The sequence below is a fragment of the Mesorhizobium sp. WSM2240 genome (genome assembly GCF_040438645.1).
GTDB lineage: Bacteria > Pseudomonadota > Alphaproteobacteria > Rhizobiales > Rhizobiaceae > Allomesorhizobium.
Window position 1 is genome coordinate 4448900 of sequence record NZ_CP159253.1, and the last position, 54963, is coordinate 4503862.

General features: G+C 63.9%; 55 protein-coding genes and 1 pseudogene (1 of these 56 running past the window's edge). 32 read left to right on the forward strand and 24 right to left on the reverse strand.

Annotation, left to right across the window (positions count from 1 at the left end; genetic code table 11):
* Positions 1–121 precede the first annotated feature (121 nt).
* Together ABVK50_RS21930 and ABVK50_RS21935 are read left to right on the forward strand one after the other, a co-directional pair.
* Entirely contained in the window at positions 122–709 is a 588-nt protein-coding gene (locus ABVK50_RS21930; RefSeq protein ID WP_353644570.1) for a YqaA family protein, read from the forward strand.
* A gap of 24 nt (positions 710–733) precedes the next feature.
* The gene (locus tag ABVK50_RS21935; RefSeq protein WP_353644569.1) at positions 734–1249 is read left to right on the forward strand and encodes a disulfide bond formation protein B; all 516 of its coding nucleotides are present in this window, start codon (positions 734–736) and stop codon (positions 1247–1249) included.
* 6 nt (positions 1250–1255) lie between these two features.
* Here the strand turns inward: ABVK50_RS21935 and ABVK50_RS21940 are convergent, their stop codons facing one another.
* The 5 genes from ABVK50_RS21940 to ABVK50_RS21960 all read right to left on the reverse strand — a co-directional run bounded on the left by ABVK50_RS21940 (position 1256) and on the right by ABVK50_RS21960 (position 8028).
* The gene (locus ABVK50_RS21940) at positions 1256–2839 is read right to left on the reverse strand and encodes an indolepyruvate oxidoreductase subunit beta family protein (protein ID WP_353644568.1); all 1584 of its coding nucleotides are present in this window, start codon (positions 2837–2839) and stop codon (positions 1256–1258) included.
* A gap of 1 nt (position 2840) precedes the next feature.
* Positions 2841–4994, reverse strand: coding sequence for an indolepyruvate ferredoxin oxidoreductase subunit alpha (locus ABVK50_RS21945; protein WP_353644567.1), 2154 nt, complete (start codon positions 4992–4994; stop codon positions 2841–2843).
* Positions 4995–5171: 177 nt separating this feature from the next.
* Complete coding sequence (locus ABVK50_RS21950) at positions 5172–5654, reverse strand: MarR family transcriptional regulator (RefSeq protein WP_353644566.1); 483 nt, start codon at positions 5652–5654, stop codon at positions 5172–5174.
* Positions 5654–7225, reverse strand: coding sequence for an NAD(P)/FAD-dependent oxidoreductase (locus ABVK50_RS21955; RefSeq protein ID WP_353644565.1), 1572 nt, complete (start codon positions 7223–7225; stop codon positions 5654–5656). Before ABVK50_RS21955 ends, ABVK50_RS21950 begins: the two co-directional genes overlap by 1 nt.
* A gap of 11 nt (positions 7226–7236) precedes the next feature.
* Positions 7237–8028, reverse strand: a complete 792-nt coding sequence (locus ABVK50_RS21960) for a cyclase family protein (protein ID WP_353644564.1) — start codon at positions 8026–8028, stop codon at positions 7237–7239.
* Between the two features lie 123 nt (positions 8029–8151).
* Here ABVK50_RS21960 and ABVK50_RS21965 point away from each other — a divergent pair, with 123 nt between their 5' ends.
* The 6 genes from ABVK50_RS21965 to ABVK50_RS21990 all read left to right on the forward strand — a co-directional run bounded on the left by ABVK50_RS21965 (position 8152) and on the right by ABVK50_RS21990 (position 15244).
* A complete protein-coding gene (locus tag ABVK50_RS21965; RefSeq protein ID WP_353644563.1) occupies positions 8152–9723 on the forward strand; it encodes an NAD(P)/FAD-dependent oxidoreductase in 1572 nt (523 codons plus the stop codon).
* An 85-nt stretch (positions 9724–9808) separates the two neighbouring features.
* Positions 9809–11338, forward strand: a complete 1530-nt coding sequence (locus ABVK50_RS21970) for an ABC transporter substrate-binding protein (protein WP_353644562.1) — start codon at positions 9809–9811, stop codon at positions 11336–11338.
* 350 nt (positions 11339–11688) lie between these two features.
* Positions 11689–12696 (forward strand): ABC transporter permease, encoded by a 1008-nt coding sequence (locus ABVK50_RS21975; protein WP_353644561.1) that lies wholly within the window; start codon positions 11689–11691, stop codon positions 12694–12696.
* Entirely contained in the window at positions 12689–13537 is an 849-nt protein-coding gene (locus ABVK50_RS21980) for an ABC transporter permease (RefSeq protein WP_353644560.1), read from the forward strand. Before ABVK50_RS21975 ends, ABVK50_RS21980 begins: the two co-directional genes overlap by 8 nt.
* Positions 13534–14418 (forward strand): ABC transporter ATP-binding protein, encoded by an 885-nt coding sequence (locus ABVK50_RS21985; protein ID WP_353644559.1) that lies wholly within the window; start codon positions 13534–13536, stop codon positions 14416–14418. Before ABVK50_RS21980 ends, ABVK50_RS21985 begins: the two co-directional genes overlap by 4 nt.
* Positions 14411–15244, forward strand: a complete 834-nt coding sequence (locus ABVK50_RS21990; protein ID WP_353644558.1) for an ATP-binding cassette domain-containing protein — start codon at positions 14411–14413, stop codon at positions 15242–15244. The genes ABVK50_RS21985 and ABVK50_RS21990 overlap by 8 nt, the downstream gene beginning before the upstream one ends.
* Before the next feature lie 97 nt (positions 15245–15341).
* On the opposite strand, the gene ABVK50_RS21995 is transcribed toward ABVK50_RS21990, so the two are convergent.
* The 3 genes from ABVK50_RS21995 to ABVK50_RS22005 all read right to left on the reverse strand — a co-directional run bounded on the left by ABVK50_RS21995 (position 15342) and on the right by ABVK50_RS22005 (position 18270).
* Positions 15342–16016, reverse strand: a complete 675-nt coding sequence (locus ABVK50_RS21995) for an amino acid ABC transporter permease (protein WP_353644557.1) — start codon at positions 16014–16016, stop codon at positions 15342–15344.
* A gap of 198 nt (positions 16017–16214) precedes the next feature.
* Complete coding sequence (locus tag ABVK50_RS22000; RefSeq protein WP_353644556.1) at positions 16215–17009, reverse strand: ABC transporter substrate-binding protein; 795 nt, start codon at positions 17007–17009, stop codon at positions 16215–16217.
* A 61-nt stretch (positions 17010–17070) separates the two neighbouring features.
* The gene (locus ABVK50_RS22005; protein ID WP_353644555.1) at positions 17071–18270 is read right to left on the reverse strand and encodes a pyridoxal phosphate-dependent aminotransferase; all 1200 of its coding nucleotides are present in this window, start codon (positions 18268–18270) and stop codon (positions 17071–17073) included.
* A gap of 110 nt (positions 18271–18380) precedes the next feature.
* Between ABVK50_RS22005 and ABVK50_RS22010 the strand changes: the two genes are divergently transcribed.
* The 4 genes from ABVK50_RS22010 to ABVK50_RS22025 all read left to right on the forward strand — a co-directional run bounded on the left by ABVK50_RS22010 (position 18381) and on the right by ABVK50_RS22025 (position 22471).
* Positions 18381–19076: a GntR family transcriptional regulator gene (locus ABVK50_RS22010; protein WP_353644554.1), complete on the forward strand. Its 696-nt coding sequence runs from the start codon at positions 18381–18383 to the stop codon at positions 19074–19076.
* Entirely contained in the window at positions 19073–20158 is a 1086-nt protein-coding gene (locus ABVK50_RS22015) for an LLM class flavin-dependent oxidoreductase (protein ID WP_353644553.1), read from the forward strand. Before ABVK50_RS22010 ends, ABVK50_RS22015 begins: the two co-directional genes overlap by 4 nt.
* A gap of 48 nt (positions 20159–20206) precedes the next feature.
* Positions 20207–20980, forward strand: a complete 774-nt coding sequence (locus tag ABVK50_RS22020) for an aldolase/citrate lyase family protein (RefSeq protein WP_353644552.1) — start codon at positions 20207–20209, stop codon at positions 20978–20980.
* Positions 20981–21091: 111 nt separating this feature from the next.
* Entirely contained in the window at positions 21092–22471 is a 1380-nt protein-coding gene (locus ABVK50_RS22025) for an HWE histidine kinase domain-containing protein (RefSeq protein ID WP_353644551.1), read from the forward strand.
* Between the two features lie 18 nt (positions 22472–22489).
* Here the strand turns inward: ABVK50_RS22025 and ABVK50_RS22030 are convergent, their stop codons facing one another.
* Positions 22490–23047 carry an HNH endonuclease gene (locus ABVK50_RS22030; RefSeq protein ID WP_165027444.1) on the reverse strand — a complete coding sequence of 186 codons (558 nt, stop codon included), beginning with the start codon at positions 23045–23047 and terminating at the stop codon, positions 22490–22492.
* A gap of 102 nt (positions 23048–23149) precedes the next feature.
* On the reverse strand, positions 23150–23818 hold the full coding sequence (locus tag ABVK50_RS22035; protein ID WP_353644550.1) for a DNA-3-methyladenine glycosylase: 669 nt from the start codon (positions 23816–23818) through the stop codon (positions 23150–23152).
* A gap of 74 nt (positions 23819–23892) precedes the next feature.
* On the opposite strand from ABVK50_RS22035, the gene gluQRS reads away from it, so the two are divergent.
* On the forward strand, positions 23893–24768 hold the full coding sequence (gene gluQRS / locus ABVK50_RS22040) for a tRNA glutamyl-Q(34) synthetase GluQRS (RefSeq protein WP_353644549.1): 876 nt from the start codon (positions 23893–23895) through the stop codon (positions 24766–24768).
* A gap of 25 nt (positions 24769–24793) precedes the next feature.
* Here gluQRS and ABVK50_RS22045 read toward each other — a convergent pair whose 3' ends face one another.
* Positions 24794–25081 carry a hypothetical protein gene (locus tag ABVK50_RS22045; protein WP_353644548.1) on the reverse strand — a complete coding sequence of 96 codons (288 nt, stop codon included), beginning with the start codon at positions 25079–25081 and terminating at the stop codon, positions 24794–24796.
* Positions 25082–25231: 150 nt separating this feature from the next.
* Between ABVK50_RS22045 and ABVK50_RS22050 the strand changes: the two genes are divergently transcribed.
* Positions 25232–26128, forward strand: a complete 897-nt coding sequence (locus ABVK50_RS22050) for a DMT family transporter (RefSeq protein WP_353644547.1) — start codon at positions 25232–25234, stop codon at positions 26126–26128.
* 2 nt (positions 26129–26130) lie between these two features.
* Here ABVK50_RS22050 and ABVK50_RS22055 read toward each other — a convergent pair whose 3' ends face one another.
* Positions 26131–26982 (reverse strand): YihY/virulence factor BrkB family protein, encoded by an 852-nt coding sequence (locus tag ABVK50_RS22055; protein WP_353644546.1) that lies wholly within the window; start codon positions 26980–26982, stop codon positions 26131–26133.
* Between the two features lie 98 nt (positions 26983–27080).
* Between ABVK50_RS22055 and ABVK50_RS22060 the strand changes: the two genes are divergently transcribed.
* The 8 genes and pseudogenes from ABVK50_RS22060 (at position 27081) to ABVK50_RS22095 (ending at position 33269) form a co-directional block, all read left to right on the forward strand.
* On the forward strand, positions 27081–27914 hold the full coding sequence (locus ABVK50_RS22060; RefSeq protein ID WP_353644545.1) for an SDR family oxidoreductase: 834 nt from the start codon (positions 27081–27083) through the stop codon (positions 27912–27914).
* A gap of 26 nt (positions 27915–27940) precedes the next feature.
* Positions 27941–28135 (forward strand): twin transmembrane helix small protein, encoded by a 195-nt coding sequence (locus ABVK50_RS22065; RefSeq protein ID WP_353644544.1) that lies wholly within the window; start codon positions 27941–27943, stop codon positions 28133–28135.
* 31 nt (positions 28136–28166) lie between these two features.
* A complete protein-coding gene (locus ABVK50_RS22070) occupies positions 28167–28748 on the forward strand; it encodes a cob(I)yrinic acid a,c-diamide adenosyltransferase (protein WP_353644543.1) in 582 nt (193 codons plus the stop codon).
* A gap of 71 nt (positions 28749–28819) precedes the next feature.
* Positions 28820–29581: pseudogene (locus tag ABVK50_RS22075) on the forward strand (rhomboid family intramembrane serine protease); the annotation flags it as partial.
* Between the two features lie 199 nt (positions 29582–29780).
* Positions 29781–30530 carry an electron transfer flavoprotein subunit beta/FixA family protein gene (locus ABVK50_RS22080; protein ID WP_353644541.1) on the forward strand — a complete coding sequence of 250 codons (750 nt, stop codon included), beginning with the start codon at positions 29781–29783 and terminating at the stop codon, positions 30528–30530.
* Positions 30531–30691: 161 nt separating this feature from the next.
* Positions 30692–31621, forward strand: coding sequence for an electron transfer flavoprotein subunit alpha/FixB family protein (locus ABVK50_RS22085; protein WP_353644540.1), 930 nt, complete (start codon positions 30692–30694; stop codon positions 31619–31621).
* Positions 31622–31709: 88 nt separating this feature from the next.
* On the forward strand, positions 31710–32183 hold the full coding sequence (locus tag ABVK50_RS22090) for a hypothetical protein (RefSeq protein ID WP_353644539.1): 474 nt from the start codon (positions 31710–31712) through the stop codon (positions 32181–32183).
* A 204-nt stretch (positions 32184–32387) separates the two neighbouring features.
* Positions 32388–33269 carry a 3-hydroxybutyryl-CoA dehydrogenase gene (locus ABVK50_RS22095; protein WP_353644538.1) on the forward strand — a complete coding sequence of 294 codons (882 nt, stop codon included), beginning with the start codon at positions 32388–32390 and terminating at the stop codon, positions 33267–33269.
* A gap of 9 nt (positions 33270–33278) precedes the next feature.
* On the opposite strand, the gene ABVK50_RS22100 is transcribed toward ABVK50_RS22095, so the two are convergent.
* The 5 genes from ABVK50_RS22100 to ugpB form a co-directional block, all read right to left on the reverse strand.
* Entirely contained in the window at positions 33279–34064 is a 786-nt protein-coding gene (locus ABVK50_RS22100) for a GGDEF domain-containing protein (RefSeq protein ID WP_353644537.1), read from the reverse strand.
* 162 nt (positions 34065–34226) lie between these two features.
* The gene (gene ugpC, locus ABVK50_RS22105; protein WP_353644536.1) at positions 34227–35333 is read right to left on the reverse strand and encodes a sn-glycerol-3-phosphate ABC transporter ATP-binding protein UgpC; all 1107 of its coding nucleotides are present in this window, start codon (positions 35331–35333) and stop codon (positions 34227–34229) included.
* A gap of 44 nt (positions 35334–35377) precedes the next feature.
* Positions 35378–36226, reverse strand: a complete 849-nt coding sequence (gene ugpE / locus ABVK50_RS22110) for a sn-glycerol-3-phosphate ABC transporter permease UgpE (protein WP_353644535.1) — start codon at positions 36224–36226, stop codon at positions 35378–35380.
* A 39-nt stretch (positions 36227–36265) separates the two neighbouring features.
* Positions 36266–37150 carry a sn-glycerol-3-phosphate ABC transporter permease UgpA gene (ugpA, locus tag ABVK50_RS22115; protein WP_353644534.1) on the reverse strand — a complete coding sequence of 295 codons (885 nt, stop codon included), beginning with the start codon at positions 37148–37150 and terminating at the stop codon, positions 36266–36268.
* A 227-nt stretch (positions 37151–37377) separates the two neighbouring features.
* Positions 37378–38685 (reverse strand): sn-glycerol-3-phosphate ABC transporter substrate-binding protein UgpB, encoded by a 1308-nt coding sequence (gene ugpB / locus ABVK50_RS22120; protein ID WP_353644533.1) that lies wholly within the window; start codon positions 38683–38685, stop codon positions 37378–37380.
* A 253-nt stretch (positions 38686–38938) separates the two neighbouring features.
* Here ugpB and ABVK50_RS22125 point away from each other — a divergent pair, with 253 nt between their 5' ends.
* Positions 38939–40030 carry a flavodoxin family protein gene (locus ABVK50_RS22125; RefSeq protein ID WP_353645856.1) on the forward strand — a complete coding sequence of 364 codons (1092 nt, stop codon included), beginning with the start codon at positions 38939–38941 and terminating at the stop codon, positions 40028–40030.
* Positions 40031–40072: 42 nt separating this feature from the next.
* Here ABVK50_RS22125 and ABVK50_RS22130 read toward each other — a convergent pair whose 3' ends face one another.
* Positions 40073–40762, reverse strand: a complete 690-nt coding sequence (locus ABVK50_RS22130) for a TlpA disulfide reductase family protein (RefSeq protein ID WP_353644532.1) — start codon at positions 40760–40762, stop codon at positions 40073–40075.
* A gap of 33 nt (positions 40763–40795) precedes the next feature.
* On the opposite strand from ABVK50_RS22130, the gene argH reads away from it, so the two are divergent.
* The 5 genes from argH to ABVK50_RS22155 all read left to right on the forward strand — a co-directional run bounded on the left by argH (position 40796) and on the right by ABVK50_RS22155 (position 47192).
* A complete protein-coding gene (gene argH, locus ABVK50_RS22135; RefSeq protein WP_353644531.1) occupies positions 40796–42196 on the forward strand; it encodes an argininosuccinate lyase in 1401 nt (466 codons plus the stop codon).
* A 345-nt stretch (positions 42197–42541) separates the two neighbouring features.
* Entirely contained in the window at positions 42542–42748 is a 207-nt protein-coding gene (locus ABVK50_RS22140; RefSeq protein WP_353644530.1) for a lipoprotein, read from the forward strand.
* Positions 42749–42800: 52 nt separating this feature from the next.
* Positions 42801–44066, forward strand: a complete 1266-nt coding sequence (gene lysA / locus ABVK50_RS22145) for a diaminopimelate decarboxylase (RefSeq protein ID WP_353644529.1) — start codon at positions 42801–42803, stop codon at positions 44064–44066.
* Positions 44067–44177: 111 nt separating this feature from the next.
* Positions 44178–46760, forward strand: coding sequence for a TIGR02302 family protein (locus tag ABVK50_RS22150; RefSeq protein WP_353644528.1), 2583 nt, complete (start codon positions 44178–44180; stop codon positions 46758–46760).
* A gap of 30 nt (positions 46761–46790) precedes the next feature.
* Complete coding sequence (locus ABVK50_RS22155; RefSeq protein WP_353644527.1) at positions 46791–47192, forward strand: glyoxalase superfamily protein; 402 nt, start codon at positions 46791–46793, stop codon at positions 47190–47192.
* A 55-nt stretch (positions 47193–47247) separates the two neighbouring features.
* Here the strand turns inward: ABVK50_RS22155 and ABVK50_RS22160 are convergent, their stop codons facing one another.
* On the reverse strand, positions 47248–47490 hold the full coding sequence (locus tag ABVK50_RS22160) for a hypothetical protein (RefSeq protein WP_353645855.1): 243 nt from the start codon (positions 47488–47490) through the stop codon (positions 47248–47250).
* Between the two features lie 210 nt (positions 47491–47700).
* Between ABVK50_RS22160 and ABVK50_RS22165 the strand changes: the two genes are divergently transcribed.
* Entirely contained in the window at positions 47701–47994 is a 294-nt protein-coding gene (locus ABVK50_RS22165) for a hypothetical protein (protein ID WP_353646967.1), read from the forward strand.
* A 57-nt stretch (positions 47995–48051) separates the two neighbouring features.
* Here the strand turns inward: ABVK50_RS22165 and ABVK50_RS22170 are convergent, their stop codons facing one another.
* Positions 48052–48666: a glutathione S-transferase family protein gene (locus tag ABVK50_RS22170; protein WP_353644525.1), complete on the reverse strand. Its 615-nt coding sequence runs from the start codon at positions 48664–48666 to the stop codon at positions 48052–48054.
* Between the two features lie 95 nt (positions 48667–48761).
* Complete coding sequence (locus ABVK50_RS22175; protein ID WP_353645854.1) at positions 48762–49634, reverse strand: LysR substrate-binding domain-containing protein; 873 nt, start codon at positions 49632–49634, stop codon at positions 48762–48764.
* Between the two features lie 233 nt (positions 49635–49867).
* Here ABVK50_RS22175 and ABVK50_RS22180 point away from each other — a divergent pair, with 233 nt between their 5' ends.
* Positions 49868–50773 carry a lipid kinase gene (locus tag ABVK50_RS22180; RefSeq protein ID WP_353644524.1) on the forward strand — a complete coding sequence of 302 codons (906 nt, stop codon included), beginning with the start codon at positions 49868–49870 and terminating at the stop codon, positions 50771–50773.
* Positions 50774–50794: 21 nt separating this feature from the next.
* Here ABVK50_RS22180 and ABVK50_RS22185 read toward each other — a convergent pair whose 3' ends face one another.
* Positions 50795–51787 (reverse strand): DUF2125 domain-containing protein, encoded by a 993-nt coding sequence (locus ABVK50_RS22185; protein ID WP_353644523.1) that lies wholly within the window; start codon positions 51785–51787, stop codon positions 50795–50797.
* 114 nt (positions 51788–51901) lie between these two features.
* Here ABVK50_RS22185 and ABVK50_RS22190 point away from each other — a divergent pair, with 114 nt between their 5' ends.
* Positions 51902–52429: a gamma-glutamylcyclotransferase gene (locus tag ABVK50_RS22190; protein ID WP_353644522.1), complete on the forward strand. Its 528-nt coding sequence runs from the start codon at positions 51902–51904 to the stop codon at positions 52427–52429.
* Positions 52430–52575: 146 nt separating this feature from the next.
* Positions 52576–53637 carry an endonuclease/exonuclease/phosphatase family protein gene (locus ABVK50_RS22195; RefSeq protein ID WP_353644521.1) on the forward strand — a complete coding sequence of 354 codons (1062 nt, stop codon included), beginning with the start codon at positions 52576–52578 and terminating at the stop codon, positions 53635–53637.
* 15 nt (positions 53638–53652) lie between these two features.
* Here the strand turns inward: ABVK50_RS22195 and ABVK50_RS22200 are convergent, their stop codons facing one another.
* The gene (locus ABVK50_RS22200) at positions 53653–54462 is read right to left on the reverse strand and encodes a 1-acyl-sn-glycerol-3-phosphate acyltransferase (protein WP_353644520.1); all 810 of its coding nucleotides are present in this window, start codon (positions 54460–54462) and stop codon (positions 53653–53655) included.
* A gap of 65 nt (positions 54463–54527) precedes the next feature.
* Positions 54528–54963: the 3' portion of a YdcF family protein gene (locus ABVK50_RS22205; RefSeq protein WP_353645853.1), read on the reverse strand. Its footprint extends 221 nt past the window's final position; only the last 436 of its 657 coding nucleotides appear in the window; its start codon lies beyond the right edge, outside the window; the stop codon is at positions 54528–54530.

Sequence of the window (54963 nt, forward strand, 5' to 3'; positions counted from 1 at the left end):
CCGCGTCCGCCCGGATTCGCAAAGGAACATTCTGGAAGATGCATCCGCGTATGACCGAAAAGCGGTTTCCACTTTCCGGGGTCATGCGCTAGAGAGGCTCGGCAATCAAACGGGGACGCGCATGCTTCGGAAACTGTATGACTGGACCTTGTCGCTTGCGGCGCGCAAATCCGCCGAATGGTGGCTGGCCTTCATCGCTTTCGTCGAAAGCTCGGTCTTCCTGGTCCCGGCCGACGTGCTCTATCTGCCGATGGCGCTGTCCCGGCCCGACCGTGCCTATCGCTACGCGCTCGTCGCCACGGTCGCCTCGGTGCTGGGCGGCATAGCCGGCTGGTTCATCGGCTTCTACGCTTATGAGACGATCGCCCGGCCGGTGCTGGAATTCTACGGCAAGCTCGACGCATTCGATGCGCTGCGGCTGTCGTCGGGCACCGGCTTCATCCTCCTGATGTTGGTCACTTCGGGCCTCTCGCATCTGCCGCCGATCAAGGTGGTAACCATTCTTGCGGGCGTCATCGGCTTTCCGCTCGGCTGGTTCATCCTCTCGGCCATCGTCGCGCGCGGCGCACGTTTCCTGTTCCTGGCTTGGCTGCTGCGCAGCTATGGCGAGCCGATCCGCCATTTCATCGAAAAACGCCTCGGCCTGATCGCCGGCGCCGGCGCCGCCGCCGTTATTTTGCTCTACATCCTCGTCAGATACGTGTTCTGATGGCCAACACCGAGACCTGATGCCATGTCGTCGCTGACAAAGCCCACCAGCAGCGTTCAAACGGTGACCGCGCTCATCCTGCTTGTCGCCATGGGGGTCACTGTAGGCATCGCGCTCGGCTTCCAGCACATTGGCGGCTACATACCCTGCGCGCTCTGCCTGGAGCAGCGCTGGCCCTATTATGTAGGCGTGCCGTTGATGGCGGTGGCCGCGCTCTCGTCGCACTTCCACTGGCCGGCTTGGATGACGCGCGGCCTGCTGCTCCTCGGCGCGCTGCTGATGCTCTACAGCCTCTATCTCGGCGTCTTCCATTCCGGCGTCGAATGGGGCTGGTGGGCCGGTCCGGCCGATTGCGGCGCGGTCGCCACCCAGGTCGATACCGGCGGCGCCGGCGTCCTCGACGCCATCAACACGGTGATCCCCCCCGCCTGCGACAAGGCGGCGCTGAGGGTGCTCGGCCTGTCCTTCGCCGGTTGGAACGCGATCGTCAGTCTCCTGCTTGCCATCGTCGCGCTGCGCGGCGCGCTCGGCAAAGCCTGACGGCAATCAATGCAGCGTCGGCACGCCCGCATCCAGCGAGGCGACGGTCTTCAGCGCGCCGTCGAGCATGTCGCCTTTTTCGTCCTTCAGCGCCGCTTCGCGCAAGCGCCGCAGCCAGTCCGCAGCATCCGGCCGCCCGGCAAGCAGCGGCAGGCCTGACAGCACGCGGTCGAATTTCGACTGCGCGCGGGCGTGCGTATCGCTGTAGCCCTTGATCAGCCGACGACAATTCAGGATCTCGACCGCCAGCGCGTAGTCGCTCGCGGCATGGTCGAGCGCCAGCCGGTACCAGCGCTCCAGATGCGCGCTCTCCACCTGATGGCGCAGCAGTTTCCGGCGCCAGCGTCGCAGCCCGCCGACCAGCCACAGCGCTGAGAAGCCGAGCATGCCGTCGGTGCGGATGCGTCGCCCGCGATTGATGCGCCGGTCGATGAAAGCCGCGAGGCTCGGGCGGCTTTCGATGTAGCGGCCGAGCCCGGCCGGCAGCGCGCCGCAGAACTCCTCGACGCGCGGATGGAAATATTCGGTGACCTGAAGTACCGAGCCTTCCGCCACGCCGACCTCGCGGCGCACGCGCCGGTCGCGGGTCGAGCGCGTCTTCAGGTCGGCTACGCGGATCATGTCGTCGTAGCACATGGCGTTGGCGAGGTGCTTGGCCGCGGCGATCGAGAGCGCATGGCCCCACCCGGCGCGTTCGAGGCCTACCGCCTGATCCAGCCGGTTCAGATATTCCGCGCCATAGGCGAGGTCCTGGTAGTCGACGACCTTTTGCAAGCCGCGCCCGGCCATGTCACGCATCGGTTCCGGATAGGCGGCGACACGCGCCTGCAGCTTTTGCCATCGGTTCAGCAGGTGGTCCGGTCCGAGCACGCCTTTTGCACCGACCGCTTGTTGCGCGGCATTCATTCCGTCCGATGTCTTAGCAGGACCGGCGAGCACGTTGCCCTGATGCGCCCGCTCATATGCCCCCGCAAACGCCGCCAGGCTGGCCTTCACGCCACGGCCCGAAGCCAGGATGGTCTTTTCGTAGTTTTCGCGCGGGAAGGGCAGAGCGCCGGAACCGGCCAGCGCACCGAGCAGGCTGGCTGAAATCATAGAGCCGTTCTCGGCGGCGATCTTTTCCATGTCGAAGGCGATGAAGCGCTTCGCGGCATTCTCCGCGGTCGCGAGCACTTTGGCGGAAGGCGCGCGGCCATCGCCCGGCTCGATCTTTTCCGACACCGCCGCGATCCGGTGCGACGAAGCGATTACCGTGGTGCGGTCGGCTGTCACGAAGCCGCGCATGATGGCGCGCCCCGCCTCCATCAGTTCGGCCGCGATCAGTATGTCGACGTCGCCCGGCGAAGGCGACAGCGCGAAGACCGGCTGCCGCCCGAGATCGCGGCACATCTCGACATAGTAGATCGTAGCGCCGGTGCGCTGCGCCACGCCGGCCACCGAGGTCGATTGCGCGAGATAGCCGCTGCGTTCGGCTACATCGGTGATCCAGTCGGCCAGCACGCCGCCGCCCTGCCCGCCGACCGCGAGCACGGCGAGCTTTATGATGCGGCCCTCATCCGCCTGCGGATCGGGGGAAGCCAAGGCGTTCATTTCAGGCATCCGCGAAGGACAGCCGGCGGCGCTCACGCCAGCCTTGCAGCCAACCGATCACCTTGCGGCGCTGCCGCTCGGCGAAGCGGTCCCACCGGCCCGGATTGTGCACCACGTCGGCGCGGTAGAAGGACGGGCAGAGCACGGCGGCATCCGCCACTTCGCCGCAATTGCCGCAGCCGACGCAGCTCTGGTCGATATGAGCTACCGGATCGTCGCGCAGCGGGTCGTCGAGCGACTTGACCGACAGCGACGGGCAGCCGGAAAGCCGCATGCAGGCGTGGTCGCCGGTGCAGATGTCCTCGTCGACGCCGAATTTCGGCTTCACGACGCGCTCGCCGCCCTTGATCGCCTTGTCGATCAGCGGCTTTTCGCGGCGCTGCCGGTTCAGCATGCATTCCGACGACGCGACGATGACCTTCGGCCCCGTCTCTTCGGTCGTCAACGCCTCGCGCAGCGTCTCTCGCATCTTGCCGACGTCGTAGGTCCGCTCGAGGTGGCGCACCCATTTGACGCCCATGCCCTTCACCGCCTCGGTGATCGGATGTTTCGTCGCCTTGGAGCGGTTCTCGGCGCGCGACGACAGGATGTCCTGGCCGCCGGTGGCGGCCGAATAGAAATTGTCGACGATGACGATGACGCCGTCATTCTTGTTGAACACGGCGTTGCCGATCGAGGAGGTCAGGCCGTTGTGCCAGAAGCCTCCGTCGCCGAGAAAGGAGATCGACCGCCGCTTGGCGTCGGGAGAATTGAACGCCGAAGCCGACGCAGGGCCGAGGCCGTAGCCCATGGTCGTCGCGCCGAGTTCGAACGGCGGCATGATCGAGAACAAGTGGCAGCCAATGTCGGAGGCGATGTGGTGCGGCCCGAGTTCCTGCTCGACGAGCTTGGTGGCGGCGAAGATCGGCCGCTCCGGGCAGCCGACGCAAAAGCCCGGGGGCCGGCCCGGCACGATAGCGGCGAGGTCGGTGATCTCGTCGGCAGAGCCGGTGCGGTTGGGCGCGCGGATCTGCACCGGCAGCATGTGCGGCGCGGCCTGGCGCAGGAAGGCGCTGACCCCGTCCAGCATCACCTGGCCGGTATATTCGCCGGCCATCGGCAAGAACTCCTTGCCGGAGATTTTCGTGCCGCGCCCTGCCTTGTGGAGCATAGCGGCGAACGCCTGCTCGATGTAGTTCGGCTGGCCTTCCTCGACCACCAGCACCTCGTCCTTGCCCTCGCAGAAGCGCAGGAACTCGTCGTCGATCAGCGGATAGACGGCGTTGAGGACATAAATAGGCACCTGCGTTTCGCCGAAATTGTCGGCCAGGCCCATGCGCTCCAGCGCCCTTATCACTGCGTTGTACATGCCGCCCTGGCATACGATGCCGACCCTGGCGTCTTCCGGCCCGAAGAACTCGTTGATCTTCTGCGCCTTGATGTATTCGACCGCCGCCGGCCAGCGCTTCGCCACCTTCTCCTTCTCGTGCAGGAAAGAGGCCGGCGGCAGCACGATGCGGCCTGTGTCGCGGCGGGGCGAGGACAGGGCGTCGGCGACCGTCATTGCCGGGCGCTTGTTGTCCCTGGCGGTGAAGTGGCCATGGACGTGGCAGCAGCGGATGCGGACCAGCAGCATGACCGGCGTGTTCGACGCCTCCGAGAGTTCGAAGCCGTGCTCGACCGCCTTGACGATCGACGGCAGGTTCGGCCGCGGGTCGAGCAGCCAGACCTGGCTCTTCATCGCGAAAGCGTGGCTGCGCTCCTGCATGATCGAGGAGCCCTCGCCGTAATCCTCGCCGACGATTATCAGCGCACCGCCGGTAACCCCGCCGGAGGCGAGGTTGGCCAGCGCGTCCGACGCGACATTGGTGCCGACGGTCGACTTGAAGGTCGCAGCGCCCCGGATCGGATAATGCACCGAAGCCGCCAGCATGGCGGTCGCCGTCGCCTCCGAGGCGCTCGCCTCGAAATGCACGCCCAGCTCGCCCAGAATGTCTTGAGCGTCCGCCAGCACGTCCATCAGATGGCTGATCGGCGCGCCCTGGTAGCCGCCGACATACCCGACGCCGCATTCGAGCAGCGCCTTGGTGATGGCCAGAATGCCCTCGCCCGAGAACTTTTCGCCCGCCCCGAGCCGGAGCTTTTCGACTTCCTTCGCGAAAGATCGTTCAGCCATGGTGCGTCTCCTTTCCTTCTCCCCGTTCACAGGGAGAAGGTGGCCAGAAGGGCCGGATGAGGGGCAGCGCAGGCGGCGACGGTTGGCCCCACCCCTCACCTGCCTGCTGGCATCCTCTCCCGGTTAACGGGGAGGGGGGACGCTGCCGCAATGCGTTCACCAAGTACACCATCGCGCTCAGATCTCGTGTTTCCGGATGTTCCGCAGCATCTTCTGCAGCGTCACGATCAGCGCCGAATATTCGGCCTCGTCTATGCCGGCGAACATTTTCTCGAATTCCTCGTGCATGGCCGGCCAGGCGCGGGCGAACTCGGCGCGGCCGTCATCGGTCAGGAAAACCTTGCGCACGCGGCTGTCGTCCTCGCAGGCCTCGCGCCGCACCAGCCCCTGCGCCTCCAGCGCATCGAGCGTGCGGCTCATCGTCGACTGCTCGATCACCGTATAGACGGCAAGGTCGTTGACGGTGACGCCATCGGCGACCGACAGCACCGCCAGCGCCCGCACCTTGGGGACGGTCAGCCCCTGCTTCTTCAAATCCTCGCGCAGGCTGGCATTGTAGCGGCCCATGATGCGGTTCATCAGATAGGGCGCGAATTGCTGCAGACCTATCTCGCCGAGCGTAGAGGCGCGCGGCTTCTTCTCAGGCAGGCTCTGGTCCATCACAGCCTCCCCGCCAGCAGATAGCCGGAGCCGCCGCCCAAGCCCGCGCCCGGATGGGTCGATGCGCCGATGTGGTGCAGGCCTTTGATGCCGGTGTCGTGGTTGCGGCTGCCCTTGAACGGCCGCCACAGAAACGACTGGTCGATCGCCGACGACCCGCCATAAGGGTCGCCGCCGACGAGATTGATGTTCATCGCTTCCAGATCGGCCGGCGAATACGCCTTCCGCGCGATCACGCTGTCCCTGAAGCCGTCGATGTGGGCGGAGAGGATCGCCTCTGCCCGATCGGCATAGGCTTCGCTCAGCGCCTCGGTCCATACGCCGTCGGCGGGCGTTTCGAGCTTTCCCGCCGCATCGCCCTTGATGCGCCGCGGCGCTTCCGGAAGCTGCAGCCACAGGATAGCCTTGCCCTCGGGACAGCGCGACGGGTCGAGCACGTGCGGCTGGCCGACGCAGATCGTCGGCGTCTCCGGCAGCATGCCCCTCGCCGCCTCGTTGCAGGCCTTGGAGACGCCGTCGAGACCCGGCGCCAGATGCAGCAGCGCAACCTTATCCAACCCCTCGCCGCGCCAGGCCGGAATTCTGTCCAGCGCATAGTGGATCTGGAAATTGCCCTTGCCGTAGCGATAGCGCTTCAAATCTTCGGCAACGCCCGCCGGTTCCCTGCCCTTCAGCAGCCTGCCGTAGAGCTGGGTCGGGGTGACCGAGCAGATCACGCTTTTCGCAGCAGCGATTTTCTCGCCCGAGGCGAGCTGCACGCCGATGGCGCGGCCATTCTTCTCGATAATGCTCTCCACATCGGCGTTGACGCGGATCTCGCCGCCACGCTCGGCTATCAGCCTTTCGAAGGCGGTGAGTATGTTGCGCGCACCGCCCTTGACGATCGGCGCGCCGGCCGCCTCCAGCGCAAAGGCTATGACCTTGCTGATCTGACCGGAGAACGCGTCATCCGGCCCCAGTCCGGCATGCAGTGCCCACGGAGCCCACAGCGCGCGCGAAAGCTCGGAACCGTAAGCGGTTTCGAGCCAGCCGCGCGCCGGAACCAGAGCATCGCCGAAAAACGCCGCAAATTGGCGCGGGCCGCGCAGCCACGCCTCGCGCGCAAGCATTTTCCCCGTCGGAAACGACCACATCGAACCGCCGAGCAGGCCGAACAGCAATCCGGCATTGGCCTCCACCGCACCGACGTCGCGGCCATATTGCTCGCCATCGCCTGCCGCTGCCGCCTCAAGCGCGGCGATGTTGGCGGCGCGGTCGGTGCGGTGGATAAGATGGGAGCCGTCGGGCCGCAGCACGCCGGTCGGCATGCTCGTATTGCAGAACTCCAGCCCGTGCCGCGCCAGGTCCTTGCCGAGCGCCGCAAACGCCGGCGAAGTGGTGAACAGCACGAAGGTCGTCGCCATCACGTCGTGGACGAAGCCCGGCGCGGTGATCTCGTCCGTGCGGATGCAGCCGCCGATCCGGTCGTTGCGCTCCAGCACCAGCACCTTCGCGCCCTTGCCCGACAGCATCGCAGCGCAGACCAGCGCATTGATGCCGCTGCCGACGATGATGTGGTCGGGCGCGCCCATCGCGGCGCTGCCTAGCCTCGCGGCACGAGCGCCAGCACCCGGGTCGGGCTGCCGGTGCCGTTCTCGATCTTGAGCGGCGCTGCGATAAGGATCGCGCCCTTCGGCGGCAGTTTGTCGAGATTGCAGAGGCTCGCCAGCCCGTAGCGGTTGGCCTTGTGCATCAGGCTGTGCGCCGGGAATGGCGGCTGCATGCCGCCGGCCTGGCCGGCGTCGGTGCCGATCGTCTCGCTGCCCCAGCCGATGGCGCCGGTCGAGATGATGTACTCGATCGCTTCTGCCGTCGGTCCGGGCGTGTGCGGGCCCGTGTCGTTGGCGTTCAGGAACTCGGCTTCCGAACCGTTCCGCTTGTACCAGTCGGTGCGCATCACCACCCACTCGCCCGGCTTGATCGCGCCATGCGTGGCTTCCCACGCCTTGATGTGGTCGACGGTCAGCAGGAAATCGTCGTCGTCGGCCGCCTCCTTCGAGCAGTCGATGACGTTGACCGGCGCGACGAAGTTCTTCGGCGCGATCGTGTCGGTCGAGCCGTCCGTATAATCCTTGCCGGTGATCCAGTGCTTCGGCGCGTCGAAATGGGTGCCGGAATGCTCGCCGAGCTTCAGCCAGTTCCACGCCCACCACGGCCCCTTGTCGTCATAGGCGGAGATCTTGTGGATCTCGATCTTCGGCGTATCGACCGCCAGTTCCGGCGGCAGCTTGATCAGTGGCGTATCCGGCCCCAGCACGGCCGACAGGTCGACCACCTCGACCTTGCCCGACAAAAGATGCTCGGCCAGATCGCCCAGAATATTCTGCGTTCCCATCGTTCCTTCTCCCTCTTCCTCTGGATGCACGGCAAGGCTCGTCTTGGCCCTTAATCTTTCACTAGACGAAAACATATGCATCTGCAATTATCTTTAAGCATAAAGCAAACGGGGCGGGGACGGGTGAGCGAATTCGACGCCATCATTGTCGGGGCGGGCCATAACAGCCTCGCCTGCGCCGCGCATCTTGCACGCAAAGGTTGGAAAACTGCGGTCTTCGAGCGCAATCCCGTCGCTGGCGGCGCAGTCCAGACCCGCGAATTGACGCTGTCCGGCTTCCGCCACGATCTCGGCGCGATGAATCTCAGCCTGTTCGCCGGCTCCGCTTTCCACAAGACGTATGCAAATGAATTGAAATCGCACGGGCTGGAATTCGCCCCTGTCACTGATTGCTTCGCCAGCGCCTTCCCGGACGGCAGATGGCTCGGCGTCTCCACCGACATCGAAGCGCCCGCTTCGCGCATCGCAGCGTTCAGCCAAGCCGACGCGGATACATGGCGTCGCCTGGTCGCCGCCTTTCCCGCCGAGGCCGAACACATTTTCGGCGTGCTCGGCTCGCCCATGTCGGCGCGCGCGCTGCTCTCCGCCGGCTGGAAGACGTGGCGCGGTAAAGGCGTGGGAGGAGCGCTCGACATTGCGCGGCTGATGCTCTCCTCGCCGCGCGCCTGGCTCGACGAGACTTTCGAATCCGGACATGTGAAAGCCGCCCTGGCCGCGTGGGGCATGCATCTCGACTTCGCGCCAGACATCGCCGGCGGCGCGGTGTTTCCCTACCTCGAGGCCATGGCCAACCAGTCCTTCGGCATGGTTTTGGGCAAGGGCGGGGCCGACACCATGATCCGGGCGCTGCAAGGCATGGTGAAAGAGGCCGGCGGCGAAATCTTCACCAATGCCGAAGTCGCCGAAATCCTGACCGGCAATGGCCGCGCCACCGGCGTCCGCCTGGCCAACGGCGACACCCACAAAGCTCGCGTAGCGGTTATAGCCAATGTCGCACCGGGCGCGCTCGGGCGGCTGCTTGCGAAGGGGTCCGGCGATGCCGGCTTCGACACGGCAATGAAGAAATTCCGCCACGCGCCGGGCACGATGATGATCCACCTCGCACTCGACGGACTGCCCGACTGGACCGCCGGCGAGGAGTTGAAGCGCTTCGCCTATGTCCATCTCGCGCCCTCGATGGACATGATGGCGCTGACCTACGCGCAGGCGACCGCCGGCCTGCTGCCGGCGGCGCCTATGCTGGTCGTAGGCCAGCCGACGGCGATCGACCCGTCGCGCGCGCCGGAGGGCAGGCATGTGCTGTGGGTGCAGGTCCGGGTGCTGCCCGCCGAAATCCGGGGCGACGCTGCCGGCGAGATCGCGCCCGCCGATTGGGACGCGGTCAAGGAGCGCTATGCCGACCGCGCGCTCGGCATCATCGAGAGCTACGCGCCGAGACTTGGCAGGAAAATTCTCGGCCGCGCGGTGTTTTCGCCGGCCGATCTCGAGCGCGAGAATCCCAATCTGGTCGGCGGCGACCAGATCTGCGGCAGTCACCATCTGTCGCAGAATTTCTTCTACCGCCCGGCGCGCGGCTATGCGCGCTGGAACACGCCGGTGGATGCGCTGCACCTCGTCGGCGCGGCAACATGGCCGGGCGCCGGCGTCGGCGCGGGATCGGGCTTCATGCTGGCCTGCCAGCTGGCCGGGAGGTGACGGGGAGCAGGAGTGCATTGCCGCGCTGGCTCAAAGCCGCTGCGGTTGAAAGTGGAAATAAGCCAAGAAAATCAGGGGAACGACGATGACGATCAACAGACGGCAAATACTCGGATACGGCGCGACAGCGCTGGGCGTGGCGGCAATCGGGCTTCCGACCTTGGCCTCGGCGCAGGCGGGCGAACTGACCATCGCTTATAACGTCAACCTGCCTTCATGGGACCCGACCACCGGTCCTTCGGCGGTCAATCCGACCATCCAGGGCATCTACCAGTCGGTGTTCGACCAGTTCATCCCGCAGAAACCCGACCTCTCCTTCACGCCCGGCCTGCTCACCGAATGGGGCTGGAGCGACGACAAGAAGCAGGTGACGATGACGGTGCGCGAAGGCGTGAAGTGGCATGACGGCTCGCCCTTTACCGCTGAGGACGTGGTCTGGTCGCTGGAGCGGGCCGGCAAGGAAGAGACCGGCAATCCGATCCAGTTCGTCTGGAAGAACCTCTCCAACTTCAAGATCGACGGCAACAAGATCACCGCCGACGCGGCCGGTTTCGATCCTGTCCTGTTCAAATGGATGTCTTTCCTCACCGGCTACATCCTGCCCAAGGCCTATTACGAGAAGGTCGGCGCGGAAGGCTTCGAGGCCGCTCCCATCGGCACCGGCCCCTACATGGTGGAAAAATTCGAGCGCAACGCCTTCGTGCGGCTCAAGTCCAATCCGGACTATTGGGGCGACAAGCCGGCGTTCGAGAACGTCACCATCAAGTTCGTGACCGACGCCGCCAGCCGCGTCGCCGAAATCGAATCCGGCTCGTCTCAGGTGACGCTCGAAATTCCCTATGAGGAATATGACCGCCTGATCGCCAAGGACGGCCTTGCCGGCGCCGTCACCAACGTTTCCGACATCGGCATGATCTTCCTGAACGACATCGACGTGATGAAGGACAGGAATGTCCGCCAGGCAGCGGTCATGTCCATCGACAAGAAACTGCTCGTGGACCGCCTGTTGCGCGGTTACGGCCTGCCCCTCGATACGCTCGAAACGCCGGAATACGCAGCGTTCGATCCGTCGATCAAGGTCGAATACAACCCCGAAAAAGCGGCCGAACTCCTGAAGGCGTCGGGCTACTCGCCTGAAAACCCGGTGAAGTTCACGATCCAGACCACCAGGGGCTTCAAGCCCAAGGATTACGAGATGATCCAGGCCATCGTCGGCATGTGGCGCAAGGTCGGCATCGAGGCCACGATCGAGGTCTACGAGATCGCCAAGCACTACGAGCTGCGCGCCGCCGACAAGCTGGCGCCGGCCGCCTTCTACAATTGGGGCAACGCCATCGGCGACCCGACCACCTCGACCGGCTTCGCCATGTACGGCCCGAGCCCGCATTCGGTATGGGATGGCCAGGACGTGATCGACGCGATCAATCCGCTCTGGGGCGAGGCCGACGAGGAAAAACGCATCGCCGGCTGGAAGGCTGTCAGCAAGCTCATCGCCGACGAGGCCTACGTCATCCCGCTGATCCAGTATGCGCAGCCGATCGTACACGCCAAGGACGTCAAGGTCGTGCCGCACATTTCCGGCGCTCTGCTGCCGGCGCTGATGACGCCGGCGTGAGGGTGAAATCCAGTGCGCTGCCCGAAGCGGCGCACTGGATTGGTGCGTCCTTCGAGGCTCGCCAGTCGAAGTGTGCTCCAAGATTTCAATGTCCTGCGGGCTCGCACCTCAGGATGAGGAATGATGTGCCTGCAACGCTCGCCTTCAGCGTTTTCACTACCGCGCAAAAGGGATGTCCTCGCTGATGGAAATGTCGGCCAACGCAATGGGGCCCATGCAACTTTGGCGATCTGGGGTTGCAGGCTCTCCGGTCCTCATCCTGAGGTGCGAGCCCGCACAGCGGTCGAAATCATGGAGAAAACCCTCATGGGCGAGCCTCGAAGGACGCACCCGGCAACCATGAACCAAGCATGATCCTCCAACGCTTCCTCGCCCGCCTTCTCACCATGCTGATCACCTTGTTCGGCGTGGCAGTGGTCGTCTTCGTGGTCATCCGCGTCGCGCCCGGCGACCCGATCGCCATGATGCTGCCGCCGGGCGCCGGCGATGATGACATTCTGCGCCTGCGCACGCTTTACGGCCTCGACAAGACGCTGGTGGAGCAGTTCTTCATCTGGCTCGGCGGCGTGGCGCAGGGCGATTTCGGAACATCCATCTCGCTGCGCCAGGACGTTCTTTCGCTGGTGCTGAACCGGCTCCCGGCCACGCTGGAACTGGCGATATTCGCTCTGCTGATCGCGCTCGCGATCGGTGTTCCGCTGGCGGTGCTCGGCGCGCGCGAACGCGGCACGGCGGTCGAGGCCGGCATCGACGTCGCCAACGGCGCCGCTCTTTCCATTCCCGATTTCCTTTGGGGCCTCGTGCTGATCCTGCTCTTCGGCGTGCTGGTGCCGGTCTTCGAGATATCGGGGCGCGTCTCGCCGCGACTCGAACTGCCCTTCGCGACGCAATTCTATCTGTTCGAAAGCATTTTCCGGCTGCGCTTCGACCTGATGAAAGACCTGCTCAGCCACATGTTCATGCCGGCGCTGGCGCTGGCCTTGCCCTTGGCGGCGATCATCTCACAGCTTCTCAAGCAGTCGCTGAAGGAGATCCTCGACCTCGATTATGCGGTGCTGGCCCGGGTGAAGGGCTTTTCCGAAACACAGGTGATCCTGCGCGATGCGCTGAAGAACGCCGCTCTGCCCACGCTGACCCTGGTCGGCGTGCAGTTCACCTTCCTGATCGGAGGCACCGTCATCGTCGAGCGGCTGTTTTCCTATGAGGGGCTGGGCAATATGGCCATTGACGCGGTCATTAACCGCGACCTGCCGCTGATCCAGGGCATCGTGCTCATCTTCGCGCTGCTCTTCGTACTGATCAATCTCGCCGTCGACATGACCTATGCGCTGCTCAATCCGAGGCTGCGCCATGGATGATGTACGGTTCCGTTCGCGCGCACCCAATGCCCGGCTGTGGCTCGCCGGCGGCTGGCTTTCGCTGCTCGCCGCCGCCGCCATTCTGGCGCCGCTGATCGCCCCGCAGGACCCGCTGGCGCAGGATCTGCTGTTCGAGCGGCTGCCGCCTTTCTGGATACAAGGATCGGAGCCGGGCTTCTGGCTGGGCACAGACAGTCTCGGTCGCGACCTGCTTTCCCGCCTGATCTTCGGCGCGCGCATCGCGCTTGTCGTCGCCTTTGCGGCAGCGTTCGCAGCCTGCCTCGCCGGCTCGGCGCTCGGGCTGGTAGCCGGCTATTTCGGCGGCTGGGCCGACCGCGTCATCTCCCGCGTCGTCGATGTCTGGATGGCCTTCCCGCCCGTCCTGTTCGCCATCCTGCTCGTGGCCGTGCTGGGAACCGGCCTGCATTCGGTGATCATAGCCATCGCCGTCATCGACTGGACGCGCTTCTGCCGCGTGGTCCGCGCCGAGGCCATGGTGCAGTCGCGCATGGACTATGTCGAGAATGCCCGCATCGCCGGCTTCGGTCGCTTAGGCATCATGCTGCGCGAGGTGCTGCCCAATGTGCTGCCCTCGATCGTCGCGCTGCTGTCGCTCGAAATGGGCATCGCCGTCATCGTCGAGGCGATTCTATCCTTCGTGAACCTGTCGATTTCCACCGACGCCCCGACCTGGGGCGGCATCATCGCCGAGGGCCGGCTTTCGATCCACCAGGCCTGGTGGGTGCTGGTTTTCCCGCTGGTTACCCTGTTCCTGACCGTCCTCTCCTTCAGCCAGTTCGGCGACGGACTGAAGGACCGCTACGACCCGGTGCTGAAATGAGCGTCGTAGCCTGCCTCGAAATCTCAAACCTCAGCGCCACCCTGGCAAATGGTGTGCGTGTGCTGCGCTCCGTGAGCCTTAAGATCGCGCCCGGCGAGGTCCACGCGCTTGTCGGTGAGAGCGGCGCGGGAAAGAGCATGATCGGCAAAGCCGTGCTCGGCGTCCTTCCGACAAGCGTTCGCATCGTCGAAGGCGATATGCTGATCGAGGGAACGCCGCTCGGTTCATTGTCGGCCAAGGCGCGCCGCGCTCTAATCGGCGCGCGCACGGCGCTGATCCCGCAGGATCCGCTGACCGCGCTCAACCCGTCGCGGCGCATCGGCCCGCAGGTCACCGATCGGCTGATCCGCATCCTCGGCTGGAGCGCATCGAAGGCCGAGGCCCGCATCCGCAGCCTGCTCGACGAGGTGCAGATCCGCGACCCCGGCCGGGTCATCGGCTGCTATCCGCATGAACTCTCCGGCGGCATGCGCCAGCGCGTTCTGATCGCCGCAGCATTCGCAGCCGAACCGAGGCTGATCGTCGCCGACGAGCCGACCACGGCGCTGGACGTGACCGTGCAGAAGCAGATCCTGCGCCTGATCGCCGATCTGCAGCGCGAGCATGGCACCGCCATTCTGTTCGTGACTCACGATCTCGGCGTGGTGGCCAAGATCAGCCAGAAGGTTTCGGTGCTCTACGCCGGCATGGTGGTCGAGGAGGCTGAGACGGCCGCGCTGTTCCAGTCGCCGCGCCACGCCTATACTAGAGCGCTTATGGCCGCGACGCCGCGCTACACCGACCCCTACGCCTCGCTGTTGCCTGTCGACGCCGCCGTGCTGGCTGGATTGGCGGGAGAGATAGCCGAAGCCGACCGGAGTTGGAGGCCTGTCCGTGGCTGACGCGCTGATCACCGTGCGTGGGCTGAAGGTCGCCCTGCCCGACATGACGAGGAAGCCGCTCTTCGGCCGTGCCCCGATGGTCGAGATTCTGAAGGGCCTCGACTTTGACATCGCGAAGAACTCGATCATCGGCATCGTCGGCGAATCCGGCTCCGGCAAGTCGACGCTCGGCCGCGCCCTGGTGCGGCTGATCGAGCCGACCGTAGGCAGCGTGACCTTCGACGACCGCGACATCACCCATCTCTCCGATGCAGAGCTGAAGCCGCTGCGTCGCGACCTGCAGATGATCTTCCAGGATCCGATGTCGTCGCTCAATCCGCGCCGGACCATCGGGGCTATCATTGCCGCGCCCTTGAAGCAGAATGGCCTCGGCGACAATCTGCCGGAACGCGTCGCCGAGGCGCTGCGACGCGTCGGCCTTCCTGAAAACTTCGCGGTGCGCTACCGGCACGAACTGTCAGGCGGTCAGCGTCAGCGCGTCGGCATTGCCCGCGCTCTCGCGCTGTCGCCCAAATTCGTGCTCGCCGACGAGATCGTCTCCGGTCTCGACGTCTCTACCCAGGCGCAGGTGCTGACCCTGCTCGAACGCCTCGCCGGCGAGATGGGCCTGACGATCGCCTTCATCAGCCATGACCTCTCCGTCATCCGCCGCCTGTGCCGTCAGGTGATCGTCATGCGGCAGGGCGAAATCGTCGAGGCGGGTGCGACGGACGCCCTGTTCGACCATCCGAAGGAGGCCTACACGCGCGAATTGATCGCGGCGATCCCGCTGCCTGAAATCGACCCGGACTGGCTTCGGGCCAAGCCGCTCGCAGAGGCGACCTAGCTGGACCGCTAGCGGACCGCCGACGCGCCGCTAACGATGCGCGAACGCGTGATGCGGAAGCGTCGCGGCTCGATTTTGGTCCACACCCTGTTAAGCCTCACCGGCTCCTGGCCTGCGCGCGGCTTTCGAGATGCGATACCAGGCGGACCAAAGGCCATAACAAAACCAGATAGATAAGCGCGGCGCTGATCAGCGGCGAAGGGTTGGCCATCAGCGCCTGGGCGTCGGTCGCCTGCTTCAAGAGGTCGGGCATGGCGACCACCGAAGCCAACGACGTATCCTTGGCGATGGCCACGCAATTGCTGGTCTGGGCTGGCGTCGCGATCCGCACCGCCTGCGGAATGACGATCTTCCACAGCGCCACCGGAAACGGCAGGCCGAGCGCGCTCGCCGCCTCGAACTGCCCTTTGGGAATAGCCTCGACGCCGGCGCGGAACACCTCGGCCGTGTAGGCCGCAAGCACGATCGACAGCGCCAGGCTGGCGGAGACGAAGGAGCTCAGCCGGACGCCGACGAAGGGCAGTGCATAATAGATCACGATCAGCACCACCAGGATCGGCAGCGCGCGAAAAATGTCAATGAAACCAATGGCGAGCCAGCGCAGCGGCTTTGCGCCGTAGAGCCTGGCGATGCAGATGGCGACGCCTGCCAGCCCTCCGAAAACGACGGCGGTAATGGTCAGGAGGATCGTGTTACCCAGCCCGCGGATGAGCATGGGAAAGGTCGCGGCCATCACTTCGGTGTTGAAGAAGGTCGCCAGCAGTTCCGTCATGAGCCTGGATCCGTTGAGGTCGCGCGCCGCCTCGGGCCGCAAAGAATGCCGTGTCGAGCCTGACGGATGGCAGCGCGCTCTACAAGACGTGGTCGCGCAAGCCTGCTCCCATCCAATGAAATGGATTGAGAGCTAAATCCTTGTTTTGCAAAACAATCGGGAGGAGCTCGAAAGCCCCTCCCGCGGCCCCCGCCCCGCTTACTGCGCCTTTGGAATGTCGAGTACCGTGACCGTCGCCGTGCCCTCCGCAGCGTCGACGCCTAGCCACTTGCTGTGCAGCTTGGCCATGGTCCCGTCATTCTTGATGTCGGTGATGGCGGCGTTGACCTTTTCCAGCAACGGATGGTCCTTGGTCATCATGATGGCGAACTGGTCGCCGGTCTTGATGCGCTCGTCCACCTCCATCTTGGGCATTTTCAGAAAGGCGAACTGGAAGCCTGCAATGTCGCCGACCGCGCCGGTCACGCGGCCGAGCTGCGTGTCGAGGATAAGATCCTGCTGGGTGTTGTAGCCCTTGTATTCACCGAACCCGTATTTGTCGGTGTTTTCCTTGATCCAGGCCTCGCCGGTCGAATTGGAGATGGCGCCGACCGGCTTGCCCTTCATATCGGCGAGGCTGGTTATGCCGGCTTCCTTCGCCGACACCAGCGCCAGATCGCTGTCATAGTAGCCCTGCGTGAACGACTGGTTCTGCAGCCTCTCATTGGTGATCGAGATGGTCGAGATGGCGAGGTCGATCCGCTTCGAGCTCGTCGCGGCAAACAGCGCCTGGAAGCCGAGATCCTGGATGGCGACGTCGTAGCCGATGCGCTTGGCGATCTCGTTGACGAGATCGACCTCGAAACCCTCGAAGCTGCCGTCGGTATTCTTGAACTCCCATGGCGGGTTGGCCGGATAGGCGCCGACATTCAGCGTCTCGGCGACTGCGCCGTGGACCAGGCCGGCGGCAAGAACGGCCGCCGCGGCGATGGACTTGATGAACCCCTTTGTCATTCTTGTTCTCCCGGTTTTTTCGCGAAGGCCCATTTCCTTCGTGAATCTCAACAGTGCACTTTCATGCGGCCAACAACGCCACGATGCGCTTGCAGGCTTCCTCGATCTCGGCAGGGTCGCGACAGACGCACATGCGCATATGCGCCTTCGACGCTTCGCCGAACAGCCAGCCGGGCGCGAGCCCGACGCGCGCCTCCTCCAGGAAGCGCTGGCAGATCTCGGTCGAGTTCCGTTCGCCTTCGAGGCTGAAGAAAACATACATCCCGCCCGCCGGCTTCGTCGGCAGGACGATGCGGTTCGCCGCCCCAAGGATGCGGTAGGCGATGTCGACGCCCTCGCGGCAGCGGTCGCGCGTCGAGGCGGCGAACGCCTCGCCCTCCTCCAGCGCCACTTTCGCTCCCGCCTGCACGAAGGCCGCGGTGCCGCTGTTCATATACTGGGTTACCGCCGAAAGCGGCTTCGCGACGGATGCCGGATGGGTGAGCCAGCCGATGCGCCAGCCGGTCATCGCCCATGCCTTGGAGAAGCCGTTGACGCTCATCACCCGGTCTTCGTCATCGGCGACCTGAAGGACGGAAGGCGCAGCCTCGCCGTGGAAATAGAGACGGTTGTAGAGCTCGTCGCTGATGATCCAGATGCCGGTCTCGCGGCTGAATTCGAGCAGCGCCTGCAATTCTTCTCGCGAGGCCGTCCAGCCCAGCGGGTTGGATGGCGTCGAGAACATGATGGCGCGGGTGCGCGCGTCGCAGGCCCGGTAGATGTCCTCCAGGTCGAGACTCCAGCTTCCGTGGATTTGCCTCAGGAAGACCGGGCGCGGCTCGGCCCCGATGACGTGGATGGCGTTGCGGATATTGGGCCATTGCGGCTCGATATAGACGACGTTCGAGCCCATCTCGGCGACGAGTTGCAGCGCCATGAACACGGACTGCATGCCGCCCGGCGTGATCGTCGAGCGCACTACCGGTATGTCGCGGCCGTGCAGCCGCGACTGGTATTCCGACAGCACTTTGGTCAGAGCCGGCAGGCCCCGCATGTCGGGGACATAGAAGGTGTCGCCATGGTCGAGCGAAGCCTTGGCGGCGGCGCGGATGAACTCCGGCGTCTCGACGTCGCCCTCGCCGTACCACAGCGTGATGACATCCGGGATCGACTGGGCGCGCACCGCCATCTGGGCGATGTTTTCGACCTGCAGATCCATGATCTGCGGGCGAATTCCGGAATAAGCGAGCCTTTGGCCAGTCGTTCCTTTTCGTGCCAGCATCATAGCTCCGCTGCGGTCGCCCAACTCTCGAACGCTACGTGGATACTGTATCCATTTCAAGCTTGAAATTAATTTTCGCCTTGGCCATAGTCGCCCGACCAGGAGGCGCCGTGTCGAGTGCAGTGAGGAAGATCGCCCAGCCCGAAAGCATGCGCACGCAGATCTACGAGAGCTTGCGTCTTCGCTTGCAGGGTTCGGAATTCACCACGGACGACCGGCTGGTCGATACCGAGATCGCGAAGGAGTACGGCACCTCGCGCATGCCGGCGCGCGAAGCGCTGCTCGCGCTGATGTCGCAAGGCTTCCTCAAGCAGACGAGTCGCGGCTTCGTCATCCCGGTGCTGACGCCGCAGGATATTCGCGACATTTTCGAGATCCGCCGGCTGGTCGAGCCCGATGCCGCCGCGCAGGCGGCCCGGAGCATGGCCGACGCCAATATTGCGCGACTCGCCGCCGCCAGGCAGATGGCGATGGACGCTGGCCGGAGCGGCGACGCCAAGGCGCTGATGCTGGCGAATATGGAATTTCGCAGCGTCTGGATCGAAGCGGTGCCCAATACGCGGCTGCGCTCGCTGATCGAGAGTTTCTCCGACCATGCCCAGGCGGTTCGCATCGCAACGCTCAAGGAAGTGGACAGCCGGGCGGTGGTTCTGGACGGTATCGATCAGTTGATGAAGGGATTTGCCGGCCGCGACGGCGACACGGTGAAGGCTCGCCTGGCTGCATTCATCGAGGCGGCCGAGGCGATCTATTTTCGCGGCCTTGGAAGTGAGAACGCGCCAGCGGTCGCGCAGGGCCGGCCATGACCCTGACCGCCGCCAACGAAAACCGCATCAAGCTCGGCGTGTTCTCGACAAATGCCGATGGCGGGCTGGCGATCACCAAGGTTCCGGAACGCTGGACGGCGACATGGGCGGGCAATGTCGAGGCGGCCCGCGTCGCCGACGAGGCAGGTCTCGACTTTTTCCTGCCGATTGCCCGTTGGGCGGGCTTCGGCGGCGAGACGCGCTCGCGCGAATGGTCGTTCGAGACATTTACCTGGGCCGCCGGCCTAGCGGCGTTGACAAGACGGATCACCATCTTCTCGACGGTTCATGTTCCGCTCGTCCATCCCGTCTATGCGGCCAAGGCACTGGCGACCGTCGACCATATCGGCAATGGCCGTGCCGGGCTGAATATCGTCTGCGGCTGGAATCCCGCCGAATTCGCGATGTTCGGGGCGACGCCCGACGAGAAGGGCTACGACCGGGCGGCTGAGTGGATCGAAATCGTCAGCCGCGCCTACGCCTCAGACGAGCCGTTCAATTTCGACGGCGCCTATTACCGGCTGAAGGGCGTGGTGAGCAAACCGTCGAGCGTACAAAAGCCGCGTCCGGTTACCATGAATGCGGCTTTTGGCGCACCGGGCCGCGACTTTGCCGCGGCGCATTGCGATTTCCTGTTCTCGACCTTTTCCGACATCGAGGACGGCCGCAGACATCTTGACGACATCCGCACGCGGGCAGCGGCAGCCGGCCGCAATGTGGGCGCTTATACGGTGGCGCATGTCGTCTGCCGCCCGACCCAAGCGGAAGCCGAGGATTACTACGATCGCTATGCGCTGCGCGAAGCCGACGAGGCCGCTGTCGACAACCACATGGCCGGCAAGAAGCAGTTTTCAGCCTCTCACGACCTACACGCCTATAACCAGTACCGGCAGCGCTTTGCCGGCGGCGCTGGAACCTATCCGCTGATCGGAACGCCCGAGCGCATCGCCGAGATGATCGGCCGCATCTCGGCCGAAGGCTGGGAGGGCATGGCGCTCAGTTTCGTCAACTACACCGACGAGCTTCCCTATTTCTGCACCGGCGTTCTTCCGCTCCTGCGCGAGGCCGGCCTGCGGGCGTAAGCCTCAAGGGCCACTCGCAATATCGCTCACATTCGATCGGACGCGTTCATGTTCAACACCGAGGCTCCCCTGCTGAAACGGCGACTCAGCGAAGGCGGCAAGATGGGCCTGTTCTGGTTCGCTCTCGGCAGCCCCGCTCTGGTCGAGCTGGCGATCTCGCGAGGTGGCGACGCCGTGGTGCTGGACATGCAGCACGGGCTATTCGACCGCCGCGACCTCGAGGTCGCTATCGGCTGCGTGCCGCCATCCATCCCCTGTCTTGTGCGGATCGAGGACGACAGCCCTGCCGCGGTCTCGCGCGCGCTCGACGCCGGGGCGGAGGGCGTGCTCGTGCCGATGGTCGAAACCGCCGCTCAGGCCGCAAAGGTGGCGGCAGCCTGCCATTTCCCGCCCAAGGGAAGCCGCTCCGGCGGCGGGGTGCGCCCGCTGGTTGATTTCGGCGCGTACCGCCGCGCGGCAGACGAGGCGATCACGGTCGGCGTCATGATCGAGACCGCGAGAGGCGTCGCAAATGCCGAGGAAATTGCCGCTGCGGCCAATGTCGACTTCGTATTTATCGGCAGTGGCGACCTTGCTTTGTCGCTGGGCAGCGACGGCGCGCCTCTGGAAGAAGCGTTGAGCACGGTTCTTAAAGCCTGCGTCGCAGCCGGCAAACCGTGCGGCGTCTTCACCATGAGCGCGGAGGACGCTTCGAGGCGCGCCGGTCAAGGCTTTTCCGTTACCGTAGCAGCCAACGATCTGTCGGTGGTCATGACCTCGTTCGAGGCTTCCTATCTCGCGCTCAAGACGGACATTCGGGACCGCAACGCCCGCAAGGCTTAGCGCGACAGGCGGCTCTTTCCTTTACGTTTTCCGCAATGCCGCCCTATATCCCAAGGAGGGCCCGCACCTGAAGCTGGTGCGCCGGCCCGAGACCGCTGGGGGAATTTTGGAATGGCAAGAATGAGGGATCGCCAGCGCCGCGAAAGCGAGTTGCGGCTTCGCCTGGCGATCCGGGCGGCTCATATCGGCATCTGGGATTGGGACCTGGAGACGGGCGAAATAACCTACTCTCCACGCGCCCGCGAGATCTACGGCTTCGCTCCCGACCAGACGATCACGCACGATTTGGTAGTGTCCGCCACGCATCCCGGCGATCTGGCGCGCAATGCCGAGCAGACGCGCCGCGCGCTGGATCCGGCGATCCAGGAAAAGACCGCGTCTTACGAATACCGCATAAGGCTACCCGACACCGGCGAGGTCCGTTGGGTGGAAGCCTATGGCGAAGCAATGTTCGCCGAGGTGGAAGGCAAGCGGGCGGCCGTCCGCTATCTCGGGACCATCCAGGACATAACGGATCGCAAGAGAAACGAGGCGGCCCTGGCCAGAAGCGAGACGCGGCAGCGTCTGGCGATCGATGCTGCCCGGATGGCCGTCTGGGACTATGATTTCGCCACGGACACGTTTCGCGGCTCACCCGAATTGAACCGCATCTACGGCTTCGAGCCGTCGGCAAACCCGACAGCGGAACAGCTTCGCGCCTGCTACGGGCCGGGCGAGCAGGAGCGGGTGCGCGAGGCTGCCGAGAAGGCCATAAGAGAGGGCGAGAGGCAAATCGAAGTCGAGTTCCAGTGCCGGCAGCCGGGCGGAGACACACGCTGGATCCTACTGCGGGCGGAAGTGACTCTCGCCGAGGACGGCTCCTACGAACGCGCCATCGGCGTTCTGATGGATATCGATGCAAGGAAGCGCAGCGACGAGCGCCAGGCCCTGTTGTTGCGGGAACTGAACCACCGGGTGAAGAATTCGCTGAGCGTGGTGCAGTCGCTCGCCGCCCAATCTTTCCGGGGCGACAACGCCAGGCCGGAGGCGGTGCGCGAGTTTCGCGATCGCATCCAGGCGCTGGCGAAGGCCAATGACGTTCTCCTGCAGCAGGACTGGGTGGCCTTCAGCCTGCCGGCGCTCATCGGGCAGATCATCGAACCTTATCTTGATCACCATCGCCAACGGTTCATTATCGAAGGCGACAATCTCGATCTGCCGCCCTCGCTCAACGTCCCGGTCGCGCTTGCATTGCATGAACTGTGCACCAACGCGGCAAAATTCGGCGCACTGTCGGCCGATAACGGCCATGTCGAAATTCGCTGGCGACAGGTCGGCGGACATATCGAACTCGACTGGTCCGAACATGGCGGACCGCCGGTCGATGCCCCGCAGAACGACGGCTTCGGCACGCGCCTGATCTCGAAAGTACTGGCCTCGCAGATCGGTGAGGTAGAACTGAGCTTCCCCGAGAGCGGCGTCCGGTGCCGCATGCGCTTGCGGGCCAACTGATAGCACCCAACCCGAAGCTCAGGGCTCCAGTTCGACATCCCAGTAGAGATAATCCATCCAGCTTTCGTGCAGGTAGTTGGGCGGGAAGCGCTTGCCGTTGTTGTGCAGGTCGTGGACGGTCGGGTGATATGGCTTCTGCAGCGGCCACATCTTGGCTTGCGCCGGCATCAGCCCGCCCTTGCGCAGATTGCAGGGCGAACAGGCCGCGACAACATTCTCCCAAGTGGTTGCCCCGCCGCTGTGGCGTGGAATGACATGGTCGAAAGTCAGATCCTCGGAGGTGCCGCAATACTGGCACTGGAAACGGTCGCGCAGGAACACGTTGAACCGGGTGAACGCCGGATGGCGAGACGGCTTGACGTAGTTCTTGAGGCTGACGACGCTGGGCAGCTTCATCGAGAACGACACGGAGGAGACCGAGCGGTCGTATTCGGCGACGATGTTGACCCGGTCGAGAAAGACGGCCTTGATCGCATCCTGCCAGCCCCAGAGCGACAGGGGGTAATAGCTGAGCGGCCGGTAATCCGCATTCAGCACCAGCGCTGGAAGCCCATCCGGAGATACGGCGACCGTCACCTGAATTCACCTCCTTGGTTTCGAACCGTTCGGCAGCGATACTGTAAGCCGGAGATGACAAGGATGTGAAGCGGCTTCACAGTCACATAGGACTGCAAAAAGTCAGAAAATAGCGGCTTTTTCATGAGTTTGCACGGGTGGGGCACCGTCACGGCCCCGCATTTCGCGATAATAGGCCCAGAAAAGCCGTGCCGCGACGCCTCGCCAGGGCGCCCATGATTCGGCCAGCGCAATCAGCGCCTTCTCGCCCGGACGCGGCTGGAGGCCGAGTGCATGGCCGACCGCACTTTGCAGCGCGACGTCGCGCGCCGGGAAGATGTCCGGATGCCCGGCCGAAAACAGCAAGTACACTTCCGCCGTCCACGGGCCGATGCCCGGCACCGCCACCATCCGCTTGATCGCATCATCGGCGTCCAGGCCGCAGAGGTGGTGAAGGTCCAAGCCGTCGCGTACCGCCTGCGAGACGGCGAGCAGCGTACGCTGCTTGGGCCGGGAGAGGCCCGTCTCGCGGAACATGCCTTCGCCGGCCGCCAGGATCGCTTTCGGCGTCAGCGGATCGACCAGCTTCGTCAGCCGCCCGAAGATCGCATCGGCGCTGGCGCGCGAGACCTGCTGCGAAACGATGATCGAAACGAGGCTCACGAAGCCCGGTTCGGAAAGACGCAGCGGCACCTCGCCGGCGGCCGCGCGGACCGGATCGAGGCGCGGGTCGGCCGCGCAAAGCGCGTCCAGCCCGTCCGAAACATCGCTGAGCGTTGAAATACGGCGCATTGCGTCCTTGTCCCTGTCGGCGCGGCCATTTAGCAATCGGGTGGAATTGCGCACAACCCGGTTTACGCAGACTGATGAACGCTCCTGTCTTTCGCTTTGCGCCCAGCCCGAATGGCGAGTTGCATCTCGGCCATGCCTATTCGGCGCTGCTCAACGCCAAGCTGGCTGAGGAGACGGGAGGCGGGCTGCTGCTGCGCATTGAAGACATCGACCTTGCGCGCTGCACGCCTGAATTCGAAGCGGCCATCTATCGCGATCTGACGTGGCTCGGCATCGAGTGGGAGCGGCCGGTGCGCCGCCAGTCGGAGCATTTCGGCGACTATCAGAGCGCGCTCAACCGGCTGATCGCCGAAGAACTCGTCTATCCCGCCTTCATGAGCCGCGGCGAAATCCGCGCCTTTATCGCTGATACCGAAACGCGTGGCCGGCTGTGGCCGCGCGATCCGGACGGCGTGCCGCTCTATCCGGCTTTCGACAAGGCGCTTTCCAGACGCGAGCGCAAACGCAGGATGGCAGACGGCGCTCCGTTCGCGTGGCGGCTGGACATGGATGCGGCGAAATCGCGTCTCGCCGGGCGGCTGTCATGGACCGAGTTTTCCACCGAGGAACTTGCCGCCGCCGATCCGGTCGAGGCATGCCCGGAGCAGTGGGGAGACGTCGTGCTCGCCCGCAAGGAAATCCCGACCAGCTACCATCTGTCGGTGGTGATCGACGACGCGCTGCAAGGCGCGACCCATATCGTTCGCGGCCACGACCTCTATGCCGCCACTGGCGTCCACCGGCTGCTCCAGGAACTGCTTGGTTTGCCCGCGCCACGCTATTTCCACCACCGGCTCATCCTCGGACCCGATGGCCGCAAGCTCTCGAAAAGCCTGGGCGACAGCGGGATCGCGGCTCTGCGCGAGCGCGGCTCAAGCGTCGCTGACGTCCGGAAGATGATTGGAATTTGACGCGGAACGACTGCTCCGGCCCTCGTCAAGAGCGGGCCAGAACGCCTTTGAGAATCGCGAGCACGGCAATGACGACGAACGCGCCGCCGAGTCCCGTCGCCACTGCGCGGGTTAGGTCGCGCAGATTGATGCCCCAGGAGTCGGCAGCCACGATTGCGATGAAGAAGCCTGCGGTGAACAGCACCATGTTGCCGATGGGGCCGAAGCCATCCTCGCGCAAGATGGCGTGTAGAGCCGATCCGAAGAACAGCGCCATGACGATTACGCTCGCCACGGCCATCATCAGCCATGAAGCCTCGAGATTCCAAAGCATGCCCGGTCCTTTCAAAGTCCCCGACAGCGACGTCCCTCGAACCCCCCGGTTCAATATATTAGAAGCTATGCATCAATCGTTTCGCTTTGCTTGCCGGAATATTTCGCATTAGAGCTTTCGCCGCTCGCTCCCTCTTTCGGCCGGTTCTTCATGACAATTCCCAAACGGCTTGTGCCGGCCACTTTCGTCGTGCTCTGGGCCACCGGCTTCATCGGCGCCCGCTACGCCATGCCGTGGGCGGAGCCGTTCACCTTCCTGGCGGCGCGCTTCGCGCTGGCCTTCGTCATTTTGGGCGCGATGCTGCTGCTGCTCGGCTCGCGCAAAGCAGGGCCGCGCGAGGCGCTGCATGCGATTGCCGCTGGCGCGCTCATGCACGGCGTCTATCTCGGCGGCGTATTCTGGGCGATCCGCCAGGGCCTGCCCGCCGGCCTGTCGGCGCTGATCGTCGGCCTGCAGCCGCTGATCACCGCGCTGCTTGCCGGCAGGCTGCTCGGCGAAGAGATCCTGCCGCGCCACTGGGCCGGACTGGCGGCGGGTTTCGCCGGCGTGGTGATCGTGCTTTCGCCGAAGCTCGGTGCGATGAGCGGCGGCGTGACCTGGCCGATGCTCGCCGCCTCCTTCGTCGCCGTCGCCGGCATGAGCGCCGGCACCATATGGCAAAAACGGTTCGGCGCCGGCGGCGACATGATCACCGGCACATTCTGGCAGTATGCCGGCGCGGCCGCCATCATGGTTCTGTGCTCGCTTGCATTCGAGACGCAGACCTTCACCTTTACCGGCGAATTGGTCTTCGCCATGGCCTGGCTGGTGCTGGTGCTGTCGATCGGCGCGATCTTCCTTTTGATGGCGATGATCCGCGAAGGCGAGATGTCGAAGGTTTCTTCGCTGTTCTACCTCGTGCCGGCGGTCACCGCGGTGATCGCATGGGTTCTCTTCGATGAGGATTTGTCGCTCGTGCAGATTTTCGGCATGGCGCTGGCGACATTCGGCGTCGGCCTCGCAACTGCGCGGAAGCCGGCAAACAAATCTGGACCGCCGGCGGAATAAGCCTAACCGCCGACGCGGGCGCGAGCTTCCAGATAGCGGCTGATCGAGGCGTTGAGTTCGCCGCCCAGGATGAAAACGAGCGACACGATATAGAGGAAGACCACGGCGACCATGATTGAGGCGAGGCCCGCATAGGTGGTCACGTAGGACGAAAACCGGTCGAGATACGCTGCGAATATGGTCGAGCCGGCCAGCCAGCCTATGAGAGTGAAGATGATGCCGGGCACTATCGCCGTAAAGCTGCGCTTGCCGGCCGGCAGCCAAAAATGCACGGCGAACAGCCCGAGCACGATGACGGCGGAGGCGATGACGTAACGCCACAGCGTGATGGTGCCCATATAGGGCTCGATCCAGTCGAAATTGGCGACCGCCAGACGGGCAAGCAGCGGCGCGAACACCAGGAGCACGCTGATTGCGAGGAACCCAGCGGTAGCGATGAGCACGAAGACCAGACTCTGAATGCGCCGGAAGATGAAGGAACGTGTCTCGGTGACCCGGTAGGCCCGGTTGAGCGATGTGCGCAGCGCCTCGATGCCGTTGGACGCGAAGAAGGCGGCGAGAAGCACACCGTAGGTAAGGAGATCGCTGCGCTGCACCGTCAGCACGTTGATGACCTCGCGGGAGATCGGCGCCGCTATCTGGTCTGGCCATGTGTCGAAGACGAGGTGAACCGCCGTGTCTGCGAACGCGTTCGCACCCAAAAAGCTGGCGAGCGTCGTGGCGAAGATCAGGAACGGAAACAACGCCATCAGCGCGGTGATCGCAAGATGGCTGGCCATCGACCATCCGTCATCGTCGTTGAAATGGCCGAGCGCATCGGAAAGCACGCGCCGAACGGCTACGATCTTCCGCATTGCGCCTCCATGCCGTAGCTCCGTCGATTGTTTCCCGGCCGCGAATATGGGAAGGGATTGCGGCGATTGGCAACCCGTGGCGGAACTACGTACACCGGATGAAAAAGTTGCGCACGATCATCGTCACTGGCGCGTCCTCCGGCATTGGAGCCCATTGCGCCCGCGCGTTGAGGGACGACGGCTGGCGGGTGTTCGCCACGGCGCGCAAGCCGGAGGATATCGCAGCGCTCGAAGCGGACGGCATCGAAACCTTTTATCTCGATTATCGCGAACCCCACTCGATCGCAGCCTTGGTCGCTGCCGTGCTCGAACGGACGGAGGGCCGGCTCGACGCGCTCTACAACAATGGCGCGCACGCCCAGCCTGGAGCTGTCGAAGATTTGCCGGTCGATGCGCTGCGCGAGCAGTTCGAGGCCAATTTTTTCGGGTGGCACGATCTCACCCGACGCATCGTGCCGGTCATGCGGGCGCAGGGCCATGGCCGCATCGTCCACTGCTCGTCGATCCTCGGCCTGACGCCGGTGAAGTGGCGCGGCGCCTATGCGGCGTCGAAGCACGCGCTGGAAGGGCTGATGCTTTGCCTGCGCGCCGAACTGCAGGGCTCGGGCATCCATGTCTCCCTGATCGAGCCGGGGCCGGTGGAATCGAAGATCGCAACCAACGGACTCGTCTGGTTCGAAAAGAACATCGACCACGAGAATTCGGTGCATCGTGAAGCCTACCAGAAGCAGCTTGCCCGGCTGAGGGCCGGCGGCTCGAAGTCGCGGCTGAAGCTCAAGCCGGATGCCGTTTATGCGGTATTGCGCCACGCCCTCCTGTCGCGGCGGCCCCGCCCGCACTATGTTGTCACCCTGCCTGCCAGGATCGGCGTGATTCTGAAGCGCATCCTGCCGGCTTCCCTGCTCTATCGCGTTCTCGCATCCCAGGCCTGACGCAGCTCAATCGACCGGAGACCCGGATGGAAACCGTTTTCAACATCCTCGCCATGATCGTCATGGTCGCGGTCGTGGTCGTGCTGCTGCGCGGCCTGGTCAACATGATGCGCGGAGGTTCGGGCATGACGTCCAACAAGCTGATGCAAATGCGGGTGTTCCTGCAATTCATCGCGCTGGTTCTGATCCTGATAGCCGCCTATTTCGCCCGGCGGATGTAGGTCAGGCAGTGCTCGGATCGGAGGCGCGAAGATGGTAAAGCTCAACAAGATCTACACCCGCACCGGCGACGACGGCACGACCGGCCTTGGAACCGGCGCGCGCAGGCTTAAATCGGACATCCGCATCGACGCCTACGGTACGGTCGACGAAGCCAATGCCTGCATCGGTATGGCGCGCGTCCACACCGCCAGCTCTCATCCGGAAATCGATGCCATGCTCGGCCGCATCCAGCACGATCTCTTCGATCTCGGCGCCGATCTGTGCGTGCCCGACGAAGGCAAGCCGCTCGGCTACGAGCCGCTGCGGATAGTGGCCTCCCAGGTCACGCGCCTGGAGGCCGAGATCGACCTGTTGAACAAGGATTTGCAGCCGCTGCGCTCCTTCGTGCTTTCCGGCGGCTCGCCTGCGGCTGCGGCCCTGCATCTCGCCCGCACCGTCGCGAGGCGCGCCGAGCGCATCATGGTCGCACTCGCTCAGGACCCGCAGGAACACGTCAATCCGGAGGGTGTCAAATACATCAACCGCGTCTCGGATTTTCTGTTCGTGGCGGCTCGCGTAGTCAATGACAATGGAAATGCCGATGTGTTATGGATTCCGGGCAAGAACCGCTAGCATATCCTTCGGCAATTCTGCCTCTGGCGGCAATCGACGCGGCTAAACCGCTGGGGGAGCGGCAATAAGGCATGTTCATTCCGCTCCACGACGCCAACAGTCTGAAATACATCAAGCTTCAATATGTGACGTTCGGCCTGATCGGGTTGAACGTGCTGGTGTTTCTGATCACCGGCCTCGGTTCGGAAGAATTCACCGGCGCCGCGGTTTACGGCCTCGGCTACATTCCCTCGGTTGCTTTCGATACGGTCGAGCTTTCGCCGGAACTGATACTCGTTCCGGAAGACATGACTTACGTCACCTACGCCTTCCTGCATGGCGATTTCTTTCATCTCGCCGGCAACATGCTGTTCCTCTGGGTGTTCGGTGACAATGTCGAGGACGCGCTCGGCCACTTCCGCTTTCTGGTGTTCTACCTGCTCTGCGCGATCGGCGGCGCGGCCGTGCACGGTTGGATCGCGCCGGATTCCCAGATACCCCTCATCGGAGCCTCCGGCGCAATTGCCGGCATCGTCGCCGCATACCTCATCCTGCACCCGCGAGTGAAGATATGGGTTCTGGCCTTCGGGCGAATTCCGCTGCGCATTCCGGCCTACATCACGCTCGGCCTGTGGATCGCCTTCCAGTTCCTGATGCTGGCTGCCGGCGGCGAGGACCAGATTTCCTGGGCCTGCCATGCCGGCGGCATCATCACTGGCGCGGTGCTGGTGCTGATCCTGCGCCGCAGCGACGTGCCGCTCCTCGACAAGGAAGTCGTCACGCCGCAAGCCGTGAAGGTCGAGCAGCCGAGCGCCGTTCATCCGGTCGAGGCCCAGCCGGCGCCGCGCTGGGGAGGCAGTGATTCAAACGATTTGAGCGCGCGGCGGATATTGACGCGCCGATTGACGCTGACTAGGGTCCGCGCGCTTGCGGGAGCCGGCAAGCGCATGACCAGTTCCGTATTTCCGCCCTTTATGTCGTCAATCGACAAACGGACCGAGCCTCGCTCTGCTAGTGAGCGCTCCAAATTTTCATCAGAGAGGTGAGAAGCACATGAAAGTTCTCGTCCCGGTCAAGCGGGTTGTCGACTACAACGTGAAAATCCGGGTCAAGTCGGACGGTTCGGGCGTCGAACTGGCCAATGTGAAGATGTCGATGAACCCGTTCGACGAAATCGCCGTCGAAGAGGCGATCCGGCTGAAAGAAGCCGGCAAGGCCGACGAGATCGTCGTCGTTTCGATCGGACCGCAGCAGGCGCAGGAGACGCTGCGTACCGCGCTCGCCATGGGCGCCGACCGCGCCATCCTCGTGAAGACCGACGAGCAGACGGAGCCGCTCGGCGTCGCCAAGGTGCTGAAGGGCGTGGTCGAGGCCGAACAGCCCGGCCTCGTCATCCTCGGCAAGCAGGCGATCGACGACGATGCCAACCAGACCGGCCAGATGCTTTCGGCGCTGCTTGGCTGGAGCCAGGGCACCTTCGCTTCCAAGATCGAGATCGTCGGCGACAAGGCCAAGGTGACGCGCGAAGTCGACGGCGGCCTGCAGACAGTCGAGCTGAAGATGCCGGCCATCGTGACCACCGATCTGCGCCTCAATCAGCCGCGCTACGCCTCGCTGCCTAACATCATGAAGGCCAAGAAGAAGCCGCTCGACGAGAAGTCTCCGGCCGATTTCGGCGCCGATGTAGCACCGCGCCTCACTGTCCTGAAGACAGAGGAGCCGGGCGGCCGCAAGGCCGGCGTCAAGGTCAAGAGCGTCGCCGAACTGGTGGACAAGCTTAAAAACGAAGCCGGCGTGCTCTAAGGAATTCCGATGAGGCCGGCCTGCAAACGGCTGGCTTCTCCGCTTCCGGTGCTCACGTACTGAAGTACGCTCCGCTCCGGTTCTCGAATCCAACCGTTTTCGGCACGGCCTGATCGGAATTCAGGCGCCGGTATCGAAAACGCAAAGTCAGGAAATTATCCATGGCAATTCTTCTGATCGCCGAACACGACAATGCGAGCCTTTCGGACCAGACCGCCAAGGCGCTGACAGCAGCCCTCAAGATTGGCTCCGACGTCGACATTCTGGTGGCAGGCAAGGGCGCCAAGGCGGCTGCCGACGCCGCCGCGAAGCTCCAGGGCGCCAAAAAGGTGCTGCTGGCCGAGGCCGACGAACTCGAACAGCGCCTTGCCGAGCCGCTGGCAGCCCTCGTCGTTTCGCTGGCAGGCAATTACGACACGATCGTCGCGCCGGCGACCTCGGCGGGCAAGAACGTCGCTCCGCGCATCGCGGCGCTGCTCGATGTCTCGCAGATCTCCGAGATCATCGAGGTGATCGCTCCCGACACGTTCAAGCGCCCGATCTATGCCGGCAACGCCATCCAGACGGTCAAGTCGGGCGAGGCCAAGAAAGTGATAACGGTCCGCACGGCTTCCTTCCAGGCGGCCGGCGAAGGCGGATCGGCCCCGGTCGAAGCAGTCGCCGCGGCGGCCAATCCCGGCCTGTCGACCTTCGTCGAAAACCGGCTGTCGGAGACCGACCGTCCCGAACTGACCTCGGCCAAGATAATCATTTCTGGCGGCCGCGCGCTCGGCTCTTCGGAAAAGTTCCAGGAGGTCATCCTGCCCGTGGCCGACAAGCTCGGCGCGGCCGTCGGGGCTTCCCGCGCCGCGGTCGACGCCGGCTACGCGCCGAACGACTGGCAGGTCGGCCAGACCGGCAAGGTCGTCGCGCCCGATCTCTACATCGCCTGCGGCATCTCCGGCGCGATCCAGCATCTCGCCGGCATGAAGGATTCCAAGGTCATCGTCGCCATCAACAAGGACGAGGAAGCTCCGATCTTCCAGGTCGCCGATTACGGCATCGTCGGCGATCTCTTCGTGATCCTGCCAGAACTCGAAAAGGCGCTATAAAGCGTCTTTCAGGAACCTGTTGCCCAGCCCCGTTTCGAGCGATCGGAACGGGGCTTTTTCTTGCCTCAGCCGATGAACCGGATCCGCCATGAATTCCTCCGACAACCCGTTCATCGATGACCCGGACCGCCGCGCCATCTGGGAGATGCTGGTGCGCCGCGACATAGAGGCGTTTGTCGTGGCCGATTGGGCCATGGTCGCCGACGATTTCGACGAGCAGCGCTTTCTCGGCATCCACGCGCACGATTCCCTCGATCCCGACGGCTGGAGCGCGGGCTTTCCGACGCTTGGCGCCTATCGGATCGAGTGGCTGAAGCAGGCGGCGGAAGCCGCCGCGACCCGCTATGCCGAGCCGCTGGCCGAGGCGATCTTCCGGGCGACCACACTGCGCGAAATCGATATCACCGGAGACGTGGCGCTGGCCCGCAAAAAATTCGACGGGCTGATCCGCAGGGCGGATGGCGGCTCCGACCGGCTGAACTGGCAGACGCTCTATTTCTGCCGGCGCGTAACCGGCCGCTGGAAGATCACCGGTTTCGTCGGCTATCTCAAATATCGCTGACCCTCGCCAGCCTGCGACTGCCTCACAAGGCAGTGCTTTGACATTAGGCAAGCGATGCGCAAAATCTTTGCGCGGGCTAGCCGCGTGATCTTGCCCGAATGTCTGCAAACTTTTCGGGATCGCGCTCTAGACGACCCCGCTCTGTCCTTCTAGGTTGCACTGCACAAAAAACGGGCGTCTCAAGCTTTTTACGGGATCGGTGTGATGACCAGCAAAATCGACACGATCGGCATTATCGGCGCGGGCCAGATGGGCAGCGGCATAGCGCATGTCGCCGCGCTCGCGGGCTACAAGGTTTCGCTGTTCGACATTTCCGGCGAGAATATCGAAAAGGGCATCGCTACGATCAGCGGCAACATGGCGCGGCAAGTCCATGGCGGAAAGCTCGACGACAAATTGCGCCAGCAGGCGATGACGCGGATTTCGGCAGCCCATTCCATAGCGGATCTGGCGGGCGCCGACCTCGTCGTCGAGGCCGCGACCGAGGACGAGACCGTCAAGCGCAAGATCTACGCGCAGCTCTGTCCGCAGCTCAATCCGGAGGCGATCCTCGCCACAAACACCTCTTCCATATCGATCACGCGGCTGGCTTCGGCGACCGACCGGCCCGAGCGCTTCATCGGCATTCACTTCATGAACCCGGTTCCGGTGATGAAGCTGGTCGAGCTGGTGCGCGGCATCGCCACCGAGAACTCGACCTTCGAGACAGCCAAGGACTTCGTCCATCGCCTCGACAAGACGGTCACCGTTTCGGAAGATTTTCCGGCCTTCATCGTCAACCGCATCCTGCTGCCGATGATCAACGAGGCCATCTACACGCTGTATGAGGGCGTCGGCTCGGTCGAGGCGATCGACACTGCCATGAAGCTCGGCGCGAACCATCCGATGGGTCCGCTGCAGCTCGCCGACTTCATCGGCCTCGATACCTGCCTGTCGATCATGCAGGTGCTGCATGACGGGCTGTCGGATTCGAAATACCGGCCCTGCCCGCTTTTGGTGAAATATGTCGAGGCCGGCTGGCTGGGCCGCAAGACCGGCCGCGGCTTCTACGACTATCGCGGCGAACATCCCGTCCCGACCCGCTGACGCTTCGTGTCAGTGCAGTGAGGGTCGCCGCTCGGCCTCGGCCGCGCCGGACATTTGCACGCGGTTGCGGCCGGCCTCCTTGGCCTGATAGAGCCGCTGGTCGGCGATTCGGAAAAGGTCGCTGAAATCGATCTGGGCCTCGTAGACGGCGCCGCCGACGCTGACCGAGAGAGGACAGCGCGCGCCATTGGGCAGGAACGCTGCATCGGCGATCGCCCGCCTGATGCGCTCGGCCACATCGGCCGCGTTGACCTCATTGGCGCCCGGTAAAAACACGCCGAACTCCTCGCCGCCGAGCCGTCCAACGAGATCGCCGCTGCGCACCGAGGTCCGGATCGCGCGCGAGATGATGCGCAACGCCTCATCGCCTTGACCATGGCCGAAGCGGTCGTTGATCGACTTGAAGTGATCGGCGTCGATGACCAGCAACGCGCCGGCGCCCTCGGGCTTCCTGCCGCCGGCCCGCAGCAGCCGCTCGTCGACCTGCGACGAGAACGCGCCGCGGTTGAGGCACGAGGTCAGGCTGTCGGTCGAGGCCAGCACGTTGAGCTTGTAATTGACGATCTTCAGTTCGCGCAGCTTGAGCGTCAGGTAGAAGAACAGCGGCCCGGCGAGGATGACCGGGATGATCGCCGCGCTGATCATGCCCTGGCGCAACGCATCGTGCGCGAAGCCGCGAAACGCCACATAGTTGAAGGCCAGCGACACGGCCATGCAGCCGAGCGTGCCGAGCACTGTCCAGCGCGCAAGCTTGATCCAGCTGCGGACTGATATCTTCCTCAGATCGGTTGCCAATGGCGGGGGCTCCAGACTTCCGTGAGGTAAGTATTAGCAGCCTATAATGAACATCGAGTTAGCGCCGACGCAGGCTTCATCATCGCCGCGCTGCGTTTCCGCCCTGGCCATTGACCCTTCGACAAGCTCAGGGTGAGGTAGTCGGGAAGACTGGCGCGCTTCCTACCCAACCCGCTTGCCGGCCTGATTGAACCAGTGCAGCTTTTCAGCCCGGGCGACCACGCGCAGATGGTCGCCTGGTTTGGCGGTGGCGCGGCCTTGGACGCGCACGACGATGCGGGTTCCGGCAGCGGCGCAGTATAGAAAGCTTTCGGCGCCGACCGGCTCGACCGCTTCGACCGCAGCGGGGATGGCCAATGCTCCGTCCGGGGCTTCCGCGCCGTGAGTGACATCCACGTCTTCCGGGCGGAAGCCGAGCGTGACGGCCGCTTCCGGCGCGAAGGGGACAGGCGAACCGTCGGCAAGGGTCGGGCCAGCGGCGGGGCCGACGACGGCTGTCTGGCCGGTCGACCGCACGTTGCCGCCTCCGGGCGTGACCATCAAAAGGTTCATCGGCGGCGCGCCGATGAAGCTCGCCACGAATGTCGAGGCCGGCTTTTCATAGATGTCGAGCGGCTCGCCGATCTGTTCGACGAGGCCGGCATTCATCACCACGAGTTGGTCGGCGAGCGTCATCGCCTCAAGCTGATCGTGCGTGACATAGACTGAGGTGACGCCGAGCGCGCGCTGGAGATTCTTGATCTCGACCCGCATCTGGCCGCGCAGCTTGGCGTCGAGGTTGGAGAGCGGTTCATCGAAGAGAAACACCTTCGGATTGCGCACGATGGCGCGGCCCATCGCGACGCGCTGGCGCTGGCCGCCGGACAGTTCGCGCGGGCGGCGGTCTAGCAGCGCCGAAAGCTCCAGCGTCTTTGCCGTCTCGCGCACGCGCCGGTCGATTTCATTCCTCGGCGTGCCGCGATTCCTGAGGCCGTAGGCCATGTTGTCGTAGACCTTCATATGCGGGTAGAGCGCATAATTCTGGAACACCATGGCGATGTCGCGCTCGGTCGGGCCGATCGCATTGACCGCCTTGCCGTCGATCGAGACGGTGCCGGCGGAGATGGATTCCAGCCCGGCGATCATGCGCAAAAGCGTGGACTTGCCGCAGCCCGAGGGGCCGACGAGCACGCAGAGCGCCTTGTCGGGAATGGCGATGGAAACACCCTTCACCGCCTCGACGCCGCCGGAGTAGATCTTCTTGACGTCCTTCAGGTCTACTGTCGCCATCTAGCGGGCATCCTCATTTTCTTGAACCTGGCCAGACCGCATCATCACTTCTCCGTATCCACCAGGCCGCGAACAAACCAGCGCTGCATCAGCACCACGACCAGGATGGGCGGCACGATGGCCAGCATGCAGGTGACCATGACCAGGTGCCATTCGGTGTCGGCGTCGGCGAAGGAAATCATCTTCCGCAGCGCGATCACGATGGTGTTCATGTCGTTGCGGTTGGTGACGAGCAGCGGCCAGAGATATTGCGTCCAGCCATAGATGAAGAGAATGACGAACAGCGCCGCAATGTTTGTCTTGGACAGCGGCAGCAAGATATCCTTGAAGAAGCGAAACGGGCCCGCCCCGTCGACGCGCGCTGCCTCGACCAGTTCCCCGGGGATGGTGAGGAAGAACTGGCGGAACAGGAGCGTGGCGGTGGCCGAGGCTATGATCGGAATGATGAGGCCGGCGTAGGTATCGATCAGGCCGAAATCGACCATCACCTTGTAGGTCGGCAGGATACGCACCTCGACGGGCAGCATCAGCGTGATGAAGATCAGCCAGAAGAAGGTCATCCTGAGCGGAAAGCGGAAGAACACGATCGCGTAGGCCGACAGGATGGAGATACAGATCTTGCCGATGGCGATGCCGAGCGCCATGACCGTGGTGTTGAACAGAAGCGTGCCAACCGAGACGCCGCCTATCCGCCCCACGCCGCCAAACAGCGCCTCTGAATAGTTTTCGACCAGCCGATCGCCGGGGAGAAGCGGCAGCGGCGGGCGCAGGATCGTCTGCAGCGAATGGGTCGAGGCGACGAAGGTATAGTAGATCGGAAAGGCGACGATGAGGATGCCGAGGATCAGCACGGCATGCGCGATGAAGGTGCGGAGGGGATAGGATTCTGTCATGAGGACTCCCTCTTGAGGGGGAGGAAAACGCGGAACTCCCTACCCATAATGCACCTTCTTTTCCACGTAGCGGAACTGGATGGCGGTGAGCGCGATCACGATGGCCATCAGGATCACCGATTGCGCGGCCGAATCGCCGAGGATCAAATTGACGAAACCGTCATTGTAGACCTTGTAGACCAGCGTCTCGGTTGCCTTGCCCGGACCGCCGCCGGTGACGGCGTGGATGATGCCGAACGTGTCGAAGAACGCGTAGGTGGTGTTGATCACGAGGAGAAAAAAAGTGGTCGGAGCGAGCAGCGGGAAAATGATCGTCCAGAAGCGCTTTGTCGGCCCGGCGCCGTCGATCGCTCCGGCCTCGATCAGCGTTTTCGGGATCGCCTGCAACCCGGCGACGAAGAACAGGAAATTGTAGCTGATCTGCTTCCACGAGGCGGCCGCGACCACCAGCACCATGGCGTCGGTGCTGTTGAGCAGCGGATCCCATGCAATGCCCACCCAGCGCAGGCCGTAGGCCAGCGTGCCGATCGACGGGTTGAACAGGAACAGCCACAACATGCCGGCGATGGCCGGCGCCACTGCATAGGGCCAGATCATCAGCGTGCGGTAGAGGCCGCGGCCTCGTATGACCTTGTCGGCCATAACCGCGAGCAGAAGCGCAATGGTCATCGCGACCGCCGCCGTTGCGACCGAAAACACGGCGGTGACCCTGACCGAATTCAGGTAATTCGGGTCCGCCAGCACGCGGGCGAAATTGTCGAACCAGACGAACTGTGACTTCAGCCCGAACGGGTCTTCCCTGAGCATCGACTGGTAGAGCGCCTGGCTTGCCGGCCAGTAGAAGAAGACGAGCGTGATGGCGAGCTGCGGCGCGAGCAGCAGATACGGCAGGACCTTGTTGGGAAAGACTACGCGTGGGGACAATGGGAACCTTTATCGAGAGGCGGGAATTCACCGGCTTCGGGATTTGGATTTCGAAGAACCGCGTTTGGATCGAGGACCCGCCCCTCATCCGCCTGCCGGCACCTTCTCCCCGCAAACGGGGAGAAGGACGCTGGCCACAACGTCGCCGCCTCCCCTTCTCCCCGTCACTATACGGGGAGAAGGTGCCGGCAGGCGGATGAGGGGCAGCGCCGTCGTTCCCCGAACAGTCAGTTCCCGATCGCCTGCTGAATCGCCGCGTTTCCGCGCGAGACCGCATTGTCGAGCGCCTGCTGCGCGGTCTGCTCGCCGGCCAGCATCTTCTCGTATTCCTCGTTCTGGATGTCGCGCACCTGCGGCAAGTTGACGAGGCGCACGCCGCGCGAGTTTTCTGTCGGCTCCTTGCCCATCATTTGAGTGATCGGCACGAGGCGGCCAGGATTCTCGTCGTAGAAGCCCGACTCCTTGGTTTCCTCGAAGGCGGCGAGCGTCACCGGCAGATAGCCGGAGACCTGATGCAGGCGCGCCTGAATGTCGGTCTGCGACAGGAAGTCGAAGAAGGCCGCGACACCCTTGTATTCCTCGTCGCTCTTGCCGGCGAAAACCCAGAGGCTGGCGCCGCCTGGAATCGTGTTCTGCGGCGCGCCGGCAACTTCCGGGTCGTAGGGAAGCTGGCCGATGCCGTAATTCATGCCCGACTTGACGATGTCGCCGAGACCGCCCGAGGATTCGGTGAAGATGCCGCATTCGCCCGCGAGGAATATCTGCTTGGCTTCCGAAGTGCGGCCGCCATAACGGAATACGCCTTCTTTGGCGAGATCGGCAAGCGCCTGGAAATGCTTGACGAAGACCGGCGAATTTATCTTCAACTCGACATCGACGCCGGCCAGGCCGTTCTCGTTGGTGCCGTATTGCTGGTTGTTCCAGGCGGCGAAATTCTCGGTATGGATCCAGGTCAGCCAGGTCGAGGTGAAGCCGCAGGGCGCAGCGCCGCTGGTCTTGATCTTGCGTGCAGCCTCCCAGACTTCCGGCCAGGTCTTCGGCGGGTTGTTCACGTCGAGGCCGGCCTTCTCGAAGATGTCCTTGTTGTAATAGAGGATCGGCGAGGAGGAATTGTACGGGAAAGACAGCATGGTGCCGTCGGGCTTGGAATAATAGGCGACGATGCCCGGCAGGTACTGGCTCTTGTCGAACTGCTTGCCGCCCATGGAGAGTATCTCCGCGACCGGCTTGACCGCGCCCTCGGCGGCCATCATGACGCCAGTGCCGACGTCGAAGACCTGCATGATGTGCGGCGGCTGCTTGGCGCGGAAAGCTGCGATGCCGGCGTTCAGCGTTTCGGGATAGGTGCCCTTGAAAACCGGAACGACCTTATACTCGCTCTGGCTCTCGTTGAATTCCTTGGACAGCGTGTCGACGACCTCGTTGTTGGCGCCGGTCATTGCGTGCCACCAGGAGATCTCCGTGACAGCGAATGCGGACGATGTCGAAAGCAGGGTGATGGCGGCTACGCCGGCCGCAAGGCCTTGAAATTTCATGTTTCTCTCCCGTTTATGGTTGGCGAGATGGCTGATCTCGCGAAGGGAGTATCGGTCGATTGTGACAGTGGGACAATGGTTTTGTTGCTGCTTCGTGAATTTTCATGTGCATTTCGGATGAAGTTCGTTTCGAGGCCGTCAGGTTGACGGGTTGAAGGCCGACAGTTCGCGGCAACAACGCCGCAGCCGGAACTTTGCCCGCGGCAGCGCTTTATCCAGGCGATGGCGGGAGCGCTGAAACGTGTGTGACTGGATGAAGCGCGGCGAAAAGGCGCCGGAACCGCGCAAGGGCATGCCAAGCCCGCGCCTGAACGAGGCGGAGTTCAAGCGGCGCTACCGGGAGCGGTTTTACGATCCCGCTTTCGACGAGGCCGCGGCCGCAATCGAGAAAATCTCCGAGATTGCCTGGCAGGCTTACGAGGAGTCTCGCAAGAGTCCGCGCACCCGCAAGGCTGGGGAGGGTTATGCCGATCCGGACTACGACCTGTCGGTCGAGTGGATCGCGGCGAAGGAGGCGGTCGAGGCGGCCCAGCGTCGGCACGACGAGGATGGGGCGGCTCGCCGCATCCTGATCGTCAACGGCTCGTCACGCAGCGAGCATACCTGTCCCGGAGAAATGTCGAAGAGCTACCGCCTTGCCGACATTGCGCGACAGGTGTTCGAGGCGACGCCCGGCTTCGAGGTTGAGTTGCTGGACCTCGCCCGGCTGGCGTCGGAATACGGCCGCGACATCCACCCTTGCAAGGCCTGTTTCTCGACTTCGGCCGCGCTGTGCCACTGGCCGTGCTCCTGCTATCCGAACCACTCGCTGGGCCAGGTGCAGGACTGGATGAACGACATCTATCCGATGTGGGTGGCCGCGCACGCCGTCGTGATCGTCACGCCGGTAAACTGGTACCAGGTGTCCTCGCCGATGAAACTGATGATGGACCGGCTCGTATGTGCCGATGGCGGCAATCCCGACCCGACCGCCACTCACGGCAAGGACGCTAAAATGGCGAAGGAGTTGGAACTGAAGGGCTGGCCCTATCCGCGGCACCTGGCCGGCCGGCTGTTCTCGGTGGTCGTGCACGGCGATGTGGAAGGCGCGGAAAACACCAGGCGCGCAGTGTCCGACTGGCTGAGATTCATGCACCTGATACCCGCCGGCCCGAAAGCCGAGCTCGACCGCTATATCGGCTATTGGAAGCCCTATGCGACCAGCCACGACGAACTCGACCGGGACGAAGCCGTGCAGGAAGAGGTCAGGAACGCCGCGCGCACGCTGTTGAGCGCGGTGCTGGCCCAGCGCGACGGCAAGCTGGTCGCGGCCGGGCAGATGCTTTCCGAGCCGAGGCAGAAATGATGGCCGTCGGGGCCGCGGTTCGCGCCGTAGAGGACCGGTGCGTCAGCCGCTGAGCGCCACGCCGATCAGCTTCTTGGCATCGTCGCTCGACCACTCGGCCGGACCGTTCATGTGGGCGAGCAGGCAGCCTTCGCCGTCGACTAGCAGCGTGACCGGCAGGCCGAGCGCCAGGCCGCGCGTCTTCAATTCCTCGAACATCGCCATCGTGTTGTCGCGGTAATAGCCGAGCGCCTCGACGCCGGTGTCGGCCAGGAATTTCTTCGGCTTGGCGTCGTCGCCAGCGTCGACATTGACCGCCACCACCTCGAATTTTTCGCTGCCGAGTTCCTTCTGCAGGGCGTCCAGCGCCGGCATTTCCGCGCGGCACGGCGCGCACCACGTCGCCCACAGATTGACCAGCAAGGTCTTGCCGGCGCGGTCGGCCAGCGTCATGGAGGCGCCGTCCGGCGCGTTGAAGGCGAGCGTCTTGAGCGATTGCGGCGGGTCGGCCGGCAGCATCGCCGCGACTTCGCCGGTGGCGGCCGCAGCGACCGTCCTGGCGCGGTCGGCTTTTGCGGCGCAGAGCTTGGCGTTGGTGTCGGCGTTGACAACCGCGCCAGCCGCCGATGGCGGGGCATTGTTGCCAGACAGGGTCGCGCTGACATATACCGCCACGGCGCCTGCCAACGCCCCCGCAAGCGCGGCCACGGCCAGCAGCCGCGGGACAGGTATCAGTTTCTTTCGATCAGCCATTTTCAGTTCAATCTCCGGAGCCCGGGTAGCACGATGAGCGACAAGAAGGCCAGCAACGCCATGTGGGGCGGACGTTTTGCCTCTGGCCCGGCCGCTATCATGGAAGCGATAAACGCCTCTATCGGCTTCGACAAAAAACTCTACGCCCAAGACATTCGAGGGTCGATCGCCCATTCCCAGATGCTGGCCGAGACGGGCATTATCGAGCGCCAGGATCAAGAGAAAATCGCTCACGGGCTGAACACGATTTTGGCAGAGATCGAGGCCGGCGATTTCGAGTTCTCGACCCGGCTCGAAGATATCCACATGAACATCGAGGCGCGGCTTGCCGAACTGATCGGGCCGGCGGCGGGCCGGCTGCACACGGCGCGCTCGCGCAACGACCAGGTGGCGCTGGATTTCCGGCTCTGGGTAAAGGACGAGTTGCATCGCGTCGCCGAGGCGCTGAAGGGGCTGATCGCCGCCTTCCTGACGCGCGCCGAGCACCATGCCGCAACCGTGATGCCGGGCTTCACCCATATGCAGACGGCGCAGCCGGTGACCTTCGGTCACCACTGCATGGCCTATGTCGAGATGTTCTCGCGCGACCTTTCGCGGGTTCGCGACGCCATCGAGCGGATGGACGAGAGCCCACTCGGCGCGGCGGCGCTGGCCGGCACCGGCTTCCCGATCGACCGGCAGATGACGGCGAAGGCGCTCGGCTTTCGCGAGCCGACCCGCAATTCGCTGGACAGCGTTTCCGACCGCGACTTCGCGCTGGAGTTCCTGTCGATCGCGGCGATCTGCGCGACGCATCTGTCGCGGCTGGCGGAGGAGATAGTCATCTGGTCGACGCCGCAATTCGGCTTCGTGAGGCTTTCGGATTCCTTCTCGACCGGGTCGTCGATCATGCCCCAGAAGAAGAATCCGGACGCGGCCGAACTGGTGCGCGCCAAGACCGGCCGGGTCAACGGCCACCTGATCGGCCTGCTGACGGTCATGAAGGGCCTGCCGCTGACCTATTCGAAGGACATGCAGGAAGACAAGGAAGCTGTGTTCGACGCGGCCGAGACGCTCGACCTGATGCTGGCGGCGATGACCGGCATGGTCGGCGACATGGAGATCAACGAGGCGGCGATGAAGAAGGCCGCCGGCACCGGCTATTCGACGGCTACCGATCTCGCCGACTGGCTGGTGCGCGCGCTCGGCCTGCCCTTCCGCGAGGCGCATCACGTGACCGGTCGGGCGGTGGCGCTCGCAGAGTCGAAGAAACTCGGACTGGAGAAGCTCAGCCTCAAGGATTTGCAGTCGGTCCACCCCGGCATAACCGATGACGTGTTTTCGGTGCTGTCGGTGCAGAATTCGGTGAAGAGCCGCACCTCTTTCGGCGGCACCGCGCCCACCGAGGTGAGGAAGCAGATACGCTACTGGAAGAAGCGGCTGGGCAAGGCGTGAGGGCTCGATGCGTTCGGACGATGTGTGCAGCAAATATGCTGACCAAAAGACAGATCTAAGCCTTACACTTCTTCCTGATGAGGAAGGTGGGAAACCATACATCCTTATTTCCGGGCCATCCAGAGCGCTGCATATGCTGGCGGAATTACTGACTCGGTAGCGAACGAGAAAGAGAACGACGGCTTTTTTCCTGAGCCCCACCGGTCCTGGGAGTGCTCGCTTTTCAGAAGCTTCAGAGTTCGGAGTTTACATTTATCGCCGCGATTAGCTTCGATTTGCCGGGGTGCAATAGCAAAAAAACTTCGCTACAAGCGGCAGGCTGATTTTCTAGGGACGGATGGCGCGATGACCGGAAGCAGGATTTTGACGGGTTTGGTGCTTCTGGCGGCACTCGGCGCGGTTTCCGCCTGCGGGCGCAAGGCGCCGCTGGACTCGCCGTATCAGGCCGCCATCGACGCCCGCAAGGAGGCCGAGAGAGCCAACGAACCGCTGCCGCCCGAGCCGCAGCCGCCGGTCAAGGACAAGCCGTTCATCCTCGACCCTCTGCTCTAGATCCGGCGTAGCGGGTCCAACTCATCGCTTTTCCTGTCCGGGACAAAAGACAGTGAACCATTTCGACTATCGCAACGGCGTGCTGCATGCCGAGGACGTCGCTCTGCCCGACATCGCGCAGGCGGTGGGAACGCCGTTCTACTGCTATTCGACGGCGACGCTGACGCGGCATTTCAATGTCTTCCGCAAGGCTTTCGAAGAGCTGGATTCGCTCGTCTGCTACGCCCTGAAGGCCAATTCCAACCAGGCGGTGCTGACGACGCTGGCCAGGCTCGGGGCCGGTGCCGACGTGGTTTCGGAAGGCGAATTGCGCCGCGCGCTGGCGGCCGGAATCCCGTCGGAAAAGATCGTGTTTTCCGGTGTCGGCAAGACCGCGCGCGAGATGGATTTCGCGCTTGTCGCCGGCATCCTCTGCTTCAACGTCGAATCCGAACCTGAGCTGGAACTGCTTTCCGAGCGCGCGGTGGCCGCGGGAAAGTTCGCGCCGATCTCGCTGCGCATCAATCCGGACGTCGACGCAAGGACGCACAAGAAAATTTCGACCGGCAAGGCGGAAAACAAGTTCGGCATCCCTTGGCAGCGCGCGCGCCAAGTCTATGCCCGCGCAGCCAAGCTGCCGGGCATCAAGGTGACCGGCATCGACACGCATATCGGCAGCCAGATCACCGATCTGCAGCCATTCGACGACGCCTTCGCGCTGCTGGTCGAACTGGTCGGTACGCTGAAGGCGGACGGCCATGCCATCGAGCACATCGACCTCGGCGGCGGGCTCGGCATTCCCTACCGCACCGACAATTCGCCGCCGCCGCTGCCCGACGCCTATGCCCAGATCGTGAGGAAGCATGTCGGCAAACTCGGCCTGAAGGTGATGTTCGAGCCTGGCCGGCTGCTCGTCGGCAATGCCGGCATACTGGTTTCGCAGGTGATCTTCGTGAAGGAAGGCGACGCGAAGAACTTTGTCATCGTCGACGCCGCCATGAACGACCTGATCCGTCCGACGCTTTACGACGCATTCCACGACATCAGGCCGGTGGTGCAGCAGCCGGCGAGCGCGCTACGCATGACCGCCGACATTGTCGGGCCGGTCTGCGAGACCGGCGACTATCTCGGCCATGATCGCGACCTGCCGCGGCTGAAGGCCGGCGACCTGATCTCCGTCGGCACGGCCGGCGCCTACGGCGCGGTGCAGGCCGGAACCTACAATACCCGGCTTCTGGTGCCGGAAGTGCTGGTCAAGGGCGACGAGTTCCACGTCGTTCGCCCGCGCCCGAGCTATGACGAGCTGATCGGGCTGGACAGCGTTCCGGATTGGTTCTGACGGAATCCCATCCAATCACGTTTTCGCCAGTCGCCTCGCCTTTGCCGTGTTTGCTGCTATCTTTCGAGTCGTAGGCCGCGCGCTCCCGCGCGGCTAATGCTGGAAGGGCCGATGGCAGAAGCGCCCGCAGACAGGAACGAGCACGGTTTTGCCGGACGGCTGGCCCGGACCCGACTGGCCGTTTGGATCGCTATGGTGGTGGAGCGCGGCTGGCCGCTGATCCTGCCGCTTGCGGTGACGGTCAGCCTGTTCGTCAGCCTTTCCTGGCTCGGCGTTTTCCGGATCATGCCGGACATGGCCCGCTTCGCGGTGATGGCGCTGCTGGCGCTCGCCGCAGTCGCCTCGCTTTATCTGCTGCGCTTCTTCAAAAAGCCGACGCCCGCCGAGATCGACCGCCGCATCGAAGCCGCCAACGAATTGCTGCACACCCCCGTTCTGGTGCAGACGGACCGGCCGACCGGCAAGGAAACGACCTTCTCGCAGGCGCTGTGGCGCGAGCATCAAAGGCGCATGGCCGAGCGCCTCGGCAAGGTCGGTGGAGACTTGCCGCGCACGCGTGTGCCGGAGCGCGACCCGTGGGGCATCCGCGCCGCTGCGGCCCTGCTGCTCTTCGTCGCTTTCGCCTTCTCGTTCGGGCCCTTCGGCGGCAGCCTCGGCGACGGTTTCAGGGCGCATGCTGCGCGCGAGACAATCCCGCCGCGCATCGACGCCTGGGTGACGCCGCCCTCCTATACCGGCAAGGCGCCCCTATTCCTGACGGCCGACGCCGGCCGCGCCCAAGGCCCGGTGACGGTGCCGGAAGGCAGTGACCTGACCTTGCGGGTGACCGGCGGCCCGGGCGACGAGGCCCTGATCTTCACCGACGCAGTCGGCAATGTGCGCGAGATCGCGCCCGCGGGCGCGCCGGCAGCAGACGCTCCGAAACCGGCAGCCGCCGGCGTCAATGCCGGAGCGCCGCGGCAGTTCGCAGCGAAGCTCGCCAGCGACGGCGTGTTGGCGCTCCGCTCCGGCGAGGACGAGCTCGAAAGCTGGGCCTTCGCCGTGATACCGGACCGGGCCCCGGTGATCCGCTTCTCCGATGAGCCGAAGCGCGCGGTGAACGGCACGTTCGAGCTCCATTACGAAATCGAGGACGATTACGGCGCGGCTTCCGCCAAGGCCGAGTTCGCGCTGACCGAAAAGCCCGCCGAAGGCGCGCGCCCACTCTACAAAGCGCCGGAAATGCCGCTGGCCATCCCGCGCCGCGGCAATGTCGCCGGCAAGGCGAACCGCGACTTGACCGAGCATGTCTGGGCCGGATCTGGCGTGGAACTGACCCTGAAGGCGGCCGACCATGCCGGCCAGGAGGCGACGAGCGAGACCAAGACGATCACGCTGCCGGAGCGGCCCTTCTCCAACCCGCTCGCCCGGGCGGTCGTCGAATGGCGCAAGATCCTGTCGCTGGACGCCAACCGCAAGCCCTACGTGATCGAGCTGATCGACGCAGTCACGCTGCGGCCCGAAGACACGTTGGAAAACCTGTCGCACTATCTCGGCATCATGACCGGCCGCACCAAGCTCAAAATGGCGTCGACCGACGACCAGTTGCGCGATGTAGCGGACTATCTCTGGCAGATGGCGCTGCAGATCGAGGACGGCGACCTCTCGGCGGCGGAGAAGCGGCTGCGCCAGGCGCAGGAAGCTTTGAAGCAGGCGCTGGAGGACGGCGCCAGCGACGAGGAAATCGACAAGCTGATGAAGGAACTGCGCGAGGCGATGAACGAGTTCCTGCGGGAATTCGCCGAGCGCGCCGCGCGCGACCCGAACCTCGCCATGCCGGAAATGAGGCCGGGTCAGGAACTGCGCCAGAGCGATCTCGAACGGATGATGGACCAGATCGAAAATCTGGCGAAGTCCGGTAACCGCGAACAGGCCAAGGATCTCCTGGCGCAGCTTCAGGACATGATGAACAACCTGCAGGCCGGCCGCCATCAGCAGCAGGGCCAAAACGGCCAGCAGAGCGAGATGCGCCAGCAGATGGACAAGCTCGGCGAGATCATGCGCCGCCAGCAGGAGATGATGAACGAGACCTTCCGCATGGACCAGATGCAGCGCGGCCAGCAGCAGCGCGGGCAAAATGGCGAACAGGGCGAAGGCGAAATGGGCCAGCAGGGCGAACAGGGGCAGCAGCCCGGCCAGCAGCCCGGCATGACGCCCGAGGAATTCGCCGAAGCGCTGAAGCAGCTTCAGGAAGGCCAGGGCCAGCTGCAGGGCGACCTTGAAAGCCTGATGAAGGGGCTCGAAGGCATGGGCATCCAGCCCGGCGAAGGCTTTGGCGAGGCCGGCGAAGCGATGGGCGAGGCCGAAGGCGCGCTCGGCGAGGGCGAAGGCGAACGCGCTGTCGGCGAGCAGGGCCGCGCGCTGGAAGCGCTGCGCCGCGGCGCGCAGGACATGATGCAGCAGATGCAGCAGGCCATGCAGGGCGACCAGGGCCAAGGCCAGGAAGGCGGCCGGCAGCAGAACGCCGACCGCGACCCGCTCGGGCGGCCGCGCGCCACCACCGGACCGGATTTCGGCAATTCGGTCGAGGTGCCCGACGAAATCGACGTGCAGCGCGCCCGCCAGATACTCGAAGCCATCCGCAAGCGGCTCGGCAATGCGCTGTCGCCGGCGCTGGAGAAGCAATATCTCGAGCGGCTGCTGGAACTGAACTAGACCGCCGCGCCGACTTCACGGATCATCCCCATGCCCACACTCGGTGCGGTCACGCCCATCCTGCGCATCTTCGACATCGAAAAGGCGCGCGAATTCTATGTCGGCTTCCTGGGCTTCGAGGTGCAGTGGGAGCACCGCTTCGGCGAGAACGTTCCGCTCTACATGGAAGTCGCGCGCGATGGCTGCGCGCTGCATCTGAGCGAGCATTATGGCGACGCCTCGCCGGGTTCGGCCGTCCGCATCCGCGTCGAGGACATAGAAGGCCTGCATCGCGAATTGCGGGCAAGGGACTATCGTTTCGCCAAGCCCGGCCTCGAGGAGACGCCGTGGAAAACGCGCGAAGTGTCGGTCACCGATCCGTTCGGCAACCGGCTGCATTTCTTCGAGGAGACGGCGGATTACCTCCGGAGGCCAAAACCGGCGGCCGACTGATCATCGGGCTGACCGAACCGCCGCGCAGAATGAGGCTTGGTTTTGCCTCGTGAGATTAGGTTGATTCCGCGCCGTCGCCCGGACCATTGCCTGGCTTGGGAACCACCCCGAAATCCTGAGATTTTGCGCCGCTTTCTGCGGTCATGAAGCCGTCGGCCGCAAGGCCGCGGCGCAGCAGTTCACGCACCGCCGCCGCCCTGCTCGGCATGCGTTTCTCGAACCGCCAGTTTTCCAGAGCCTCGAGCTCCTCGCCGTTCAACATGATTTGCAAGCGCTCCGCTCTTTCGAGCTGTGACATGTCGCAACCCTCGCTTTTTGAGATAACGCATAGAGTTAGTAATGTAGGTAACATGCCAACTTTCAGCAAGTTGTGCAGAATGTGCGAAAACACTGCATCGTGCCTGATGCCGCAAGCACGGTCTTGAGGAGTAAGGCGCCGATGCCTGTATCTACTAACTAATTGATTTAATTATCAAAATTTCAGACTTGCCATTGATTTCGGCGAACAATGGGAGCATCCTCTTTCTTTGACCGACTGCGTGGTGACGTTATGAAAATTGCATTCTCAAACCGCCTCAGCGAGGACATCGTCCGCACTTTGGAATTCGCGATTCGGGATTTTGGCATCGCGAACATCCCCGTTCTGGCTGAACAGATCCGAAAGCGGAACGAGGCGGAGAATGTCGCCCTGGAAGACATTATGGCTCGGCTGACGGAGCACGCACTGCTTCGCGGCGCGGCGATGGAATTTGACAGCGCGAGTTTGGAACCGCAGAACGGCCATATCCACGCCCTTCCGTGAGGCTTGGTCGGCAGCCCTTGTCGCCGCCGTTTCTATAAAGTCACGCGGTGTTGATCGTCATGAGCTGGCGCCCATCGCGGCAGCGTCCTTCTCCATGAAGCGCTGGAAGGCCGGCCGGGCCGTGACGCGGCCGAGGTAATCGTCGAAGACCTGTTTCCTGGGCAGCACGCCGAGGATGTGGGTGGCGAAGTGGATTCCGCTGCCGAGTTGCGTGTCGGCGGCGGTGAATTTCTCGCCGGCTATGTAGGGCCGCGCGGAGAGCGTCTTTTCCAGATTGCGGACCATGTCGTCGAAGGCGCCGAACGAGAAATTGTTGCTGACATACTCCCAGCCTTGCGCCCTCGCGGCCACGCACGGATCGAACACGGAATCGGAATAGACGAGCCAGCTCAGGAAGGCCGCGCGGTTGTCATCGCCGACTGCCGGCGCCAGTCCGGCCTCGGGGAACTTCTCTGTGAGATAGAGGCAGATCGCGGCGCGCTCGGTGTCGATTGTGCCGTCATGGACGATGGCCGGCACCTTCTTGTTGGGCTGGATCTCCCGATAGCTCTCCGGCACGCCGCCCGGCGCGCGTATATCGACCGGCACGATCTCGAAGGGCTGGCCGAGCTCTTCCAGAAGCCAGTGGACACTGGCGGACCGCGACCACGGCGCATGGTAGAATTTGATCATTGTCGTCTCCTCGCAAGCAATTCGATGCTCCAGCATAACAGGCATCTACTGACAACTTTCTGTCAGCAGCTATGTCGGGAGGAAGCCGAGCAGGCTTATTCCGCGGCGATCGCTCGTGAGGAAAACGCCTCCCGGATAGCCTCGGCCATGCCGTCTATGGCCTCGCTGCGCGCGCCGGCGGCGCGGTGCAGCACGACATTGGAAGAGTCGATGTCGCCGAAGCCGTCGACGGCGGTCAGTTCGCGGCAATCGGCGGGAATGTTGCTGCGCGACACCGGGGCCACGGCGAGGCCGGAGGCGACGGCGAGCTTCAGGCCGCCGGTCGTGTCGCTGGTATAGGCGATGCGATAGGCGAGGCCGCGCTGCTCCAGCGACTTGATCGCGAAGTCCTTGCACCAGCCGGCCCGGCTGTAGAGCGCGACCGGCAGCGGTGTCTCCTCATGCGCGCAGTGCAGCGTCGAGGTGGCCCAGACCGTCGGATCGCGCATCAGAACCTCGCCATCCGAGTTATCCTGCCATTCGAAAACCACGGCCAGATCGAGCTCGCCGCTCTCGATCGCCGCCTTCTGGCTGGCCGAATGCGCGTATCTGACCGTGATCTCGACCTTCGGGTGCCGCCTTGAAAAGGCGTTGAGCGCCCGCGACAGGATCGCATAGCTGTATTCTTCCGGAATGCCGATCCGCACCGGTCCGTCGAGCGGCGCGGTGTGGAGCGAAGCCGCCGTCTCGTCGAGGAGCGCCACGATGCGGCGGGCGTTTGCGATCAGTTCGCTGCCTTTGCGGGTGAGAAGCACGCCTCGCGGTCCGCGCTCGAACAGCGCCGCCCCGACGGTCTCCTCCAGCCGCTTGATCTGCATCGAAACCGCCGACTGGGTGCGCCTGACCTGATCCGCGGCGCGCGTGAAATTGCCGGTTTCGGCGACGGCCACGAAGGTCCGCAAAAGATCGCTGTCGAGGTGAACGCCCATGCCCGCCGTCATAAGGAATTCTGATGCCGGGCATCATTCATATTCGTTGGCAACATGTCAATCGGTGGGCGATGATAGCCATTCCTCACTCAGGCCCGCTGCCGCATCCGGCCGCGGGTTCTTTTTTGGCGGGTAACTGGGTCACGCCGGAGCCGATCGGGCGGCGCGCACTTTTTTCAGCCGCATCTCGCCCCTATCTACCGTCGTCCACAACCAATCATGGCGACACCTCCTTGAAAAAACCCAAAGCTCCGAAGCGGGCCCTGCTCATCGTCAATCCGCGCGCCCGGCGCGGAACCGGCTCGATCGCCTCGGCGGTGAAGGTGCTGGAAGAACGCGGCATCGCGGTTACTGAAGTCAAGGTCGGCGAGAATGAAACGATCTCCGACCTGATCAGGGCTCATAAGGCGGAATGCGATTTCGTCATCGTCGGCGGCGGCGACGGGACGCTCAATGCAGCGGCGCCGGGGCTGGTCGACACCGGGCTGCCGCTCGGCGTGCTGCCGCTCGGCACGGCGAACGATTTCGCCCGCACGGTCGGCATTCCGGCCGATCCGGTCAGGGCCGCGGAACTGATCGCCACCGAAAAGCCACAGCCGATCGATCTCGGCGAGGTCAACGGGCATTTCTTCTTCAACGTCGCCAGCATCGGCTTCAGCGCGGAACTGGCGAGCGACCTGACCGAGCACGCCAAGAAGCGCTGGGGCAAGCTCGGCTACGCGATCGTGGCGGCGCGCATACTGGCGCGGTCGCGGCTGTTCACCGCCCATCTCGACCATGACGGAACGACCGAGCGGCTCCGCACCATGCAGATCTCCGTCGGCAATGGCAGGCACTATGGCGGCGGCATGACCGTGGAGGAAACCGCCACCGCCGACGACGGCAAGCTCGATTTCTACAGCCTCGAGGTCGATCACTGGTGGCGGCTGCTGGCGCTGCTGCCGAGCCTGAGAAAGGGCACCCACGGTCGCTGGAACGATGTGCGCTCTTTCCAGACCACCGAGGTGACGATCCGCACCAGTCGCCGCAGGGCGGTCAACACCGACGGCGAACTCAGCACCTACACCCCGGCGCATTTCCGCATCAGGCCGAAGGCGATCTCGGTGTTCGCGCCGCCGAACGGAACGGTGGCCGCCTGAGCAGACTGCTGCCGACGCGCTCTATCGGGCCGGCAGCGGCGGAATCTGGCCGAGTGGGATAAAGCCGAGCGTAGCCCTGCCCTTGGCTATCCTCAACGGCAGCGACGGCGCATTGCCGAGCATTGCCAGACCGGAAAAAGCCTGCTCGATCTGATCGCGCTTTTCGGGAACCGCCTCGGCGAGAACCGCCGACAGCCCCTTCGGGTCGCGGATGGTGATGTTCAGATTGGCGTCGATCAGGCCGGCATCGTCAACCGAAAAAGGCCCGCTCAGCGTGACGCCGGCATTCTCCCCGGTCGACAGCGCAAGTTCCCGGATCGTGCCCGACTGCCCTCGCAGATCCTTCACTTTTTCCCCGAGCAGCCGGACGCCGTCATTGATGGTGATGTCGGACTGGCCCGACAGCGGCGGCACTTTGCGCCCATCGAGCAGGCTCGAATCGAGCGCCAGCCCGCTAACGCTGCCGGCAAGATCGAGATTCTGCTCGTTAGGCCGCATATGCGCCTGGAAATTTTCGGCGGCAAGCAGCGGCGCGCCGTCGGCCGTCGCGGCTTTCAGCCGGACGCCTTCGAGCGACAGCCTTTGCGGCAGCGGCGTCGAAAGCCGGGCGCTGGCGCGCAGATTTTCCCAGTCGAGCGCGAAAGCCCCGGCCCTGGCGCTGTCGATCCTCGCCGGACCGTCGAGTTCAGCCACGAGCCGCATGGGATCGTAGATCTGGCCGGCGGAGCGGAAATTTCCCGCTGCAAGGCTGACGCCCTGCGCGGCATCCGAAAACGCGACCCTGTCGCAGAACAGGCCGATGCGGAACGGGTAGCCGCGCGCGGTCGGGTTGGCGCAATCGGCTTTCACGCCGTCGCGGTTGAGCGCCGTGATCGCCGTTTTCGCCTCCGCCTCCAGCCTGCCCGCGAGCCAAAACCAGCCGAGGCTGTAGCCGCCGAAAAGCACGACGACGAATACGCCGAGCCAGAAGAAGCGACGGCTGTAATTGGGCTTGGTGCGTTCGGTCGTGGCCATGCCTGGCTCTATCCTTTGTCTCGGCGTGTTCGGGGAAATCCCGTTCCCACGCGTCGTAATCATGCGCTACGTATGGCTCGAAACGGATGCTTCGGTCGGAGTTGGCTTGGCGATATGGGCGATTTTTGGGTTTTTGGCTATGGGTCGCTGATCTGGCGTCCCGGTTTTGCCCATGTGGACACGCAGCGCGCCCGGCTTTTCGGCTTCCGCCGCTCGCTCTGCGTGCGCTCTTTCGTGCATCGAGGCACGCCCGACCGCCCCGGCCTGGTGCTGGGGCTCGACCGCGGCGGCTCCTGCGTCGGCCTCGCTTTCCGGGTGCCGGACGAATTGCGCGGCGAAGTGCTGGCCCATCTGCGCGAGCGCGAACTGGTGACCAGCGTATATCTCGAACGCACGCTGCCGGTGCGGCTGGCGAATGGCGGGATTACGCAGGCGGTGACCTACATCGTCGACCGCGGCCACGTGCAGTATGCCGGCAATCTCGACGAGGAGCACGCGGCCTCGATCGTGTCCGGCTCGGTCGGCCAGTCGGGGCCAAACGAGGAATACGTTTTCAACACGCTCCGCCACCTCGAAGCGCTCGGAATCCGCGATCACTGGCTGGAGGCGGTAGGGAAAAGGCTGGCTGTCGATCCAGACTGAACCTGATCCCAGCATAAAGATTTAGAAGAATACCTTCTTGAATCTGCGAACCGAGGGCTGCGTTGTTAAATCGTATTCCCGGTGTTACTATACACGCTTGTCACAAACTTCGAATATATTTATGAAGTCGCAAGTGGGGGAAGAACATGAACCTGAAGCGGCTAACCGTCGGAACCTTCAATCTTTATAATCTCAACGAACCGAGCATGCCCGTCTACACGGACAGGAATGGCTGGTCGCAGGCCGAATACGACCTGAAGATCGATTGGACAATGAACGTTATTCGCATGCTTCAGCCCGACATATTCGGGTTTCAGGAATTGTGGCACGCGGCTTCGATCAACCGGGCGGTGGAGGCTTCCGGCCTCGCCGGCGAATACGACGTGGTTGCGCCGCCGGACGCGATCGGGGAGCGCATCGTCTGCGCCGCAATCGTGCGCAAGGGATTGATGAGCAGCGAACCCGATTGGATCGTCAATTTCCCGGACAAGTTCATCCTGCAAAGCTCCGGAGACGATCCGCAGACTCCGGAGATCCGCGTCGACATCGACAGCTTTTCGCGGCCCGTGCTCCATTTTACGATCAAGCCGCGTGAAGCGCTCGATGACGTGCATGTCTATGTCTGTCATTTCAAGTCGAAGGCGCCGACGAAAGTATTCCGCGAGAGTTGGTTCAGGGCCGACGAAGCCACCTACAAGAAGCACGCGACTGGGGTGGGTTCGGCGATCTCGACCATTCGACGGACCGCGGAGGCGGCGGCGCTGCGGTTCATGCTATCCGAACAGATGAAAGGCACCGGCACGCCGGTGATCGTGCTCGGAGACATCAATGACGGCCAGCACAGCAACACGGCTAACATACTGACGGAACAGCCGAGATATCTGGTCGGCGATTCGGTGGGCGGCGGCGACACCAGCCTGTACGCCGCCCAGACACTCCAGGAGTACCGCAACACCCGCGACGTGTATTACACCCACATACACCAGGACATCATGGAGTCGCTCGACCACATTCTGGTCAGCGAGGAATTTTACGACAACAGCAGAAAACGCGTCTGGATGTTCGACGGGATGACCGTCAACAACGATCATCTGAACTTCGACAATCATAAGGAAATCGGCACCAACGACCACGGGATCATCTGCGCCACGTTCAAATACAAGCCGATCAAGGCGGAGGCGAGAGCGATCGTCGAAGGCGATGTTTAGGCTGGAGCCGACGCACTAGCCGGCGGTTGACCGCTCGCCGACTCCCACCCCCAACTCCCTCAACCTCTGTACCGCCGTCGGCGGCATGGGCGGCGGGTTCTCCGAACGGGCAGCCTCGATCAGGAACTGGTCGCAGGCGGCTTCGGTCTCCGAAACCAGCCGCCGCATGAATTCCTCCTTCTCGAGGCCGGGCGGGATGGGAGGCAGAAACCGCGCCTTTATCGTGCCGGGATAGCGCAGGAATTTGCGGCGCGGCCAGTAGAGGCCGGCGACATGCGCCACCGGCACCACCGGAATGTCGAGCTGCGCGTAGAGTTCGACGATGCCCCATTTGTAGGCCGGCTCGTCGCCCGGCGCGCGGCGCGTGCCTTCCGGGTAGATGATGAGCTGGCGGCTGTTGCGCGCGAGCTCCGCCTTGGTCGCTGCGATCACAGCCTTCAGCGCCTTGGAGCGGCTGCCCCGGTCGACCGGAATCATCCGCATCTTCATGATGTACCAGCCGAAGAAGGGGATCCAGGTCAGTTCCCGCTTCAGGATGTAGAGCGCATCGGGAATGTGCGGCAGGAAGGCGATCGTGTCCCAGAAGGACTGGTGCTTCGGCGCCAGGATGTACGAGCCATCCGGCAGGTTTTCGAGGCCGGTGATCTCGCTTTTCGTGCCGGCGATCTTTTCCTGCAGCCACAGGCTCGTGCTGGCCCAGAATTTCGGCACGAACCAGGCGCGGTGGCGCGGCGCGAGGAAGTAGTAGGGCGTCCAGAAGATCATCTGGAGAATCAGGCTGAGATAGAAGGCGATGTTGAAAGCCAGCGAGCGGATTTGCAGCATGAAAGGGCCTGATCGAGGGACGCCTCCGCTGGTTACACCAAGTGCCCGGAAAAGGAAAATGCGGCTCAGCGAGGAGCGAAACCGGCCGACGAGGCGGTGGCGATGTCTTCGCTGCTCGTGCGCACCGGCACGACGCCGCGCGCCAGCGCCACGAGGTATTTATTGTATTCGGTGAACAGCACCCGGAGCGCACCCGGCTTGGTCACCCAGCCGCCATTGTCCAGCCTGGTGTTGACCACAGGATAGGGCTGGAGCTCGGCGTCGCCGATGTACCGTCCCATTTCCAAAAGGCTGCGCGGCATGTGGTAGTTGTTGGTCACGAGGATGACGCTGCCGTAATGGTGGCTGCGCACCCATTTGGCGCTCTCTTCGGCGTTGCCGATCGTGTCCAGCGCGGCATGGTCGATGTCGACGCAGCAGGAGAACAGCGTCCTGTCCGCGCCGGTCGCGGCTCGGAGTTCGTCGCGGTCGGCAACCGGGTTGACACCGCTGATCAACAGC

What these genes read in the sequence shown, in the direction of transcription:
- ABVK50_RS21930 (WP_353644570.1), top strand. Translation starts at nt 122, where the DNA reads ATGCTTCGGAAACTGTATGACTGGACCTTGTCGCTTGCGGCGCGCAAA.
- ABVK50_RS21935 (WP_353644569.1), top strand. Translation starts at nt 734, where the DNA reads ATGTCGTCGCTGACAAAGCCCACCAGCAGCGTTCAAACGGTGACCGCG.
- ABVK50_RS21940 (WP_353644568.1), bottom strand. Translation starts at nt 2,839, where the DNA reads ATGAACGCCTTGGCTTCCCCCGATCCGCAGGCGGATGAGGGCCGCATC.
- ABVK50_RS21945 (WP_353644567.1), bottom strand. Translation starts at nt 4,994, where the DNA reads ATGGCTGAACGATCTTTCGCGAAGGAAGTCGAAAAGCTCCGGCTCGGG.
- ABVK50_RS21950 (WP_353644566.1), bottom strand. Translation starts at nt 5,654, where the DNA reads ATGGACCAGAGCCTGCCTGAGAAGAAGCCGCGCGCCTCTACGCTCGGC.
- ABVK50_RS21955 (WP_353644565.1), bottom strand. Translation starts at nt 7,225, where the DNA reads ATGGGCGCGCCCGACCACATCATCGTCGGCAGCGGCATCAATGCGCTG.
- ABVK50_RS21960 (WP_353644564.1), bottom strand. Translation starts at nt 8,028, where the DNA reads ATGGGAACGCAGAATATTCTGGGCGATCTGGCCGAGCATCTTTTGTCG.
- ABVK50_RS21970 (WP_353644562.1), top strand. Translation starts at nt 9,809, where the DNA reads ATGACGATCAACAGACGGCAAATACTCGGATACGGCGCGACAGCGCTG.
- ABVK50_RS21975 (WP_353644561.1), top strand. Translation starts at nt 11,689, where the DNA reads ATGATCCTCCAACGCTTCCTCGCCCGCCTTCTCACCATGCTGATCACC.
- ABVK50_RS21980 (WP_353644560.1), top strand. Translation starts at nt 12,689, where the DNA reads ATGGATGATGTACGGTTCCGTTCGCGCGCACCCAATGCCCGGCTGTGG.
- ABVK50_RS21985 (WP_353644559.1), top strand. Translation starts at nt 13,534, where the DNA reads ATGAGCGTCGTAGCCTGCCTCGAAATCTCAAACCTCAGCGCCACCCTG.
- ABVK50_RS21995 (WP_353644557.1), bottom strand. Translation starts at nt 16,016, where the DNA reads ATGACGGAACTGCTGGCGACCTTCTTCAACACCGAAGTGATGGCCGCG.
- ABVK50_RS22000 (WP_353644556.1), bottom strand. Translation starts at nt 17,009, where the DNA reads ATGACAAAGGGGTTCATCAAGTCCATCGCCGCGGCGGCCGTTCTTGCC.
- ABVK50_RS22005 (WP_353644555.1), bottom strand. Translation starts at nt 18,270, where the DNA reads ATGCTGGCACGAAAAGGAACGACTGGCCAAAGGCTCGCTTATTCCGGA.
- ABVK50_RS22015 (WP_353644553.1), top strand. Translation starts at nt 19,073, where the DNA reads ATGACCCTGACCGCCGCCAACGAAAACCGCATCAAGCTCGGCGTGTTC.
- ABVK50_RS22020 (WP_353644552.1), top strand. Translation starts at nt 20,207, where the DNA reads ATGTTCAACACCGAGGCTCCCCTGCTGAAACGGCGACTCAGCGAAGGC.
- ABVK50_RS22025 (WP_353644551.1), top strand. Translation starts at nt 21,092, where the DNA reads ATGGCAAGAATGAGGGATCGCCAGCGCCGCGAAAGCGAGTTGCGGCTT.
- ABVK50_RS22035 (WP_353644550.1), bottom strand. Translation starts at nt 23,818, where the DNA reads ATGCGCCGTATTTCAACGCTCAGCGATGTTTCGGACGGGCTGGACGCG.
- gluQRS (WP_353644549.1), top strand. Translation starts at nt 23,893, where the DNA reads ATGAACGCTCCTGTCTTTCGCTTTGCGCCCAGCCCGAATGGCGAGTTG.
- ABVK50_RS22045 (WP_353644548.1), bottom strand. Translation starts at nt 25,081, where the DNA reads ATGCTTTGGAATCTCGAGGCTTCATGGCTGATGATGGCCGTGGCGAGC.
- ABVK50_RS22050 (WP_353644547.1), top strand. Translation starts at nt 25,232, where the DNA reads ATGACAATTCCCAAACGGCTTGTGCCGGCCACTTTCGTCGTGCTCTGG.
- ABVK50_RS22055 (WP_353644546.1), bottom strand. Translation starts at nt 26,982, where the DNA reads ATGCGGAAGATCGTAGCCGTTCGGCGCGTGCTTTCCGATGCGCTCGGC.
- ABVK50_RS22060 (WP_353644545.1), top strand. Translation starts at nt 27,081, where the DNA reads ATGAAAAAGTTGCGCACGATCATCGTCACTGGCGCGTCCTCCGGCATT.
- ABVK50_RS22065 (WP_353644544.1), top strand. Translation starts at nt 27,941, where the DNA reads ATGGAAACCGTTTTCAACATCCTCGCCATGATCGTCATGGTCGCGGTC.
- ABVK50_RS22070 (WP_353644543.1), top strand. Translation starts at nt 28,167, where the DNA reads ATGGTAAAGCTCAACAAGATCTACACCCGCACCGGCGACGACGGCACG.
- ABVK50_RS22080 (WP_353644541.1), top strand. Translation starts at nt 29,781, where the DNA reads ATGAAAGTTCTCGTCCCGGTCAAGCGGGTTGTCGACTACAACGTGAAA.
- ABVK50_RS22085 (WP_353644540.1), top strand. Translation starts at nt 30,692, where the DNA reads ATGGCAATTCTTCTGATCGCCGAACACGACAATGCGAGCCTTTCGGAC.
- ABVK50_RS22090 (WP_353644539.1), top strand. Translation starts at nt 31,710, where the DNA reads ATGAATTCCTCCGACAACCCGTTCATCGATGACCCGGACCGCCGCGCC.
- ABVK50_RS22095 (WP_353644538.1), top strand. Translation starts at nt 32,388, where the DNA reads ATGACCAGCAAAATCGACACGATCGGCATTATCGGCGCGGGCCAGATG.
- ugpC (WP_353644536.1), bottom strand. Translation starts at nt 35,333, where the DNA reads ATGGCGACAGTAGACCTGAAGGACGTCAAGAAGATCTACTCCGGCGGC.
- ugpE (WP_353644535.1), bottom strand. Translation starts at nt 36,226, where the DNA reads ATGACAGAATCCTATCCCCTCCGCACCTTCATCGCGCATGCCGTGCTG.
- ugpB (WP_353644533.1), bottom strand. Translation starts at nt 38,685, where the DNA reads ATGAAATTTCAAGGCCTTGCGGCCGGCGTAGCCGCCATCACCCTGCTT.
- ABVK50_RS22125 (WP_353645856.1), top strand. Translation starts at nt 38,939, where the DNA reads ATGAAGCGCGGCGAAAAGGCGCCGGAACCGCGCAAGGGCATGCCAAGC.
- ABVK50_RS22130 (WP_353644532.1), bottom strand. Translation starts at nt 40,762, where the DNA reads ATGGCTGATCGAAAGAAACTGATACCTGTCCCGCGGCTGCTGGCCGTG.
- argH (WP_353644531.1), top strand. Translation starts at nt 40,796, where the DNA reads ATGAGCGACAAGAAGGCCAGCAACGCCATGTGGGGCGGACGTTTTGCC.
- ABVK50_RS22140 (WP_353644530.1), top strand. Translation starts at nt 42,542, where the DNA reads ATGACCGGAAGCAGGATTTTGACGGGTTTGGTGCTTCTGGCGGCACTC.
- ABVK50_RS22150 (WP_353644528.1), top strand. Translation starts at nt 44,178, where the DNA reads ATGGCAGAAGCGCCCGCAGACAGGAACGAGCACGGTTTTGCCGGACGG.
- ABVK50_RS22155 (WP_353644527.1), top strand. Translation starts at nt 46,791, where the DNA reads ATGCCCACACTCGGTGCGGTCACGCCCATCCTGCGCATCTTCGACATC.
- ABVK50_RS22160 (WP_353645855.1), bottom strand. Translation starts at nt 47,490, where the DNA reads ATGTCACAGCTCGAAAGAGCGGAGCGCTTGCAAATCATGTTGAACGGC.
- ABVK50_RS22165 (WP_353646967.1), top strand. Translation starts at nt 47,701, where the DNA reads ATGGGAGCATCCTCTTTCTTTGACCGACTGCGTGGTGACGTTATGAAA.
- ABVK50_RS22170 (WP_353644525.1), bottom strand. Translation starts at nt 48,666, where the DNA reads ATGATCAAATTCTACCATGCGCCGTGGTCGCGGTCCGCCAGTGTCCAC.
- ABVK50_RS22175 (WP_353645854.1), bottom strand. Translation starts at nt 49,634, where the DNA reads ATGGGCGTTCACCTCGACAGCGATCTTTTGCGGACCTTCGTGGCCGTC.
- ABVK50_RS22185 (WP_353644523.1), bottom strand. Translation starts at nt 51,787, where the DNA reads ATGGCCACGACCGAACGCACCAAGCCCAATTACAGCCGTCGCTTCTTC.
- ABVK50_RS22190 (WP_353644522.1), top strand. Translation starts at nt 51,902, where the DNA reads ATGGGCGATTTTTGGGTTTTTGGCTATGGGTCGCTGATCTGGCGTCCC.
- ABVK50_RS22195 (WP_353644521.1), top strand. Translation starts at nt 52,576, where the DNA reads ATGAACCTGAAGCGGCTAACCGTCGGAACCTTCAATCTTTATAATCTC.
- ABVK50_RS22200 (WP_353644520.1), bottom strand. Translation starts at nt 54,462, where the DNA reads ATGCTGCAAATCCGCTCGCTGGCTTTCAACATCGCCTTCTATCTCAGC.